At 63.7% G+C, this 57,671-nt stretch carries 48 protein-coding genes and 2 tRNA genes (2 of these 50 only partly in view); 27 read left to right on the top strand and 23 right to left on the bottom strand.

The genetic code is table 11. The features are described 5' to 3' along the window. A protein-coding gene (gene pknB, locus ACX80M_RS11615; RefSeq protein ID WP_459309722.1) for a Stk1 family PASTA domain-containing Ser/Thr kinase crosses the window boundary here: on the top strand, positions 1–1,513 show its 3' portion. It extends 425 nt beyond the left edge of the window; 1,513 of the gene's 1,938 nt are visible here — the last part of the coding sequence; its start codon lies beyond the left edge, outside the window; its stop codon occupies positions 1,511–1,513. 102 nt (positions 1,514–1,615) lie between these two features. Here the strand turns inward: pknB and ACX80M_RS11610 are convergent, their stop codons facing one another. The 3 genes from ACX80M_RS11610 to ACX80M_RS11600 are packed head-to-tail and all read right to left on the bottom strand — an operon-like array spanning position 1,616 to position 3,227. Further along, entirely contained in the window at positions 1,616–2,257 is a 642-nt protein-coding gene (locus ACX80M_RS11610; RefSeq protein WP_459309720.1) for an aminodeoxychorismate/anthranilate synthase component II, read from the bottom strand. Beyond that, complete coding sequence (locus ACX80M_RS11605; protein ID WP_167349826.1) at positions 2,254–2,424, bottom strand: hypothetical protein; 171 nt, start codon at positions 2,422–2,424, stop codon at positions 2,254–2,256. Before ACX80M_RS11605 ends, ACX80M_RS11610 begins: the two co-directional genes overlap by 4 nt. 2 nt (positions 2,425–2,426) lie before the next feature. After that, the gene (locus ACX80M_RS11600; RefSeq protein ID WP_374209947.1) at positions 2,427–3,227 is read right to left on the bottom strand and encodes a class E sortase; all 801 of its coding nucleotides are present in this window, start codon (positions 3,225–3,227) and stop codon (positions 2,427–2,429) included. A gap of 175 nt (positions 3,228–3,402) precedes the next feature. Between ACX80M_RS11600 and ACX80M_RS11595 the strand changes: the two genes are divergently transcribed. Both ACX80M_RS11595 and ACX80M_RS11590 read left to right on the top strand, forming a co-directional pair. After that, entirely contained in the window at positions 3,403–3,657 is a 255-nt protein-coding gene (locus tag ACX80M_RS11595) for a cell division protein CrgA (protein WP_056342777.1), read from the top strand. A gap of 18 nt (positions 3,658–3,675) precedes the next feature. After that, positions 3,676–4,308: a DNA-3-methyladenine glycosylase I gene (locus tag ACX80M_RS11590; RefSeq protein ID WP_459309718.1), complete on the top strand. Its 633-nt coding sequence runs from the start codon at positions 3,676–3,678 to the stop codon at positions 4,306–4,308. A 223-nt stretch (positions 4,309–4,531) separates the two neighbouring features. On the opposite strand, the gene ACX80M_RS11585 is transcribed toward ACX80M_RS11590, so the two are convergent. The 3 genes from ACX80M_RS11585 to ACX80M_RS11575 form a co-directional block, all read right to left on the bottom strand. Then, complete coding sequence (locus tag ACX80M_RS11585; RefSeq protein ID WP_252611319.1) at positions 4,532–5,005, bottom strand: carboxymuconolactone decarboxylase family protein; 474 nt, start codon at positions 5,003–5,005, stop codon at positions 4,532–4,534. Between the two features lie 655 nt (positions 5,006–5,660). Continuing rightward, complete coding sequence (locus tag ACX80M_RS11580) at positions 5,661–6,542, bottom strand: rhomboid family intramembrane serine protease (protein WP_252600918.1); 882 nt, start codon at positions 6,540–6,542, stop codon at positions 5,661–5,663. 8 nt (positions 6,543–6,550) lie between these two features. Beyond that, on the bottom strand, positions 6,551–7,096 hold the full coding sequence (locus ACX80M_RS11575; RefSeq protein ID WP_252600914.1) for a peptidylprolyl isomerase: 546 nt from the start codon (positions 7,094–7,096) through the stop codon (positions 6,551–6,553). Between the two features lie 155 nt (positions 7,097–7,251). Between ACX80M_RS11575 and ACX80M_RS11570 the strand changes: the two genes are divergently transcribed. Both ACX80M_RS11570 and ACX80M_RS11565 read left to right on the top strand, forming a co-directional pair. Then, positions 7,252–8,223, top strand: coding sequence for a hypothetical protein (locus ACX80M_RS11570; protein ID WP_252600912.1), 972 nt, complete (start codon positions 7,252–7,254; stop codon positions 8,221–8,223). 136 nt (positions 8,224–8,359) lie between these two features. Next, a complete protein-coding gene (locus ACX80M_RS11565) occupies positions 8,360–9,235 on the top strand; it encodes a glycosyltransferase family 2 protein (RefSeq protein WP_252600910.1) in 876 nt (291 codons plus the stop codon). A 26-nt stretch (positions 9,236–9,261) separates the two neighbouring features. Here the strand turns inward: ACX80M_RS11565 and ACX80M_RS11560 are convergent, their stop codons facing one another. The 12 genes from ACX80M_RS11560 to dnaA all read right to left on the bottom strand — a co-directional run bounded on the left by ACX80M_RS11560 (position 9,262) and on the right by dnaA (position 22,530). After that, positions 9,262–10,206 carry a DMT family transporter gene (locus ACX80M_RS11560; RefSeq protein WP_252600908.1) on the bottom strand — a complete coding sequence of 315 codons (945 nt, stop codon included), beginning with the start codon at positions 10,204–10,206 and terminating at the stop codon, positions 9,262–9,264. Positions 10,207–10,293: 87 nt separating this feature from the next. Beyond that, positions 10,294–10,369 (bottom strand) — tRNA-Ala (locus ACX80M_RS11555). 72 nt (positions 10,370–10,441) lie between these two features. Beyond that, the gene (locus ACX80M_RS11550) at positions 10,442–10,558 is read right to left on the bottom strand and encodes a DLW-39 family protein (protein ID WP_459309715.1); all 117 of its coding nucleotides are present in this window, start codon (positions 10,556–10,558) and stop codon (positions 10,442–10,444) included. A 69-nt stretch (positions 10,559–10,627) separates the two neighbouring features. After that, a tRNA-Ile gene (locus tag ACX80M_RS11545) sits at positions 10,628–10,701 on the bottom strand. Positions 10,702–10,800: 99 nt separating this feature from the next. Continuing rightward, positions 10,801–11,472: a DUF3566 domain-containing protein gene (locus ACX80M_RS11540; protein ID WP_252600906.1), complete on the bottom strand. Its 672-nt coding sequence runs from the start codon at positions 11,470–11,472 to the stop codon at positions 10,801–10,803. Next, a complete protein-coding gene (gyrA, locus tag ACX80M_RS11535; protein WP_252600904.1) occupies positions 11,469–14,147 on the bottom strand; it encodes a DNA gyrase subunit A in 2,679 nt (892 codons plus the stop codon). Before gyrA ends, ACX80M_RS11540 begins: the two co-directional genes overlap by 4 nt. Positions 14,148–14,206: 59 nt before the next feature. Then, positions 14,207–16,297 (bottom strand): DNA topoisomerase (ATP-hydrolyzing) subunit B, encoded by a 2,091-nt coding sequence (gene gyrB, locus ACX80M_RS11530; RefSeq protein ID WP_252600903.1) that lies wholly within the window; start codon positions 16,295–16,297, stop codon positions 14,207–14,209. Positions 16,298–16,671: 374 nt separating this feature from the next. Next, entirely contained in the window at positions 16,672–17,229 is a 558-nt protein-coding gene (locus ACX80M_RS11525; protein ID WP_056342749.1) for a DciA family protein, read from the bottom strand. After that, on the bottom strand, positions 17,222–18,424 hold the full coding sequence (gene recF / locus ACX80M_RS11520) for a DNA replication/repair protein RecF (RefSeq protein ID WP_252611313.1): 1,203 nt from the start codon (positions 18,422–18,424) through the stop codon (positions 17,222–17,224). The genes ACX80M_RS11525 and recF overlap by 8 nt, the downstream gene beginning before the upstream one ends. Before the next feature lie 45 nt (positions 18,425–18,469). Then, positions 18,470–19,354: a phosphogluconate dehydrogenase (NAD(+)-dependent, decarboxylating) gene (gene gnd, locus ACX80M_RS11515; protein WP_252611311.1), complete on the bottom strand. Its 885-nt coding sequence runs from the start codon at positions 19,352–19,354 to the stop codon at positions 18,470–18,472. Between the two features lie 103 nt (positions 19,355–19,457). Next, complete coding sequence (dnaN, locus tag ACX80M_RS11510) at positions 19,458–20,582, bottom strand: DNA polymerase III subunit beta (protein ID WP_252600893.1); 1,125 nt, start codon at positions 20,580–20,582, stop codon at positions 19,458–19,460. Positions 20,583–21,108: 526 nt separating this feature from the next. Further along, positions 21,109–22,530, bottom strand: a complete 1,422-nt coding sequence (gene dnaA, locus ACX80M_RS11505) for a chromosomal replication initiator protein DnaA (RefSeq protein WP_056342735.1) — start codon at positions 22,528–22,530, stop codon at positions 21,109–21,111. A 468-nt stretch (positions 22,531–22,998) separates the two neighbouring features. Here dnaA and rpmH point away from each other — a divergent pair, with 468 nt between their 5' ends. The 8 genes from rpmH to ACX80M_RS11465 all read left to right on the top strand — a co-directional run bounded on the left by rpmH (position 22,999) and on the right by ACX80M_RS11465 (position 28,717). Further along, the gene (rpmH, locus tag ACX80M_RS11500) at positions 22,999–23,136 is read left to right on the top strand and encodes a 50S ribosomal protein L34 (RefSeq protein ID WP_003800212.1); all 138 of its coding nucleotides are present in this window, start codon (positions 22,999–23,001) and stop codon (positions 23,134–23,136) included. A gap of 41 nt (positions 23,137–23,177) precedes the next feature. Further along, positions 23,178–23,588: a ribonuclease P protein component gene (gene rnpA / locus ACX80M_RS11495; protein ID WP_056342732.1), complete on the top strand. Its 411-nt coding sequence runs from the start codon at positions 23,178–23,180 to the stop codon at positions 23,586–23,588. Then, a complete protein-coding gene (yidD, locus tag ACX80M_RS11490; RefSeq protein ID WP_252600890.1) occupies positions 23,581–23,976 on the top strand; it encodes a membrane protein insertion efficiency factor YidD in 396 nt (131 codons plus the stop codon). The genes rnpA and yidD overlap by 8 nt, the downstream gene beginning before the upstream one ends. Before the next feature lie 16 nt (positions 23,977–23,992). After that, positions 23,993–24,970, top strand: coding sequence for a membrane protein insertase YidC (gene yidC, locus ACX80M_RS11485; RefSeq protein WP_252600888.1), 978 nt, complete (start codon positions 23,993–23,995; stop codon positions 24,968–24,970). Next, a complete protein-coding gene (locus tag ACX80M_RS11480; protein WP_252600885.1) occupies positions 24,970–25,536 on the top strand; it encodes a Jag family protein in 567 nt (188 codons plus the stop codon). Before yidC ends, ACX80M_RS11480 begins: the two co-directional genes overlap by 1 nt. A 20-nt stretch (positions 25,537–25,556) precedes the next feature. Further along, positions 25,557–26,207, top strand: a complete 651-nt coding sequence (rsmG, locus tag ACX80M_RS11475) for a 16S rRNA (guanine(527)-N(7))-methyltransferase RsmG (protein WP_252600882.1) — start codon at positions 25,557–25,559, stop codon at positions 26,205–26,207. Positions 26,208–26,293: 86 nt separating this feature from the next. Next, positions 26,294–27,367 carry a ParA family protein gene (locus ACX80M_RS11470; RefSeq protein ID WP_252600879.1) on the top strand — a complete coding sequence of 358 codons (1,074 nt, stop codon included), beginning with the start codon at positions 26,294–26,296 and terminating at the stop codon, positions 27,365–27,367. 66 nt (positions 27,368–27,433) lie between these two features. After that, positions 27,434–28,717, top strand: coding sequence for a ParB/RepB/Spo0J family partition protein (locus ACX80M_RS11465; RefSeq protein ID WP_252611303.1), 1,284 nt, complete (start codon positions 27,434–27,436; stop codon positions 28,715–28,717). Between the two features lie 5,251 nt (positions 28,718–33,968). Here the strand turns inward: ACX80M_RS11465 and trxA are convergent. From trxA to ACX80M_RS11440, 5 genes are all read right to left on the bottom strand, one after another. Further along, entirely contained in the window at positions 33,969–34,295 is a 327-nt protein-coding gene (gene trxA, locus ACX80M_RS11460; protein ID WP_252600874.1) for a thioredoxin, read from the bottom strand. Positions 34,296–34,332: 37 nt separating this feature from the next. Then, on the bottom strand, positions 34,333–35,289 hold the full coding sequence (trxB, locus tag ACX80M_RS11455; protein ID WP_252600871.1) for a thioredoxin-disulfide reductase: 957 nt from the start codon (positions 35,287–35,289) through the stop codon (positions 34,333–34,335). A gap of 249 nt (positions 35,290–35,538) precedes the next feature. Then, the gene (locus ACX80M_RS11450; protein WP_459309708.1) at positions 35,539–37,098 is read right to left on the bottom strand and encodes an ABC transporter substrate-binding protein; all 1,560 of its coding nucleotides are present in this window, start codon (positions 37,096–37,098) and stop codon (positions 35,539–35,541) included. Between the two features lie 181 nt (positions 37,099–37,279). Then, positions 37,280–39,385 carry a murein biosynthesis integral membrane protein MurJ gene (gene murJ / locus ACX80M_RS11445; RefSeq protein WP_252600865.1) on the bottom strand — a complete coding sequence of 702 codons (2,106 nt, stop codon included), beginning with the start codon at positions 39,383–39,385 and terminating at the stop codon, positions 37,280–37,282. A gap of 92 nt (positions 39,386–39,477) precedes the next feature. Then, positions 39,478–40,026 (bottom strand): NUDIX hydrolase, encoded by a 549-nt coding sequence (locus ACX80M_RS11440; RefSeq protein ID WP_246848665.1) that lies wholly within the window; start codon positions 40,024–40,026, stop codon positions 39,478–39,480. 159 nt (positions 40,027–40,185) lie between these two features. Here ACX80M_RS11440 and ACX80M_RS11435 point away from each other — a divergent pair, with 159 nt between their 5' ends. The 14 genes from ACX80M_RS11435 to ACX80M_RS11370 all read left to right on the top strand — a co-directional run. Continuing rightward, positions 40,186–41,694: a CCA tRNA nucleotidyltransferase gene (locus tag ACX80M_RS11435; protein ID WP_252600862.1), complete on the top strand. Its 1,509-nt coding sequence runs from the start codon at positions 40,186–40,188 to the stop codon at positions 41,692–41,694. Continuing rightward, the gene (locus ACX80M_RS11430; protein ID WP_252600859.1) at positions 41,691–42,275 is read left to right on the top strand and encodes a histidine phosphatase family protein; all 585 of its coding nucleotides are present in this window, start codon (positions 41,691–41,693) and stop codon (positions 42,273–42,275) included. Before ACX80M_RS11435 ends, ACX80M_RS11430 begins: the two co-directional genes overlap by 4 nt. 618 nt (positions 42,276–42,893) lie before the next feature. Next, positions 42,894–43,055 (top strand): hypothetical protein, encoded by a 162-nt coding sequence (locus ACX80M_RS11425; RefSeq protein WP_252611300.1) that lies wholly within the window; start codon positions 42,894–42,896, stop codon positions 43,053–43,055. A gap of 61 nt (positions 43,056–43,116) precedes the next feature. Further along, complete coding sequence (locus ACX80M_RS11420) at positions 43,117–44,583, top strand: glycosyltransferase family 87 protein (protein ID WP_252611298.1); 1,467 nt, start codon at positions 43,117–43,119, stop codon at positions 44,581–44,583. Continuing rightward, positions 44,576–46,015 (top strand): phytoene desaturase family protein, encoded by a 1,440-nt coding sequence (locus ACX80M_RS11415; protein WP_252611296.1) that lies wholly within the window; start codon positions 44,576–44,578, stop codon positions 46,013–46,015. Before ACX80M_RS11420 ends, ACX80M_RS11415 begins: the two co-directional genes overlap by 8 nt. A gap of 149 nt (positions 46,016–46,164) precedes the next feature. Continuing rightward, on the top strand, positions 46,165–48,153 hold the full coding sequence (locus tag ACX80M_RS11410) for a penicillin-binding transpeptidase domain-containing protein (protein ID WP_459309704.1): 1,989 nt from the start codon (positions 46,165–46,167) through the stop codon (positions 48,151–48,153). 98 nt (positions 48,154–48,251) lie between these two features. Further along, positions 48,252–49,934: an ABC-F family ATP-binding cassette domain-containing protein gene (locus tag ACX80M_RS11405; RefSeq protein ID WP_252600847.1), complete on the top strand. Its 1,683-nt coding sequence runs from the start codon at positions 48,252–48,254 to the stop codon at positions 49,932–49,934. Between the two features lie 146 nt (positions 49,935–50,080). Beyond that, positions 50,081–50,854, top strand: coding sequence for a DeoR/GlpR family DNA-binding transcription regulator (locus tag ACX80M_RS11400; RefSeq protein ID WP_252611290.1), 774 nt, complete (start codon positions 50,081–50,083; stop codon positions 50,852–50,854). Then, positions 50,851–52,077 carry an MFS transporter gene (locus tag ACX80M_RS11395; protein ID WP_252614806.1) on the top strand — a complete coding sequence of 409 codons (1,227 nt, stop codon included), beginning with the start codon at positions 50,851–50,853 and terminating at the stop codon, positions 52,075–52,077. Before ACX80M_RS11400 ends, ACX80M_RS11395 begins: the two co-directional genes overlap by 4 nt. A gap of 27 nt (positions 52,078–52,104) precedes the next feature. Then, positions 52,105–53,601 carry a phosphatase PAP2 family protein gene (locus ACX80M_RS11390; RefSeq protein ID WP_459309701.1) on the top strand — a complete coding sequence of 499 codons (1,497 nt, stop codon included), beginning with the start codon at positions 52,105–52,107 and terminating at the stop codon, positions 53,599–53,601. 175 nt (positions 53,602–53,776) lie between these two features. Next, positions 53,777–54,739: an ABC transporter ATP-binding protein gene (locus ACX80M_RS11385; protein ID WP_459309699.1), complete on the top strand. Its 963-nt coding sequence runs from the start codon at positions 53,777–53,779 to the stop codon at positions 54,737–54,739. 14 nt (positions 54,740–54,753) lie between these two features. Next, the gene (locus tag ACX80M_RS11380; RefSeq protein ID WP_248763448.1) at positions 54,754–55,641 is read left to right on the top strand and encodes an ABC transporter permease; all 888 of its coding nucleotides are present in this window, start codon (positions 54,754–54,756) and stop codon (positions 55,639–55,641) included. Positions 55,642–55,661: 20 nt separating this feature from the next. Further along, entirely contained in the window at positions 55,662–57,026 is a 1,365-nt protein-coding gene (locus ACX80M_RS11375) for a sensor histidine kinase (RefSeq protein ID WP_459309698.1), read from the top strand. Then, a protein-coding gene (locus ACX80M_RS11370; RefSeq protein ID WP_252614812.1) for a response regulator crosses the window boundary here: on the top strand, positions 57,023–57,671 show its 5' portion. Its footprint extends 44 nt past the window's final position; 649 of the gene's 693 nt are visible here — the first part of the coding sequence; the start codon lies at positions 57,023–57,025; the stop codon falls past the right edge of the window. The genes ACX80M_RS11375 and ACX80M_RS11370 overlap by 4 nt, the downstream gene beginning before the upstream one ends.

The following is a 57,671-nucleotide window of genomic DNA, read 5'->3' as shown; positions in this document are numbered from 1 at the left end:
GCTTTCTGCCCTTGAATACAGCCACAAAGCGGGCATCGTCCACCGGGACATCAAACCTGCCAACGTGATGTACTGCGAAGGCTCCAATTCCGTGAAGGTCATGGACTTCGGGATTGCCCGGGCAATCGCCGATTCATCCGCCACCATGACGCAGACCCAGGCCGTGGTGGGCACTGCCCAGTACCTCTCGCCCGAGCAAGCCCGGGGCGAAACAGTGGATGCGCGCAGCGACCTCTACTCCGCAGCGTGCCTGCTGTACGAAATGCTCACCGCCCGCCCGCCCTTTATTGGTGACAGCCCCGTGTCCGTGGCGTACCAGCACGTCAGGGAAATCCCGGAGCCCGCGAGCAGCGTGAACCCGGAGGTCTCGGCCGCCCTGGACAGTGTCCTGGCCAAGGCTCTGCAGAAGAACCGGGCGGACCGTTTCCAGGACGCGGCCGCCTTCCGGCGTGCGCTGCGCGCCGCCCGGGCGGGCGTGTCCGTGCCCGCGCTGGCCGCAACCGAAGCCCCCACCGATCCAAACGACCACGTCCCGACGCCGGAACGCCCGCCCGTGACAGAGGCGTTCGGGCTCACCGGAGCCGGCTTCCTGGACGATGTCCCCACCGGCCGGCAGCGCAGCGCGGACGACACCCGGACTGACGGCGTACCGGTCATGGCGGCCGCCACCCGGGGAAGATCGGATGTCGATGAACTGCCCTTGGGCTTCGCTCCGGAACGCGAGCGGACCGCCCGGCAGAAGTCCCGTCGTCGTACGTGGATTGCCACACTGGTGATCTTCACCCTGCTGGTTCTTGGCGGCGGCGGTCTCTGGCTGTACAACATCATGAACCAGCCAGCTCCAGCGCCGCCCAAGGTGGCGGTCCCGGCGGTGGCGGCCCTGACGGAGTCGGCGGCCCTGCAGGAACTTTATGGTGCCAACCTGCGGCCGCAGATCAAACGGAACAAGCACGAGACCATACCCAGCGGGACGGCCATCGGCACTGACCCGGTGGCCGGAACCTCGCTTGACCCCAATGCGGAGGTGATCCTGAATATCTCTGAAGGCCCAAGCGCCGTCAAGATTCCGGAGAACCTTCCGGGCCAGACAGAAGCCGCGGCGCGGGACATCCTGCGCCAGGCAGGACTCGTGGGAGCCCCTTCCACCACCACAGCCAACAGCGCCACCGTTCCCGGCGGCAGGGTGATTACCACCAGCCCGGCACCGGGCCAGATGGTGGGGGTGGGCACCACGGTGGAGATCGTGATTTCCACCGGCAAGGTGTCCATGCCTGAACTGCGCGGCCGCACGCGTGCCGAGGCGGAAACGGCGCTGAAGGAACTGGGCCTGGTCCCCAACGTCCAGGAAGTGGAGAACTCCCAGGTGGAGGCGGGCCGGGTCACGGATCAAAGTGACCCCGTGAATGCCGCCGTCGATCAGGGCAAGACCATCAATATTGTGGTGGCCAAGGAACCGGCCCCGCCGCCATCGCCATCGCCAACGGCCACGCCCTCAGCCACTAAAAAGGGCTAGGCCTCCACCCGCTCCTTAAAGCAACGCGGGGCCACTTCGCGCCCATCCCGAAGGGGAACATGGGCGCGAAGTGACCCCGCGTTGTTCGTGCGTGTGTTCCGGTCAGTGCTGGATGAGGGGGCTCAGCGTGGAGGCACGGGTGGCGGCTCCCGCCATTCCCAGGGACTCGAGCCAGTTGCCCAGCATCTGGTAGCCGCCTTCGGTCAGGACCGACTCCGGGTGGAACTGCACCCCGCACAGCGGTGCAGTGCGGTGCTGCAGGCCCATCACGACGCCGGTCGCGGTCTCGGCGGTGATCTCCAGGACGTCGGGGATGGTGTCCCTTACCGCTGCCAGCGAGTGGTAGCGCGTCGCTGTCACGGGGGAGGGGAGCCCGGCGAAGACGCTGGTGCCGTTGTGCTCCACCAGCGAGGTCTTGCCGTGCATCAGCTCTGGCGCGTGGGTCACTGTGCCGCCATAGGCTTCGGCCAGGGCCTGATGGCCCAGGCACACACCGAACATCGGCTTGTTGTTCGCCCCGCACCACTTGATCAGCTCAATGCACACGCCCGCCTCGGCGGGGTTACCCGGACCGGGTGAGATGAGGACGCCGTCGCGCGTTTGTGCCATCTCGATGGCTTCAGCGAGGGTCACGTCGTCGTTGCGGACAACGGTGGTCTCGGCGCCGAGTTCCTGGAGGTAGCCCACCAAGGTGTAAACGAAGCTGTCGTAGTTATCTACGACCAGGATTTTGGTTGTGGTCATGGCTGGCTTGCAGAACCAATCGTTGAGTCGGTGAATGCGGTGAACCCGGACATCCATGGGAACAGGAACTGAACCATCAGGATCAGTGCGCCGGCGATGAGCACCAGCGACGTGAGGATCCGCAGCCAGAGGGGGCCCGGCAGGTGGCGGAAAATCCAGCCGTACATACTCAGTTTCCTCCCACCGCTGCGGCCACCTGGGCGGCGATCTCGGCCGGCGGGCCCGCCGAGGCAGGCTGCCAGCTATCCAGCAGCGCGTACGCGATGATGCGTTCCTCGGCGCCGAAGCGCGGATTGCAACTGGTCATGGTGAGGAAGCTTTCGGTGGGAGTGACGCCGGGGCGGGTGGGGACCGGTTCCAGGACATCGGTCCGGGACGGCATCACAATCTGGTTGTTGCGGAAGACATAGATGTAGTAGCCGTCCTTGGTCTGGACGTAGATTTTGTCCCCCGGGACAAGGGTGTGGATATTGTCCAGGACGGCACCATGGGTCTGCCTGTGGCCGGCCACCGCGAAGTTACCGGCCGCGCCGGGCATGGCGGTGTTGGCGTAATGGCCAAGCCCCAGCGTATCCAGGACATCCCCGGTGGTTCCCTGCACGATGGGCCGCGTGTAGTTGGGGCCAAAGCGGGGGATATACATGATGCCGATGGTGCCGGCATGGCCTGGCGCCGCGGCAACGGCCGGGGTGCCATAATCCACGGGCGCTGCCGATGGATCCGGTTCCGGACTCGCGGGCACCGCGCCGCCCAGCCCCTGGGCGAACTCCTTGATGACGGCACTCTGCTTGGCGTCGGATTCGATGTTGGTCCACCACAGCTGCCAGCCCACAAAAAGCAGGAGGATAATGCCGGCTGTGATGAGCAGTTCGCCGAGCACCTGCACTGTGCCACGCAGAATGGAAGCGCGCGCGGGCGCCGCACGGGCGGGCCTCCTAGCGGCGCGCCTCGCCTTCTCCTGCACTACCACGCGTTCTCCTCCGGGGTGGCCGCGCTGGGCGTTTGAATGCCCTGAACTACGGCTAGAATTGACTGCTAGTAAGAATCCAGATTTGACCAAGATCGCGCAGACCGCTGGCAACTTCCTTCTTGCAGGATATCAAGCCCGCGGCGCCGAGCTTGCTCCAGTCCGCCAAGGAGAGCACGTGCCCGAGTCAAAGCCTCGCAAGAAGACTTCCAGCGCCGCGCAGCCCGCTTCCGGGGCGCAGGCGTATAAGCCCAACGCTGTTTGGTTCAAGCCGGTGATGTTCGGCCTGATGATCATCGGGCTCTTCTGGATCATCACGTTCTACATCAGCGAGGGCCGGTTTCCTGTCCAGGCCTGGGAGTCGTGGAACATCGTGGCCGGCTTCGGCATTGCCATCATCGGCTTCCTGATGACCACGCGCTGGCGTTCCTGACCTGACCGCAGGACCCGCATGACTCCCGCTGCCGCCGCCCAGCCCCTAAACGAGGGTGTGGACGGAACAGTCCTGGGCGACGACGGCCTCGCCCGTCCGCCGTGGGCCGCCGTGGATCCGCTGTTGCGCGAGTACTACGACTCCGAATGGGGCCTGCCCGTCCGGGACGAACAAGGCCTGTACGAGCGCATCTGCCTTGAAGGCTTCCAGGCAGGTCTCTCGTGGGCAACGATCCTCCGGAAGCGCCCCGCCTTCCGTCAGGCTTTCCTCGACTTCCAGCCGGACGCTGTTGCCGCTTTTACGGAAGCGGATCTTGAGCGCCTGCTCCAGGATCCCGGCATCGTCCGCAACCGGCTCAAGATCCGTGCCGCCATCACCAATGCCCGGGCCACCATCGCGCTGCGCGAGCGGGAAGGCCTGGTTGACTTCGTGTGGCAGTTCCAGCCCCGGGCCACTCCCCAGCCGGTCACGCACGCGGAGATCCCCACGCAGTCACCGGAATCGGTGGCGCTCTCCAAGGCGCTGCGGACGCAGGGATTCTCGTTCGTTGGCCCCACCACCATGTTCGCGCTGATGGAAGCCATCGGCATGGTGGACACCCATCTTCTGGACAGCCACCGGCGCGGATCCTCAGGCGTCTGGACCGGCTGACCTGCCGCTCCGCGGGGAACTGACCGGACGCCCCGCCGGCGCCTGTTGTCCACAGCTGTTGGGAAAGTTATCCACAATGTGCATAACTTTCCCGGGGCCGGAAGCGATATCCGCCCGTGCAGGCCATGGCGCACGGGACCGGATCCAAAGCGCTCGGACGGACAGTTATTAACAGTGTGGATTGGCTGTGGATAATTCACACCGCCCGAACGGAATGTCCCAGTCAGCGGTCCCGGCGGACCGGATGGTGGCTGGTGATGGACACCCGGTTAAAGGCATTCATGGTGATCACCAGCCAGCTGACCGCCGAAAATTCATCGGCGCTGAGGTGCTGACGCGCATATCCTTCCTCAAGCTCGGTTGTCCGGTGGTCCGGCAGTTCGGTGATGCATTCTGCCAGGGCAAGGGCAGCCCGCTCCTTGTCCGTGAACAGGGCTGTCTCCCGCCACGCCGGCAGGACAGCAAGCCGCTGATGGCTCTCCCCGGCCTCCATGGCGTCCCGTACATGCATGTCGAGGCAATAGGCACAGCCGTTGATCTGGGAGATCCGCACGTTGAGCAGCTCTATGGTCTTGCGGTCAATCCCGGCCGCGTCGGCGGCTTCGCGCACTTTCAGCCCCAGACCGTTGAGAGCGCGCCATACCGCGGGGTGCTGCTTGTCGAGGTAGATGTGCTGGGTTGTTGCGGTGGCGCTCAAGGCGGTCCTCCTGGCTGGAAGCTTGTTGGGTCCGATGCTGCGTAGGAACACCCTCGCACACACACGTGTTATCCACTTACTAACACTGGACTACCCACAAGTTGTCCACAGTTGTGGATAACAATCCACAGGACGGCCCGAGCGGACCCCTCAGCTGCCCCAGTCGGGGAAACACCGAAGGTTAACTACATGTCTGTAAGTTGTTAACACTGTGAATAACCCTGTTGATACGGGCAGGCCAGATCCCCTCCTATGGGCCCCCGGCGCGGGAAATTGCCAGGATGTCCACAGGTCGGGCTCAAATGGCTTGTTTTTCCACTTAACCACAGGCGCATCCCCAGGTCTTGTCCACAATTGTGGACAACAGGATGACGAAATCCGGCAAAAGGGCGGACACCCGGGAGCAGGGGCACATCGAAATCCTGAACTACACCCGTGTAAGTTACTAACAGTGTGGATAACCCCTGTGGATAACTTAGGCGCCGTCGTCATAGGCCTGACGCGGACCACGGGCTGCTCGCACGCCGGGACGCCCGCAGCAAGTGAACGGGCAGCGCGGTGCGGAGGCCTCACGAGGCACAGAAAAGACCCCGGCGTCCGTTGGGACACCGGGGTCTAAGCGGTCTGTTGGAGCTGGGCCTGAGGACCCGGACGGTCAACCGGCCGTGACGCGGAGCCAGCTCGCCAGGGCCAGCAGGAGAAGGACGGCGACCAGTCCGGCCGCGTGCAGCAGGCCCTGCCGCGGGCCCCGGGGCGTGTATGCAATCACGGCAGCGCACAGGGCGCCTGCGACGAGCCCGCCCAGGTGCGCCTGCCAGGCGATCTGGGGGACCACAAATCCGATCACGCCGTTGATGGCGATCAGGACCCACAGCTGCCGCGTATCCCCGCCGCGGTGTCGCTGTACCAGCAGCATCGCCCCGAAGAGTCCAAAGATCGCCCCCGAGGCGCCCACCACTCCGGCAAGAGGCACGCCAGGCACGTAGCCGGGGGTCAGCAAGAGATAGCCGACAGACCCTCCGATGGCAGAGATGAGATACAACGCCAGGAAGCGGACCCGGCCCAGAAGCGGTTCGAGTGCCTGGCCGAAAATCCACAGCATGTACATGTTCAGCACAATGTGGAGGATGAATCCCTGGGAGTGCAGGAACGCCGCCGTCAGCATCCGCCACGGTTCGAACTCACCGAATTCGGGAGTGGCAAAAACATTGGCGAACGCCAGGTTCTGGTAGATCCACTCGCCGGGCACCACCCATTGCAGAACGTACATCACCGCGCACAGGGCGATAATTCCAAACGTCACTATTGGTTTTCCGGTTGCCACGGCGCCGCCGTAGACAGTCTTGACCGCCGGCGTCGTGCGCTTTGTTTCGTTGACGCAGTCAACACACTGGAATCCGACGGCGGCCGCCCGCTGGCAGTCCGGGCACGCTGGGCGGCCGCAGCGCTGGCAGCGCACATAGGAGGGCCGGTCCGGGTGCCTGGGGCACACCGGAACCTGCGCGGACGGCTCGGCCGCCGGAATTCCGTAGCTCATGTGATGGGTTAGAGCTGCTCGATGTCGATGCCGTTGATGGTGACGTCCTCAACCGGGCGGTCGCCCATTCCGGTGCGGACGCCCTCGATGGCGTCGACGACCTTCTTGGAGTCCTCGTCAGCAACCTCGCCGAAGATGCTGTGCTTGCCCTGCAGCCAGTCGGTGGGGATGGTGGTGATGAAGAACTGCGAACCGTTGGTGCCCTTGCCCGCCTGGATGCCGGCGTTGGCCATGGCCAGTTTGTAGGGGGCGTTGAAGCTGAGTTCGGGGTGGATTTCGTCATCGAACTTGTAGCCGGGTCCGCCCACGCCGCGGCCCAGCGGATCGCCGGCCTGGATCATGAAGTCCTTGATGATGCGGTGGAAGATGGTGCCGTCATACAGCGGCGTGCCAGTCTTGTCCTCACCGGTCTCGGGGTGGGTCCAGGCCTGCTCCCCGGTGGCCAGGCCAACGAAGTTCTTGACCGTCTTCGGCGCATGGTTGCCGAACAGATTAACGACGATGTCGCCGAGGCTCGTGTGGATGGTTGCTTTTGCAGTTGCGATTGCAGTCATGCCGCCTATTCTTTCACGGCAGGTCAACGTGGAAGGGGCTGGACCGGCAGTTCCGCGCTGGGTGAAATCAGGTGTAAATCCGCGGGAAGAATAGCCCGTGCAGGTCAAGGCACGTAGGCTAACAACAGAACCGTCACATTAATCGGGAGGTAGTTGTGAAGAAATCGGATCGTATTGCCCGTGACCTTGAACAGTCAGTCAACAGCGCAGTTGAGAGCGCCAAGGACTGGGCATCCCCCCGCGTGGAAGCAGCAGTGGATTGGGCAGTTCCCCGCCTGCAGCATGGCCTGGACACCGCATCTCCCAAAATCCAGGAGGGGCTCAAGACCGCGGCCCACAACCTTGCCGACGGCGTCGCAACAGTGACGCCGCGCATCCAGGAGGGGCTCGCCCAGCTCGCCCCGAAAATCCACGACGCCGTTGAGGTCGCCACTCCGCGCCTGTACGAAGCGCTGGACAAGGCCACTCCCGTTATCCAGAACGCCCGGGACCGCGTGGTGGTGGAATACCTGCCGCGCCTTTCGGACCAGATCGGCCACGCGTCCGACGCCGTGCACCGCACCTTGGAAAGCGCGCCGTCCCACGTGGACGCCGTCGCCCAGCGGCTTGCCGATTCCGGCGTCGTGCATTCCCTCCAGGAGCAGGCACAGTCGGCCGGCACGCAGCTCAAGGCCGCCGCGCACGAAGCCGGTAAGGCCGTAGGGGTCCAGATCGCCCAGCCGCAGAAGCCCAAAAAGCGCGGCTGGCTGGTGTTCGGCATCATCGCCGCAGCCGTCGCCGCCGGCGTCGCCGCCTGGAAGGCCTCCAAGCCCGTGGAAGACCCGTGGAAGACCCCTTCTCCTGTCACACCTACTCCGGCGCCGGTTCCTGCCACCACCGTGAACGACGCCAAGGACACGGCCGGGGACGCAGCCAGCAAGGCTGCGGCCGCCACCGCTTCGGCCGCGGACGCCGTGGCCGGCCAGGCAGAGGATGTTGCCGACGACGCGGAGGACGCGGCCGAGAAGGCCAAGCACGTCGCCGATGAATCGGCAGACGCAGCAGCCAAGGCGTCCACCGATGCCAAGACCGCCATCAAGAACATTGCGTCCAACATGAACGGTTCCGCGGACAAGGGCAGCAACTAGCACTTCCGGCGCCCTCGCGCCGCCCACGGAAGGGGCTCCGCCTGGTGCGGGGCCCTTTCAGTGTTTTCCCAGTGTTTGTCCGGGCTGGACCCAGTCGCTGGCGGGACGAACCCTGATCGGTGCTAAATTTGAACTGATGTCAGCCGATAAATCCTCTGGGGATGCCTTGAACGACGCAGCACAGCTGCCGCTCGTGTCCATTGTCATCCCGGCTTACAACGAGGAAAGTGTCATCCGGCAGTGTCTCATCGCTGCGGTGTACCAGTCGGTGCCGGCCCACGAAATCATCGTGGTGGACAACCTCTCCACTGACCGCACCTCCGCCATCGTGGCGCAGATGCAGCTGGAGTATCCGGAAAGTCCCATCATCCTGCTCAGCCAGGACCGGGACCAGGGCCTGATTCCCACCCGAAATTTTGGCCTAAACCATGCCACCGGCGACGTCCTGGGTCGCATTGATGCCGATTCCGTTGTCGAGCCGGACTGGGTGGAGCAGGTCCAGAAGGCCTTTTTTGATCCGTCAGTCCAGGCAGCCACCGGGCCGGTGGTCTACTACGACATGCCGATGCGGCGGTTCGGGCTCAAGGCAGACGACAAGATGCGTCAGCTGATGCTCAAGCTCGCCAAGCACCAGTACCACTTCCTGTTCGGCTCCAACATGGCCCTGCGGGCTACGGCATGGGAAACCATCCGGGACGAAACCTGCCGGGACGAGAAGGACGAGATGCACGAGGACATCGATCTCTCCCTGCACCTTGCCGACCACGAACTCAAGGTCCAGTACTGGCCCCAGATGGTGTCCGGGATGTCCGCCCGCCGGCTCGAGGATTCACCGCGGGACTACCGGTACTACGTGACCCGCTTCGACCGCACGTACAAGGCGCACAACGTCAAGAAAATGGCCCTCAAGGCACCCATGGTGGTGTTCTTCTCGGTCTACTTCCCGGCGAAGCTCCTGCGGGCCATCCACACGGTCAACACCGCCCAGTCTGTCCGCCGCGGCGGACAATAGGCCCGGTTTCCGGCTGTTGCGCGGCCTCAGTCCGTTCCGAGTTCAGCCAGACGATCCGACGGCGGTTCATCCCCACGCGCGGCGGAACCTTCGCGCCGTTTCCTGAAGCCTGACCGCTGTCCCAGAACCACGACGGCGAGGCCCACGAGGATGAGCCCCAGCCCGCCGTAGGTGCCTGCAGGCAGTGTCTCGTGCAGGAAGACCGCGGCCAGCACGGCTGCGCCGGGGATCTCCAGCAGGATGATCATCGACACCAGCAGCGGGCTCATGGTGGCCAGCAGGTGATTGAAGGCTGTGTGGCCCACCAGTTGGGCACACACGGTGATGGCCAGGATCCCCACCCAGCCAACGGCGTCGAACCCCACCAGCGGCTGGCCGCTGAAGAGCGCCAGCACCGCCACAAAGGCAGCGCACATCCCGTAGCAGAGCGTGGTGTATGTTCCCGTGGTCATGGTCTGGCGGGCCTTGCCGCCGGCGAGCGTGTAGAGGCCGGCCAGGGCCCCACCGGCGACAGCCAGCAGGTCACCCAGAAGCGCGTCCGGCGAGGATCCCATGTCGAACCCGGTGATGGTGACAACACCACCAAAGGCGATCCCCAGCCCTGCCAGCACCTGCCAGCGGTGCCTGGTGCCGCGGAACAGCTGGAAGACCGCAATCCAGGCCGACTGCAGGCAGACCAGGGCGGTGGCGGCAGCCACGGAGGTGAGCTGGAGGGACGTGATGAAGCAGGCAAAGTGCAGGGCCAGGGCGACGGCGGCGAGCAGCGACCAGCTGAACTCGGGGCCGGTGATCCGGCCGAACTGCCGGGGTTCGCGGACCACGGTGGGAGTGGCCATGACGGCGGCCCCGATGGCGTTGCGCCAGAAGGCGATGGCGAGGGCACTGACGGTGGTGGCACCGAGGGTCGCGGCGATCAACGGCCCGGACGACGCCACACCCAGGACGCCCACGGCCGCAAGAAGAAAGTTCACCGTTCAACCCTACTGTCCTGCTATAACACTGTGCCGCCTTAACGACAGAATCCCGGACAGCTTTTCAGCTGTCCGGGACTCTCCTTATGGTGGAGGCACGGGGACTCGAACCCCGAACCCCCTGCTTGCAAAGCAGGTGCGCTACCAATTGCGCCATGCCCCCATAAGAAGCAACCCGTCAATCATACCCTAGAACCGTGGAGCCTTTTGCAAGCTCCCGGTCCGGGAATCCGGCCTATTCGACCTTGTCGGTCGACTGGCTCCAGACTGTTTTCCGGGCCTCGGATTCCTGTGCTTTCCTGTAGAGCAGGACGCCTGCGATCACAGCTGCAAGTACCAGCAACTTCTTCACATGCTCCCCGTTCCGATCCTGCCTGCCGTGAAGCAAACCGAACCTTCCTTCGAACCTGCACAGGTTCCGTGGGCGTACCAGGACTTGAACCTGGGACCTCTTCGTTATCAGCGAAGCGCTCTAACCGCCTGAGCTATACGCCCCGATGCCTCATCGGGCCGAGACATGACTTTACAGCACATCCCGGCCCGATCTCAAATCGAGGCATTTCGCCGGAGAATTTCCGGTGAAATTAAGGGTTTTCAGTCGTCCGTGAGGGTGACGCCGATGCCACCAACAAGCGTTGCGGAGATGTTGTAAAGCACCGCTGACAGCATGGACAGCGCCGTCAGCAGGACAACGTTCACCACGGCGATAATCGTGGCAAAGGAAGCCACCTGGCCCAGGGATGCGACCTTCTTCAGTTCGAACCCGCCGCCTTCGGAGCCTGCCAGGGTGCCCAGGAGGCTGTCCACCTGGTCAAAGATTCCGGTGAGGTCCAGGACAGTCCAGAGGACGATGGCGGCCACCACGGTGACGATTCCCAGCGCCACCGACAGCAGGAATGCCATCTTCAGGACCGACCAGGGATCCACCTTGCTGACCAGCAGCCGTGCACGCCTGACCTTGGCCTTGGGTGCAGGCTTGACCAGGCCGGGCTGGGCCTGCGGAGACCGGCCCTGCACTGGGCGCTGGCTGTCCTGTGCTGCCGCCTGCCTGCCCTGTCCGGCACGCTGGCCGGTCTGGCCTGCCGGAACCCGATCCTGCGCAGGGCGCTGGCCGGGAACGGCCGGCCGCTGCCCCGGCGCGCCTGCAGGGGCCGGTGGGCGCTGCTGCGGACGGACGGGGGCGTTCACCCGGGGTGCGGCCGCGGGCGGCGGCGTTCCGCCGGGTACATTGCTGCTCGGCTTGGGATATGAGTCGGGATTACTCACTCGTTACCTCCGGTGTAGTCTTCGTTCGGCTCAGCGTCGCCGGAGGCGTCCTCTGACTCAACAGCCGGTGATGTTTCTGCCGTTGTTGCTGACCCTGCGGATCCCTCGGGGGACCCGGCCTCTTCAGCCAACGTTACGTCATCGTCCACGGATTCTTCGCCCTCGAGGCCGCGTTCGCTGTTCCTGGCCACTTCAATGATGCGGTCATTCTTGTCCGGCTTCGCGAAGATAACACCCATGGTGTCGCGGCCCTTGGCCGGTACGCCGGCCACGGATGAACGGACAACCTTGCCGCCTTCCATGACCACCAGAACCTCGTCCTCTTCCTGAACAATCAGGGCGCCCACGAGGTGGCCCCGTTCCTCTTGGTACTTGCCCACCTTGATGCCCAGGCCGCCGCGGCCCTGCAGGCGGTATTCCTCCACCGCGGTGCGCTTGGCATACCCGCCCTCGGTGACCACAAAGACGAACGAACCGTCCGTGACGACGTCCGCCGCCAGCAGTTCATCGTCCTCGCGGAACTTCATGCCGGTGACACCGGACGTGGCCCGGCCCATGGGACGCAGGGCATCGTCGGTGGCGGTGAAGCGGATGGACTGGCCCATGCGGGACACCAGCATGAGGTCATCCGTTTCGGAGACAAGCTGGGCGGAAACCAGCTCGTCCTCGTCACGCAGGTTGATCGCGATGACGCCGGCGGAGCGGTTGGTGTCGTAGTCCTCCAGCCGGGTCTTCTTGACCAGGCCGCGCTTGGTGGCCAGCACCAGGTAAGGGGCCTGCTGGTAGTCCCTGATGTCCAGGACCTGGGCGATGTGCTCGTCCGGCTGGAAGGCCATCAGGTTGGCGACGTGCTGGCCCTTGGCATCACGGCCGGCCTCCACCAGTTCGTACGCCTTCGCCCGGTAGACCCGGCCGAGGTTGGTGAAGAAGAGCAGCCAGTGGTGGGTGGTGGTCACGAAGAAGTGCTCCACCACGTCGTCGCCGCGGAGCTGGGCGCCCTTGATGCCCTTGCCGCCGCGCTGCTGCGACCGGTAGTTGTCGCTGCGCGTGCGCTTGACGTAACCGCCGCGGGTAATAGTGACAACCATTTCCTCTTCGGGGATCAGGTCCTCCATGGACATGTCGCCGTCGAAGCCCATCAGGATCTTGGTGCGGCGGTCATCACCGTGCTTGGCCACGATTTCGCCCAGCTCGGTGCTGATGATTTCACGCTGGCGTTCCTCGGAGGCAAGGATCGAGTTGTACTCGGCGATCAGGGCCTCAAGTTCGGAATGGCGGTCCTGGATCTTCTGGCGTTCCAGGGCTGCCAGGCGGCGCAGCTGCATGTCCAGGATGGCCCGGGCCTGCAGTTCGTCGATGTCCAGCAGCTGCATCAGTCCGTCGCGCGCGGCTTCGGTGGTGTTGGACGCACGGATGAGCGCAATGACTTCGTCCAGCGCGTCCAGTGCCTTCAGGAGGGCACGCAGGATGTGCGCCTCTTCCTCGGCTTTGCGCAGGCGGTAGCGGGTACGGCGCGCAATGACGTCCAGCTGGTGCGTTACCCAATGGCGGATGAAGGCGTCCAGGCTCAGCGTGCGCGGAACCCCGTCCACGATGGCCAGCATGTTGGCGGAGAAGTTGCTCTGCAGGTCGGTGTGCTTGTACAGGTTGTTCAGCACCACCTTGGCCACGGCGTCGCGCTTGAGCACAATGACCAGCCGCTGGCCGGTGCGGCCGGAGGTCTCGTCGCGGAGGTCCGCAATGCCGGATATCTTCCCGTCCTTGACCAGTTCGGCGATCTTGATGGCCAGATTGTCCGGGTTGGCCTGGTAGGGCAGTTCGGTGACAACCAGGCACGTACGGCCCTGGAGTTCCTCGACGTTGACCACGGCGCGCATGGTCACGGAGCCGCGGCCCGTCCGGTACGCGTCCTCAATGCCCCTGTGGCCGAGAATGGTCGCGCCGGTGGGGAAATCGGGTCCCTTGATACGGAGCAGCAGCTCTTCGAGCAGTTCCTCGCGGCTGGCCGTCGGATTGGCCAGGTACCACTGGACGCCGTCAGCTACTTCGCGGAGGTTGTGCGGCGGAATGTTGGTGGCCATGCCCACGGCAATGCCGGACGAACCGTTGACCAGCAGGTTGGGGAAACGGGCCGGCAGGATGGTGGGTTCCTGGTTCTTGCCGTCGTAGTTGTCCTGGAAGTCGACGGTTTCCTCGTCAATGTCACGGACCATCTCCATGGCCAGCTGGGACATTTTCGTTTCGGTGTACCGCGGGGCGGCGGCACCGTCATTGCCCGGCGAACCGAAGTTGCCCTGGCCCAGGGCCAGCGGGTAGCGCATGGTCCAGTCCTGGATCAGGCGGACCAGCGCATCGTAGATCGCGGTGTCGCCGTGGGGGTGGTACTGGCCCATGACCTCGCCCACCACACGGGCGCACTTGTTGAAGGACCGTTCCGGCCGGTAACCGCCGTCGAACATCGCGTACAGCACGCGGCGGTGCACGGGCTTGAGGCCATCGCGCACGTCGGGAAGGGCACGGCCCACAATAACGGCCATGGCGTAGTCCAGGTACGAGCGCTGCATTTCCGTTTGCAGGTCCACCTGCTCCACGCGGTCAACCAACACGTCGCCTTCAAGAACGGCTTCCGGAAGATCGGCGGATTCCGCCGGGTTCTCTGGTGTCTCGTCACTCATCGTTTATATTTTCCGTTTCAGGTATATGTCGGGCTTGGAATATCTACTCGGTGAACCGGTCAGATATCCAGGAACCTGACGTCCTTGGCGTTCTGCTGGATGAAGTTTCGGCGGGACTCCACGTCTTCGCCCATTAGCGTGGAGAAGGTCTGGTCCGCTGCCAGGGCATCGTCCATGGTGACCTGCAGGAGGGTCCGGTGGTCCGGGTCCATGGTGGTGTCCCACAGCTCGGTATAGTCCATCTCACCCAGGCCCTTGTAGCGCTGGATGCCGTTGTCCTTCGGGATACGGCGGCCGGCGGCCTGCCCGGACAGGAGCTTGGCATCGCGCTGCTTGTCGCTGAAGACGTAGTCGTGCGGCGCGTTGGACCACTTGATCCGGTACAGCGGGGGCTGCGCCAGGTACACGTAGCCGTTTTCGATCAGCGGGCGCATGTAGCGGAACAGCAGCGTCATGAGCAGCGTGGTGATGTGCTGGCCGTCAACGTCAGCGTCGGCCATCAGCACGATCTTGTGGTACCGGAGCTTGCTGAGGTCGAAGTCCTCGCCGATGCCGGTGCCGAACGCGGTGATCATGGACTGGACCTCGGTGTTGCCCAGGGCCTTGTCCAGCCGGGCCCGCTCCACGTTCAGGATCTTGCCGCGCAGCGGCAGGATGGCCTGGGTTTCAGGGTTGCGGCCGCGTTTGGCGGAACCGCCGGCGGAGTCGCCCTCCACGATGTACACCTCGCAGCGGGCGGGATCCTTCGAGGAACAGTCGGACAGCTTGCCGGGCATCCCGAAGGATTCCAGCGGGCTCTTGCGGCGCGCATTGTCACGGGCCTTCCGGGCGGCCATCCGGGCCTGGGCTGCGGAAATGGCCTTGCGGATGACATCTCGGGCGGGGCCGGGGTTGCGTTCCAGCCAGTCACCCAGGCCGTCGGTGACAACGCGCTGGACGAAGCCCTTGACCTCGGAGTTGCCGAGCTTGGTCTTGGTCTGGCCCTCAAACTGCGGCTCGGCCAGCTTCACGGAGATGACCGCCGTGAGGCCTTCACGGATATCGTCACCGGTGAGGTTGTCGTCCTTTTCCTTGATGATGCTCTTCTCCCGCGCGTAGCGGTTGATGAGGGAGGTCATCGCGGCGCGGAAACCCTCTTCGTGGGTGCCGCCCTCGTGGGTGTTGATGGTGTTGGCGTAGGTGTGGACGCTCTCGGAATACGCGTTGGTCCACTGCATCGCCATCTCCAGCGCGATGTGCCGTTCCGTGTCCTCGGTTTCGAAGGAAATGACGTCCTCGTGGACAACATCAACCTTCTTGCCCGAGTTCAGGTGCTTCACATAGTCCAGCAGGCCGTCGTCGTACTGGTACACCACGGTGCGGTGCTCAGCGGTGACTTCACCTTCGGTGACCACCACGTCAAGGTTAAGGTCCTCATTGGCGTCCGCGTTCGACGCTGCGGTGCGCTCGTCCGTGAGCGTGATCCGCAGGCCCTTGTTCAGGAAGGCCATCTGCTGGAAGCGGGCGCGGAGCGTCTCGAAATCAAACTCAGTGGATTCGAAGATTCCCGCGTCCGGGTAGAAGGTCTGGGTGGTGCCGGTGGTGGCGCTCTCTTCGCCCTTGACCAGCCCGCCCTGGGGCTTGCCGCCGTCGGCGAAGGACATCCGCCAGACGTTGCCCTGCCGCCGGACTTCAGTGTCCACCCTGCTGGAGAGCGCGTTCACCACGGAGATACCCACACCGTGGAGGCCGCCCGAGACTGCGTAACCGCCGCCGCCGAACTTGCCGCCGGCGTGCAGGATGGTCATAACCACTTCGACAGTGGGCTTGTGCTCGGTGGGATGCATGTCCACGGGGATGCCGCGGCCATCATCTACAACTTTGACGCCGCCGTCGGCCTGCAGGACTATTTCGATGTGCGTGCAGTACCCGGCCAGCGCCTCGTCAACAGAGTTGTCCACCACTTCATAGACCAGGTGGTGCAGGCCGCGCGGCCCGGTGGAGCCGATATACATGCCCGGGCGCTTGCGGACGGCTTCGAGGCCCTCAAGTACGGTGATGTCGCTTGCGCCGTATTCCCGGGGTGTCACGGCCTCCGCCGGCGTATCGGGGGTAGGGACGTCCTCCGTTGCGCGTTCCACTGCCTGGGTATCTGTATTGTCGTTAGCCACAGGTGCTGTCGACTCCTCTTTTTCGATGATGGCCGGCGGCGGCCTTCCAGTGGAAAGCATCCGCCAACAGGCACAAGCTGATGGCGCTGACGGATACGTCGACGTGCAGGACCGAAGTCCGCCTGCGGAGAGCGTGCGGAAAACGGACTCAGTCAACGTTTCACCGGCGCCCAGTTATCTGCTGTGATTCTATCGTGAAATGGGCCGCAAACCCGCATTCCGGCGGGCGTCGCGGGACCTTGATGTGCCGATGCGAGGCCATTGACCCCGCCTAGGGCGCCCTCGAGGTCCCGCCTCCGGGTGCCTATACGCCCTAAGGCCGTTAGCTCGCCCTACACGCCGCCGGACGAATATTCAAGAGTCGACGGCGGCGGCTAACCGTAGGTATCGCGCGGCCCGCGGCCGTTGACGGTACGTCCGCCCTTGCGCCAGCTGGGTGCTGACGGGCCGAGCACCTGGATGCTGGTGACCACGCCATCGCCCAGTTCCGTGCGGAACTTCTCCAGCAGGCTGTTGCTCAGCAGCCGCAGCTGCGTGGACCAGGCCGTCGAGTCGCAGCGCACGTGAAGGGTGGTATCGGTGAAGCTCTCCGGGGTGCAGTGCGCTGAAATTTCCGGGCCAACCAGCGTGGCCCACTCTGCCATGACCGAACCCACCGCTACTGGCGAGCTCCAGCCGCGTTCGGCCACGAGGCGTCCCACCACTTTGCCGAGCCCCAGCGGATCACGGCCGGTGGAATGGAACTGGCTGAAACCCCGGGTATCCCGGATCCCACCCTTTGTCTTGGCGGCACCGGCCTTGGGGGGTGCCTTCCGGCGGATTTCGCCGCGTGCGGCCGCGGCCTCACGCATGCGGTTCAGCGCAGCCTGCGGCGCGTCGATGTTGTCAGGATCCCGGCCAGGCTGCAGCCCGCCCTTTTCATCCTTATTCATCGATTCCTCCCGGGACGACCTTCACCCGCCGGCCGGAGAGTTCCTCCGGGATATCGGCGTCGACGGCGGCGGTCACCAGGACCTGTTCCGCGCCGGAGACTATTGCCGCCAGTTTACGCCGGCGCTGCACATCCAGCTCGGCGAAAACGTCGTCGAGGATGAGGATCGGTGCAGACCCGCCGGTCCTCGCGTCATCGAGCATGACGTAATAGGAAGCAAGCCGGAGTGAGAGGCACATCGACCAGGTTTCGCCGTGCGAGGCGTACCCCTTGGCGGGCGCTTCGCCGAGAATCAGTTCGAGCTCATCCCGGTGCGGCCCCACCAGGGAAATTCCGCGCTCAAGTTCCTTGCGGCGGGAGGCTGCAAAGGCCTGGACATAGCGGCCGGTGAGGTCCTCAACGGTGAGGTCCCGCAGATCTTCGGCAGCGGCGGACCCATCCGTCAACGAACCGCCACCGGCACCCGGTGCCGCGCCGCCGTCGTCGTCCATCAGATTTTGGAGGGTGGACCGGTAGAGGGCGTTGGCTTCCTTGGACCCATCCGTGAGCTGGGCATACGCCTTGGCCAGGTGCGGGCTCAATAGTTCCACCAGTTCCAGCCGCGCGTGCAGCAGCTCGGCGCCCGCCCGGGCCATGTGCTGGTCCCAGACATCGAGGGTGGCCTCGTGTCCGGCAGTGAATTTTCCGGCCCGGGCGGATTTGAGCAGGGCATTGCGCTGCTTCAGGACACGGTCATAGTCCGTGCGCGTCGCCGCGTGCCGGGGCATGAGGCTGACCAGCAGCTCGTCGATGAACCGGCGGCGGTTGGACGGATCTCCCTTGACGAGCGCCAGGTCCTCGGGGGCGAAAAGCACCGTCTGGCAGATCCCCAGGAGATCCCTGGCCCGGACGGGATTGCTGCGGTTGATCCGCCCCCGGTTGGCGCGGCTGGCGTTGATCTCAAGTTCCAGGACCGTGGTCTGCCCGCCGCGGACCAGGCGGGCCCGGACCAGCGCGCGGTCCGTGCCGAACCGCAGCAGCGGGGCATCGGAGCTGACCCGGTGCGAGCTGAGGGTGGCCAGGTACCCGATGGCCTCCATGAGGTTGGTTTTGCCGATGCCGTTTGCCCCGACGAGCACGGTGACCCCCGGTTCGAGGGGAAGGTCAACCTGGGCGTAGCTGCGGAAGTCAGTGAGCGAAAGGTGTTCTAGGTACACGCGGTGTTCGACAATTCTCGGAACCGGCGGGTCCCGGGGTGGAGGTTACTTGGCGGGACGGGTGGCATGCCCGCCGAACTGGTGGCGCAGCGCGGAAACCATCTTCATGGCGGGCGAATTCTCCTCGCGGGAGGAGAAGCGTGCGAAGAGTGCAGCCGTGATGGCCGGTGCCGGAACCGCGTTGGCGATGGCTTCCTCAACGGTCCAGCGTCCTTCGCCCGAGTCCTCGACGTAGTCATCGATGGATTCCAGTCCCGGGTCCTCGTCCAGTGCCTTGACCATGAGGTCCAGCAGCCACGACCGGACCACGGTGCCCTTCTGCCAGGCGCGGAACGTACCAGGCAGGTCGTCAACAATGTCCTTGGCGGCCAGCAGTTCGTATCCTTCGGCGTATGCCTGCATCAGGCCGTATTCGATGCCGTTGTGGACCATCTTGGCGTAGTGTCCGGCACCGATTCCGCCGACGTGGACAAAGCTGTCCGCCCGCTCGCCTTCGGGACGGAGCACATCAAAAACCGGCAGGGCCCGCTCAATATCGGCAGCGTCGCCGCCAGCCATGAGCCCGTACCCGTTCTGGAGGCCCCACACTCCGCCGGAAACGCCGCAGTCGGCGAAACGGATCCCCTTCCCGGCCAGCGCGGCACCGTGTTTCTGGTCCTCGGTGAAGCGGGAGTTGCCGCCGTCGATCACCAGGTCGCCGGCGTCGAGCTTGTCCCCGAGTTCGGTGACGACGGCATCGGTGATGTCGCCTGACGGGACCATGACCCAGATCAGCCGCGGGGCCGGAACGGCCGCAATGAGCTCATCCACGGAGGCAACGTCGGTGACCTCGGGGTTGCGGTCAAAGCCGGTAACCTCAATGCCACCCTTGCGCAGGCGTTCGCGCATGTTGAAACCCATCTTGCCAAGGCCGATCAGTCCAATATGCACGGGGGTCTCTTTTCTGCGCGGGGTTGGCTGTTGCTGAACGGGGCAGCCCAACTAGGTCGCACTAAGTGTCGTTATGAGCGCCCATAACGACGTTTTCTGCTACCTAGTTGGGAAGGCGGACGGGCATAACCAGGTAGCGGTAGTCGTCCTGGTCCTCACCGTCGGCGTCTGCCTGAGCCGTGATCATCGCGGGCTTCGGCGCCGTGGTGAAGGAGAACCTGACGTACTTCGTTTCGATGACGCTCAGGCCCTCCACCAGGTAGTGCGGGTTGAAGGCGACGGTGATGTCGTCACCGGAGAGCTGGGCTTCGAGTTCTTCGGAGGCCTGGGCATCTTCGCCGGTGCCGGCGTCCAGGTGCAGCAGTCCTTCGGTGAAGGCGAGGCGTACCGGGGTGTTGCGTTCGGCCACCAGCGACACGCGGCGGACGGCTTCCACAAGTTCCTGCGTTTGGACTGTTGCGTGGATGGGGGTGGAATCCGGGAACAGCGAGCGGATCTTGGGGTAATCGCCATCCACAAGCAGCGATGTGGTGGTGCGGCCGCCGCTTTCGAAACCGATCAGGCGGCTGTCATCGTCAGCAAGGGCGAGGTTGATGTCGCCGCTGTTGCCAAGGGTCTTAGCCACTTCGTTGAGGGTTTTTGCCTTGACCAGCGCACTGGTGGAAATTCCCGGTGTGGTGGGCTTCCACGGCACTTCGCGCATGGCCAGACGGTAGCGGTCGGTGGCCAGAAGCGTGATGAGGTCGTCCTCGATCTCCATCCGGACGCCGGTCAGGATGGGGAGAGTGTCATCCTTACTGGCCGCAATGATCACCTGGGACACAGCTTGGGCGAATGCGTCACCCGGGACGGTGCCGCTGATGGCGGGTAACGCAGGCAGCGGCGGGTATTCGGCCTCGGGCATGGTGGCCAGGTGGAAGCTGCTGCGGCGGCAGGTCAGCGTCACCTTGTTGCCATCGGTCTCCACGACCACCGGAGCGGAAGGAAGGCTGCGGCAAATGTCTGCGAGGAGGCGTCCGGAAACGAGGATGGTTCCCTCGGCGGTGATGTCCGCGGGGATGTCCAGCCGTGCGGAGGTCTCGTAGTCAAAGCTCGAGAGGCTGACGGTGCCGGCTTCAGCCTTCAGGAGCAGACCCGACAGCACTGGAACCGGCGGCCGCGGAGACAACGACCGGGCTGTCCAGGTGACGGCTTCTGCCAGGACGTCCCGGTCGACTCTGAACTTCACGGAAGGGTGCCGCCTTTCATTGCTGCTGCCTTGTCTGAACCGGAAACTCCCACAGGGAGCCCAAAAGTAGTGGCGCCCCAACAACGGAACCTGCATGGTTCATCGAGTGCTGAACCACAAAGAAACCCGAGGATGGGAGCGCTGCTGACAGCTTAGCCGGAAGACGGCTGATTAACCCATCCCCGGTCAGGACGCCTGGGGTCCGGAGGCCCTTGGGCCTGGGCCGGTTCGGGTGCGGATCGAGATTGTTATTTGAGGGAAATCAATTTATTGGGATTAGAAGTGTTAATAACTGCTGTGGATACTGTGGATAACTCGATCCGGCCGCAGGATCCAGCGGTTAAGCCCTGTTCATGGATTGTGGGTGACGCAGGTTTTAAACAGGCTGTGGATGGGGATAACAATTTTTGGGTTTTCGCTGATCCACAGGCGGCTTAAGGGTTTAAGCCCATTAAGTTCGGTTGTCCCCTTAAGTATCCACAGGGTTATCCACATGCACCTGTTAATAAGGTATAGAGACGACGGCTTAGGAGTTGCGCTGCTGCTGCTTGATCCTGTTGGTGAGTTCGGTGACCTGGTTGTAGATCACACGACGCTCAGCCATCAGCTCACGGATTTTGCGGTCCGCGTGGATCACAGTGGTGTGGTCGCGGCCGCCGAGTTCCTGGCCGATCTTCGGCAGGGACATGTCCGTGAGCTCGCGGCAGAGGTACATGGCGATCTGCCGGGCGGTCACCAGCGTGCGGGTCCGGGACTTGCTGCAGAGTTCCTCCATGGTGAGCTTAAAGTACTCCGCCGTCTGGATCAGGATCTGGCTCGACGTGATTTCCTGGGCGCCGTCGTCCGTGATGAGGTCCTTGAGGACCATCTCAGCCAACGCAACATCGACCGGCTGGCGGTTCAGGCTGGCGAATGCCGTCACCCGGATCAGTGCGCCCTCGAGTTCGCGGATATTGCTGGAGATCTTGGAAGCGATGTATTCCAGGGCATCGTCCGGGGCGGAGAGACCTTCGCTGAGCGCCTTCTTCCGCAGGATGGCGATGCGGGTCTCGAGCTCGGGCGGCTGGATGTCGGTGAGGAGGCCCCACTCGAAGCGAGACTTCATCCGGTCCTCGAAACCTGCCAGCTGCTTGGGCGGCAGATCCGAGGTGATGACCACCTGTTTGTTGTTGTTGTGCAGGGAGTTGAACGTGTGGAAGAACTCCTCCAGCGTCCGGTCCTTGCCGGCCAGGAACTGGATGTCATCGATCAGCAGCACGTCCACGTTGCGGTACGTGGTCTTGAAGCTGGCGCCTTCGTCATCGCGGATGGAGTTGATGAAGTCGTTGGTGAACTCTTCGGAGTTCACGTACCGGACCCGGATTCCGCTGTACAGGCGGCGGGCATAGTGGCCGATCGCGTGCAGGAGGTGGGTCTTGCCCAGCCCGGAATCACCGTAGATGAACAGCGGGTTGTAGGCCTTGGCGGGCGCTTCGGCCACGGCCACGGCAGCTGCATGGGCAAAGCGGTTGGACGAACCGATCACAAAGGTATCGAAAACGTACTTGGGGTTCAGCCGGCCGAACTCGTGGGAAGTGCTCGGCAGCATCGGCTGCGGCTTCTGTTCGATCAGCTGGTCCGGCGAGTAGGAAGGTTCGACGACGGGTTCCGGCTCCGTGTGAAGGGGCACCAGATCGGTGTCCACGTCGATTGCGCAGCGGATGTCCTCGGAGAAAACGTTATGCAGGGCGTCATCCAGGGCGTCCTTGACCTGGGTCTGAAGGACTTCACGGGTCAGTTCGTTGGGTACGGCCACCAGGAGGGTGGATCCGATCAGGCCCTGGGCCTGCGCCAGGATGACAAAGCCCCGCTGCCGTGGAGATACGCGGTCGTCCTGCTCGAGCAGGCTCACAACCCGACGCCAGGAACTTCCGACAGTATTGGCGTGGTTGGCTTCGTCTACTGTCATCAATCAGTTCCTCAAACTTGCGTGCCTGCATTACGTGCAGCCCCAAGTCCCGAACCAGGACTCTGGTTCAGCTTCATCCACAGGGTTATGCACAGTCCGTGGATAATCGGCTACTGAGCCACTCTAGGGGAACAAAAGGCCAGAAGATAGCTGGGAAGTAGCTTGTGGATAATTACACCGTTGTGGTTCGAAAACAGGCCTTGTGAGCCACTTCATCCACAGGCTGTGGGGCCAGGTTAACCACAGCCGGGGACAGGGACGCAGGGGTACCCCGGTTTGACTCTGGCAGGCATTTTGCCCTAACGTTGTGAAGTCCTTTGTGTACGCTTTTTGGCCCCTTCTGAATCTCTCTGACGCACCGCGTTGGAGCAGCCGGGGGAAGCGTGCATATACAAAACTTAGCGTCGGCCAGTTCTTCCCCTTTTACTGATCGGGTGGGCGCACCTTTGATCCACTGGAGTAACTAACGTGAGCAAGCGGACTTTTCAGCCGAATAACCGCCGTCGAGCCAAGAAGCACGGCTTCCGCCTTCGTATGCGTACCCGTGCCGGCCGTGCCATCCTGGCAGCCCGTCGTGGCAAGGGCCGCACCGAACTGTCGGCCTAGATAACTGACTCGTCGGTTTAACTTTTCTTTGCGAGTTTAAGGTGCTGGCCACCCGTAACCGTTTGAGGACTGCAACCGATTTTTCAACAACTGTACGTTCCGGTGTCCGCAATGGACGCCGGAACGTAGTGTTATATGCGGCAGCTATTGCTGCCGACGAACCCAGCCGGATCGGGTTCATCGTTTCCAAAGGTGTCGGGAACGCTGTGGTCAGGAACCTCGTTAAGAGGAGACTGAGAGAAGCCGGTGCTGCCTCGCTGCGCGAGTACGGTACCGGGTTCGCCATAGTGGTCCGGGCGCTGCCTGCGTCCGCTGCCGCCAGCTGGGATCAACTGCTGGCGGACTACAACGCCGCACTGGAATCAACCATGAGCCGGTTGGGCAGCCGCCTTCCGCGGGCTGCTGTAAACGGTTCGACCGGTACAACACAGGAAGGGACACAGCGTGCGTAAGGTAACTGCCGCCGTCGTCCACTCCCTTCATCCTGTTGCTGCCGCCGTGGGCACCTTCCTCTGGAACCTGCCCAGAAACATTCTTATTCTGCTGCTGATGGCATACCGCAAGGTGATTTCTCCCTTGTATGGCCAGGTCTGCCGTTTCTTTCCTTCCTGCTCGGCGTACGCCCTTGAAGCGATCACTGTCCATGGGGCGGTGAAGGGCAGCTGGCTTGCAGCCCGTCGCCTTGTGCGCTGCCATCCGTGGAATGCCGGTGGTGTGGACCATGTCCCCGCCGGCCACCGCCACTGGCCCGATCACCGGACCCCCACAATTGTTGTGCTGAACAACCCGGACAAGTACCTGGCTGCTCAGACTGATGGAGAAGGCCGCCTTGCGGCCTGACGAATAGGGATATCGTATGGACTTCTTTGAAACAATCATGTTTCCGTTCAAGTGGCTGGTTTCCATCATCATGGTGGGCTTCCACGAGGGCCTGACTGCGATCGGCCTGCCTGCGGCCAACGGCTGGACCTGGACACTGTCCATCATCGGGCTGGTGCTGGTGATCCGTGCCGCCCTGATCCCCGTTTTCGTCAAGCAGATCAAGGCGCAGCGCGGCATGCAGCTGTTGCAGCCGGACCTGAAGAAACTCCAGGACAAGTACAAGGGCAAGACTGACCAGCTTTCCCGCCAGGCCATGGCGCAGGAACAGATGGCCATGTACAAGAAGCACGGGACCAACCCGTTCTCGGCCTGCTTGCCCATGCTGATCCAGATGCCGTTCTTCTTCGCGCTGTTCCAGGTGCTCTCCGGCATCAGCTCCAACGCCAAGGCGGGTGTGGGTGTCGGTGCGATGAGCCACGACCAGGTGGTGCAGTTCGACGAATCCAGCATCTTCGGTGCTCCGCTTTCCGCCACCCTCCTGCATGGAGGAGGAGGCGACGCGCAGTTGGCTGTCAACATCCTGTCGATCGTGATGATCCTTGCGATGACGGCTTCGCAGTTCATCACGCAGAAGCAGATCATGGCCAAGAACATGTCCGAAGAGGCCATGGCCAGCCCTTTCATGCGCCAGCAGAAAATGATGCTGTACATCCTGCCGCTCGTGTTCGGCGTGGGTGGCATCAACTTCCCCATCGGTGTCCTTATCTACTGGACCACCACCAACCTCTGGACCATGGCGCAGCAGTTCTTCGTCATCCGCCGCATGCCGACGCCGGGATCCCCAGCCGCCAAGGCACTCGCCGAACGCCGTGCGGCCAAGGGCCTGCCGGTCCTGCCCATTCTGGGCGGGAAAAAGGCCGACGCCGAAGCGGAGGCAGCTGCCGCAGCTGCGGTCCTCGAGCAAAAGGGACAGCGCGTCCAGCCACAGCGTAAGAACAGGAAGAAGAAGTAATGTCAGCCGAGAGCACCGAACACGCCCTTTCCGACGAGATCATTGACGATCAGGACGAAGCCTCGACCGACGCCGATGCTTCGCCCAAGGGATCCGCTGCCAGCCGCCTCGAAGAGGAAGGCGACGTTGCCGCCGATTACCTGGAGGAACTCCTTGATATCGCTGACATCGACGGCGACATTGACATTGAAGTCCGGAACGGCCGCACTTACATTTCCATCGTTGCCGAGGAAGGAACTGATGGTCTCGACAGCCTCGTAGGCGAAGACGGCGAAGTCCTCGAAGCCCTTCAGGAACTGACCCGGCTCTCTGTTCTCTCCGCAACGGAGAACCGTTCACGCCTGGTCCTGGACATCAACGGCTACCGTCAGCAGCGCGCCGTCCACCTGCAGAAGATCGCCGAGGATGCGGCAGCTGCGGTCAAGGAGTCCGGCAAAGCCGTGGCACTGGAGCCGATGAGTGCCTACGAACGCAAAATCGTTCATGACGCCGTCGCTGACCTGGGACTCGTCAGCGAGTCCGAGGGCGAAGGCGCCGGGCGTCACATCGTAGTATCCGCAGACTAGAGAATGCTGAACCGCTAATCATGGTTGACATCACGGCAGCAGAATTGCTGGCGGCCGAGAAGATTTTCGGTGACCGCCTGGACCTGGCCAAACGCTACGTGGAGCACCTGGCCACGTCCGGAACCGAACGCGGGCTGATCGGGCCGCGTGAGATCCCACGGTTGTGGAGCCGGCATGTCCTTAACTGTGCCGTTATCGAAAGCGAGATCGCGCACGGCAGCCATGTTGCCGACGTCGGAAGCGGAGCCGGACTTCCCGGACTTTGCCTCGCGATCGCGCGTCCGGATCTCCAGCTGACACTGATCGAGCCGCTGGAGCGCCGGGTGATCTGGCTCCAGGAAGTGGTGGACGATCTCGGCCTGACAAACGTCACGGTGATGCGGACGCGCGCGGAGCTTGCGGTTGGCATGGTGGACGCTGATGTTGTGACTGCCCGGGCTGTTTCCGCGCTGAGCAACCTCGCCGGTCTGACCATCCCCCTGCTCGCCGGCAAGGGTGAAGTTGTGGCCATTAAGGGACGCAGTGCAGGCGAGGAAATCGAAAAAGCAGCGAAGGTCATCCGGAAACTCGGTGGCGTCCAGACTTCTGTAGTGACTGTCGGTGAAAACCTCCTGGAGGAACCCACCACGGTGGTACGGATCGTCGTTAACAAGTCCCGAAAGTTCTCCTAGTCCTGGCCCGGTAGCCTTGGTCTGCAGGGCGAAGCGGTTAGGCTAGACAACGGCAGCAAAAGCCGAACGAGAGTGAGTGTGTCCCAGTGACCAGTAGCGAAGCCTCCACACAACGGATACCCCCGTTTGTGTCTTTGGGGTCAGCACGATCAGTTGCTGGCATGGGCATGGGTTCCGCGCCCGGACGAGGGGAAAGTCACCCTAATCCGGTTGCGGAAATGGCAATTCTTGCGTCTGTTTCACGTGAAACAACAACGGGTGGCCGGATCAACGTTATGGACACCATGGACGATTCCAGTCCTATCGCCCGGGAACTCGCGCACGAGACCAGGCGCCGCGAACGGCTGGTTGGCCGGAAACTTCCCAAGCCGGAGAAGACCCGTATCTTTACGGTGTCCAACCAAAAAGGCGGCGTGGGCAAGACCACCACCACCGTGAACATCGCTGCTGCCCTGGCCGCAGCCGGCCTGAACGTCCTGGTCATTGACATCGATCCCCAGGGCAACGCCTCCACCGCCCTCGGCGTCGAGCACCATGCCGATGTGGACAGCATCTATGACGTCCTCATCAACGATTTCCCTCTCGCTGACGTCGTGGCCCCCTGCCCGGACATCAGCAACCTGATCTGTGCTCCTGCCACCATTCACCTGGCCGGCGCGGAGATTGAGCTTGTTTCGCTTGTGGCCCGTGAACAGCGGCTCCGCCGGGCGATCGACGTCTATGCCAGGACCCGGGCAAAGAACGGCGAAGAACGCCTCGACTACATTTTCATTGACTGCCCGCCCAGCCTCGGGTTGCTCACGGTTAATGCCTTCTGTGCTGCCGGTGAGGTCCTTATCCCTATCCAGTGTGAGTACTACGCACTGGAAGGCCTCAGTCAGCTCCTCAAGAACATCGAGATGATCCAGAAGCACCTGAATGCGGATCTGGTGGTCTCCACTATTCTCCTCACGATGTATGACGGACGGACCAACCTTGCAGCCCAGGTGGCAGCCGAAGTTCGCCTGCACTTCCCCGAGCAGGTCCTTGGTGCTGTAGTCCCCCGCTCCGTGCGGATTTCAGAAGCTCCGAGCTACCAGCAAACCGTCATGACGTACGATCCTTCCTCCAGTGGAGCCCTGTCTTACCTGGAAGCCGCAGCCGAAATCGCTGAACGCTAGAATCTTCAAGAACTGCAACAACCGGAGTCCGGCAAGGTCTGACTCTTCCATCGGAGGGATTTATCCATGAGCGAAAAGCGACGTGGCCTAGGCCGCGGTCTTGGCGCACTCATTCCAAGTTCCGCCGGTAGTGCGTCGGGCAACGGCGGCGCTGTGTCGCGGCCTGTGGATCTCTTCTTCCCTGAAGGCCGTAAGAAAGTCGTGTCCCCTGATGACGCTTCAGGAAATGGTGGGGCAGCTTCAGATGCTTCATCTTCGGAGTCGGTTGCTTCCGAGTCGGATGCGCCGGCCCAGGCCAACGACGCATCGGTAACGAAGAAAGCAGCTGCGCCGAGAACGGCCTCCCCCGCGAATCCGCCAGCCAAGGCAGCAGAGAAGCTGCCGGCCGCAAAAGCTCCTGTAAAGGGCGGTGCAGCTACATCAACGGTGGACGGTTCGCCCATGCCGGTTGAAGGCGCGACTGGCGAGTCTGTGTCCGAGGCACCTGTATCCCAGAGCAGTACGCCGGATAACGGTGTTGACCTCGTGGAAGTCCCCGGCGTGCGTTTTGCTGAGATTCCGGTCACCGACATCCATCCGAACCGTAAACAGCCCCGTTCAGTCTTCGATGACGATGACATGGCGGAGCTCATCCACTCCGTGCGCGAAATCGGCGTCCTCCAGCCAATTGTGGTTCGTACTTCAACCGAAGAAGGTGGAGAACCGTACGAGCTGGTGATGGGTGAGCGTCGCTGGAGGGCAGTACAGGCGGCCGGGATGGCGACCATCCCTGCCATTGTCCGGGACACCACTGATGATGACCTCCTCAGGGATGCACTGCTGGAGAACCTGCATCGCAGCCAGTTGAACCCGCTCGAAGAGGCAGCGGCCTACCAGCAACTGCTTGAAGACTTCGGAACCACTCACGAGCAGCTTGCGGACCGCATTGGCCGTTCACGTCCCCAGGTTTCGAACACGCTGCGTCTCCTCAAACTTCCGCCCCTGGTTCAGCGTCGTGTGGCGGCCAGCGTTATTTCCGCTGGCCACGCGCGCGCGCTGCTCGCCCTGCCGGATGCAGCAGCCATGGAACGCCTCGCCCAGAAAATCGTGGCTGAAGGCATGTCTGTTCGGGCAACCGAAGAGGCCGTCACTCTCTATCAGGATCCTGCGAAGCCTGCCAAGAACAACATCCCTCGTCCGGGAGCCCGCCATGAGCGCCTGGACTATCTGGCATCCTCGCTGTCAGACCGCTTGGACACCAACGTCAAGATTTCCCTGGGTGTCCGCAAGGGGCGTGTCAGCATTGAATTCGCCAGTGTTGAAGACCTGAACCGCATCATGGAAGTTCTTGCGCCAGGATCTGAAAACTAGCGTTCTCTGTTCAAAGAAGGGCCTGTTTCACGTGAAACAGGCCCTTCTTTCGTCTGTATCGACGCCATCTTTGCATTCCGGAGCTGATACTGGCGTGGCCATGGTGGTTGTGACGCGCCCCGGGCTCGAGCCCGCGGTCCGCATGGCGTACCCCTCTGGGCCCGATGAAATAGTTCCGTTGTGGGACGCGAGTTTGGCACTGTCTGCTGCCTTCGACTCCTCTAAAGACTGGAGTCCTCCAAAGACTGGTCTCCTCCAACGACTGTCGTCTCTGCTTGTGTTCCCGCTGCAGCGGTGGACTTCTGTGGCCCCGGGTTGCTGACGCACTGGAGGTGGGCACTGAGGGCGATGTAGATGGCGGAGCGCGAACTCTCGAGACGGCGATCAGGCAGGAGTGGTGGATTCGACGGATCGCTGGACACTCCGATGCGACTCGTGATGCTTGTCACCCAATGGGTTCCGTTGCTCCGAAGCAGTGAAGAATGCGTCGATTCGCACATTTCCAATCAGTCCGTGCGGTGCTTATCCTGCCAAGCGGCGGGAACACCGTCATCGTTGCGCTTGCCCCGATCTGTTCCAGGGATCTGGTGTGCAGCGTACGTACCCGTGCAGATGTTGGCCTTAGCCTGCGGCTAACTCGTTGACTACGGGGATACGCCAGGGTGGACGTCTCCCCCGGAGACCTGTCGCGAGATAGTCTTCTGACCTTCAATCTGCTTCGGCAACATCCGGGTGGGTTCGGCAACGTCCGGGTTCGGCAACGTCTGGTCCAGATGGGAAGGCGCCTCGCGGTTGCTGTTTCACGTGAAACATCAACAGGGTATGCGCCGGATCTAGGCGGCGGCGCCATCGAGAACGAACATGAAGTTGGTATAATCTAAAGTCCTCGGCCAGTGATGTCGCCGGCGCGTCACCTACGCTGCGGCTGCGGAAGTGAATTCGGTTTTCCAGCATCCGAGGGGCTTCGCCCGCAGCCAAAGCGGTGGCTAAAAAACTCCTGCAGAAGCAGTTCACCAAGCTTCGTGAGGGTAGCCGAGATTGCTGAGCTGGTTCGGCCTACGCCCAGCCGTCTTCTAAATGGTTTCACGTGAAACATCGTGACGAGTCCAGCTCACCGTGCCTGGCATCTCCCCACGGCCCCGACACACCGATACCCCGACGTCCTCACGGCGCCGGCGAGCTGGCTGCGTCTCGGATTGTAAACTTGCAGCCCAAGCGCCCTCCCATCTCGATCGCCGTGGGAACAGAGACAATTCCCAGACCTTGGAGTTGACGGCTTAGAGCCTACTATGGCCTCTTCACGCCTCGAGGATAATGCCGCCCCCAATCCCCCGGCCGGCAGTGACGCCCGCCACTGGTTATATCCTGCTGACCCAGCGCATGCCCGCCCAGGGTTCTGGGAGCTTGGGAAGCCGTCCAGAGGGCTAGTATCCAGCGGAGAGCCATGGCCGGGGTCCAGCATGTCCCGTTCCGTGGTGGCCCCAACCCTGACGCCTGAGTTCCACTCGCCGGGCAGTTAGCCTGAACAGATAGCTTCCTGGCGCATCCGAGGACTTTTGAGCTGGCGCACGCCGGCGCACCGGTAGCATCGGTTGAGGCAGGCAGGCAGGCAGGCAGGCAGGCAGGCAGGCAGGCAAGTACGACCGCGGCCCCCAACCGGGCCTTTCATCAACTAGTCTTCTGTGGAGACGGTACGTCGACGAATTGAATCTGCAGGGCGCCTCGATACACACCAATCTCAGGAGGGCGCATCGATCCCCTGGCTGGGCCAACAGTGTCGCCGGCTGCCTCATACGGGACCACCACCCTGGGCAGGACTGCGACACTCCAAGTCGTTACAGCATGACTCTGGCAGTGCGCCATAGTGCGTCTCTGGACCAGCTCCGCAACTCGGCTTCGCCCCTCTAGGACCTGACCGCGGGGTGCACAGAATTGGCCCAGTCCGGGAGTGTCCGGGAGTGGAAGGAATTGGTGCAAGCCGAGTCGTCTTGCTGTGCAGCAGTTTGAGACAGGCGGGACCGTCCGGAAAGGTTCGGATCCGACGGGGAAGCGACCACAACTGCAACCACGTCAGATCATGGCCCGGCTGAAGATGAATCAGCTAGCCAGGCGGACAGCAGCCTGGTTTGAGGGAAAGGGAGTATCCGAAAGATTATGTTTCCGTGGCCCACTCTTCATCATCGTGTGCGGCAAACTTGCCACAACAAGAGATGGAGCCAGGACAGGCTTGGGCCCGTAGGTGTGAATTGCATGGTGGATATCGTTGTGGATAACTTTGTGGATAGATTGCTTGGTGGCAGGCATCACGAAGAGATTTGGCCCACACGAGCGGATCCTGCAACGAGCGGTACGCACGAGCATTGGATAGCGCCTGCAGTCCCGTTTCACGTGAAACATTACCAAGGTCGATTCAGACTCTCTTTCGGGACGGAAAGCGACTTCAATAGTTGGATTTCCGGCGATATTTCCAGTCCAACGTGAGCATGCGCTTCGTCCGTGGTAGTTGTCCTGGAGCAAAGCCGGCTCGAGGGTGTCGGCTGATCTAAAGGACGGCACTAGGGGTCCTGCATCCACGATTTGCAGACCGGTGGATAAGCCTGTGGATATCAGTGTGGATATCAGTGTGGATAACATTTGGGGATAACTTCGAAGTCGGTGGACATCAACGCGATTGAACCCTCAAGTCGAACCGAACAGTCACACTTCCGATGGATACGATTCCGTCATCCGCTGACATTCGTCACCTGCTCTAGGTCTTTGGGGTGGAGTTGGTCGGGCACCTAGGGCTCCGCCCTTCGGACAGGAAAGTCGGTATTGGCCAGCTGGCTCATGACCTGCCCACGCGTGTTGTTCCGGTCGGGAGCTGCAGTGCGGACTGACATGTTAAGACCGAGCAGGCGGTTCCGATACCGTCCTTCGCTGACAACCGAGCAAGTTGGCTCTGGTTCTGTCCTGCGCTGACTGGACGGCAACCGTAGCGATCTTGCGAACAGAGATGTGCGTAGCGGCGAAGCCACAACGCCTATTTTGGCCACGGGCAGGTACACGGCGATCACCTTCGTCCAGTCCTGGTTCAGGCTGACGGTCCCCCATCGACGCAGCAGGCCGGAGGGCTTGGGCGAGGGCTCAGCCGTCACGCAAGCGTCTATAGAGCCCGGTGGCAGGATTGAGGGCGCCCGGCAGTGTCTAGAATTCCTGGGGTGAGGAGAGTATTCCTCGTGTGCCTGGGCTGTGTACGGGTTGTCCGGGTGTCTACGACGTGTCGGTCGTGGAGCAACCAGGTTGACGTGGGGATGCGGCCAGTTGGCAGTTGGCCTCAGAAGATAGCATCGAGCACATGCGAAGCCGGCGTCCTTAGCATCCATCCCGGGAAGCTTGGTCGGAGATTTCGCTCAGTTTGTTTCACGTGAAACAGTACGCTCGAGGTCTTGCCATCCGCGAAGCCGTCGCCGGGGCGGGACTGTTTCACGTGAAACAGTCCGGCGTAGAAGAACATCCGTGTCCTCGTGCCGTCTTTGCCGGCCCGCACCCGTGGCGCGCATGAGGTCTTCTGGTATGGCCCGTCTCTTGGCATGGGCCCGCTGAGACGACCACGGCGTTGTGAAGGGGTGCGGCCCCAACAAGTGGGTGTCGAGACCGGCGTGGGCTGCGGCCGAGGGCAATATCGGGCTTGGACAATCTCCGCATGTGCTTCCCATTCGGGCCATCGGCATCAATGGACATCTCGGACAATACGAACGACGATCCCGATGGACCCACCAGCGCAGCGAGTACAGACTGAATGCGCTGCGCGTGCCCTATCCGTACGGCCCCTGAATTACCACCCGAGGCTGTAGGTATCGGCGGAAGGGCATAGTGAGTCTCCAGGCCGACGGTCTCGAATTCGTCCGCAGGCACCTTGTCTGTGCTGGCGGGTTCCCAACGCTGTGTGAGTATGCTCCCGGGGGTCGCTGAATCTTGAGTTGCGCGCTGCTGTGTCGTCGACATGCTGTGGACAAGACTGGACTGTTGAAACTGGTCAGGCTGGCACTGAACTGGATACCGTCGCGGCAGGATACCGACGTGCTGTGGTTTGGCGATGAGACTTGTGCGCATTTTCGATCAGGAAGTCGTTTTCGAGAGTGGCCAGTCAGTTACGAGGGGACGGTGCCATTTGATGTCGGGGATCTATTCCAATTGCTCGGATCCTAGCGTCATAACGGTCACCTGGCGTCCCCGGCGTTCCTTGGCTTCCCCCGTCCAGCGACGACTCCCCCGACCAGCCCCGATTCCTCCAACCACCGGCGTTGACTCTGACCACACCCTTGGAGCCGTGATCTTCTAGGCGTCAACTGCGAGAATCGGCGTTTGATTTAGACCATGGACGGCCAGCGAGGCTGGAACGCCGGCCTGGTCAGGGTGCTTCCGGTAGTCTGATGCTCCGGTTCCATATTGTCCTCCGCAAGGTGAAATGGGGCGTCAAGGCCACTAGGCCACCTAATCTAATTGGCATTCGCTGCTCAGAGTTCGATCCAATCTCTGAGTGCGCCGCGGGTATTCTCCTCAGCGAATGGACGGGACGCAATACGGCGACATCGCGTGAACCAGATCCTTGAGGACTGGCTCCAAATGCCGTCGGGCAGGCCAATAGGACTGAAGGGAGCAGACTCACGCAGGCTTCGGCCGTGTTTCACGTGAAACATAGTGCGGGGTACGCATCAGTGCGCAGAGTGTGACCGTCACGAAAGTGGAAGCCTAGGTTGATTGATTTACCGTCGTGAGCCGAACTGAACTTAGCTGAGTTCAAGTATGTCGAACTGAATCGCTGCGGCATTGTCGTGCGGCAAGGGCACTCGGATGTAAGGATCAGCATGCACTGACGCCGACGAAATTTCGTCCGTCCGGCGAGCATGGCCACACCGTACGCCGCTTGGCTTGGCGAATCGTCGATGTTCGCATGAATCCATGTTTCGCGATCGCCAATGTTTCACGTGAAACAACAATCCGAATCCGGAAAGGCGAACTCTAGGATGGCGCCGGGGACGTCTGACCGGAATTTACAGCCCACTCTCCCTCATTGATAAGACACTCATCCCTGTACTGGGTCTCCTGGAGCGACTCTGAGCAATCAGTGAAGTTAGGAAACAATTGACGGTTGAATGTGGTTGTGCTTCCACGGGCCAGGTCTTAAAGGCCCGTGGCCACCGCTTCATGGAAGCAGTGGCCACAGGACGGTGTCACTGGTCACATGGGACCGAAGTCCCCTACCTGATTAGGAAAGGACGTCCGCAAATTCCTTTTCGAAGAACTGCTTCGGCCTCGCGCCGATAACAGTGCTCTTCACCTGGCCGTCCTGGAAGAGGTAAACGGCGGGGATGGACGTGATTCCGTACTCGGCGGCGATGGCGGGGTTGTCGTCGACGTTGAGCTTGACGACACTAACCTTCTCGCTGTATTCGACCGAGATCTCGTCGAGGATGGGTCCCAGCTTGCGGCAGGGGCCGCACCATTCAGCCCAGAAGTCCACAATTACTGGCTTGTCGGCGGACAGTACGTCCGCAGCAAAACTTGCATCTGTTACGTCTTTAGCGTTGCTCATAACCTTGTCTCTCTCTTCGAACGGCGGGTACGCGGATTTACGCGTGAAGGTCTGCGAGGTAGTGTTCCACGTCGATCGCGGCAACACATCCGGAACCGGAGGCCGTGATGGCCTGACGGTAGGTGGGATCAACAACATCGCCGGCGGCGAAGACGCCAGGGATGCTGGTCTTGGAACTCCGGCCCTCGACGGCGATGGTACCGGCCGCCGTGATCTCCAGGGAGTCCTTGACCAGGTCGGTGCGGGGGTCGTTTCCGATGGCGACGAAGACGCCGGTGACGGCGAGGTCGGACACGGTGCCGTCCTTCAGGTTCTTGATCTTGAGCCCGGTGACTTTGTCCGATCCGATGACGTCGTCAACGGAGCTGTTCCAGATGAACGAAATCTTGTCGTGGGCCAGAGCACGGTCCGCCATGATCTTGGAAGCTTTGAGTGTGTCGCGGCGGTGCACAACGGTGACGGACTTGGCGAATTTGGTCAGGAAGAGGGCTTCTTCCATGGCCGAGTCTCCTCCGCCGATGACCGCAATGTCCTGGTCCTTGAAAAAGAAACCATCGCAGGTTGCACACCAGCTCACGCCGTGGCCGGAGAGGCGCTTTTCGTTCGGGAGGCCCAACTCACGGTAAGCGGATCCGGTGGACAGGATGATGGCCCGCGCACGGAAGGTCTCGCCGGTACCGATGGTGACAGTCTTGATGTCGCCGTTGAGGTCCAGTGCTGTGACGTCCTCGAACTGGATTTCCGTTCCGAACCGCGCTGCCTGCTTCTCGAAGTTCTCCATGAGGTCCGGCCCCATGATGCCTTCGGGGAAGCCAGGGTAGTTTTCGACGTCGGTGGTGTTCATCAGTTCGCCGCCGGCGGTAACTGATCCGGCCAGAAGCAAGGGCTTCAGGTTGGCGCGCGCCGTGTAGACAGCGGCCGTGTACCCGGCCGGGCCCGAGCCGACGATGATGACATCACGTACTTCGGACGCGGTGTTTTCTGCGTTGCTCACTGAACGGTGAACCTCTTCCTTAGTCGATGCGCCGGCTTTTGCGGCCAGCCACATGGCACAACTGAATCTAGGTGGTGAATATTCCGGGCGTCGCGCGAACGGAGGAACCATCAGCGGTCATAGCCCCGTCATGTGGACGGGACGCCCTTCCAGATTACCGTCTGAAAACAGCTGAGCCGCGTCTGATACTTCGGAGCAATACTCCGGGCAGAACAGACGCGGCTCAACGGGAACGACGCAGGTGTGGTCCTACTGGATCTTGATCTCCGCCAGGCGGATGCCAAAGCCATAGCGGGTCTTCGGGGCGGCCAGCTTGGGAAGCGTCTTGATGGACACGATCACGTACTGTGCCTCCACCGGCTCGGCCAGCGGCATGGTCAGATCTGTTGACGTGAAGCTGTTGGTCCCCACCAGCCTGGCTCCGTCCAATGACGGACGGTCATTGGTGAAGACACTGAGATTGCCGCCCGAGGCCCCGAGCTGAGTCAGGGTGATGGATGAAACCTTCGCCGGATTCTTCAGCTTGACGAACAAGGGCACGCCATCGGTTGCGAGGCCGCCCCAGCCCTCGGTGGCAAATTCCATGTCTGACCAGTAGCTGGCTGCGTTGCCGTCAAACGCCTTCACAAGATCCACGTCGTAGGTGCCTGCGAAGTCAAAATCCCCCTGGCGGGTGATGCTGTCGATGGCAGGCGGTGCCGCCGGCGGTGCGGAGCTCGGGTTAGGGGAAGCCGACCCGGAGTTTGGCTGGGTGGAGCCCGTCGAATTGGAGGTTGGGGCGGCCTGGGGGCCAGATTTGAATAGACTGCCCAGGTTTGTGACCGCAAAGACCAGCCCGGCAATCAACACCACGGCGAGCAGCCCGCCAACCAGCCAGCGCATCGAGCGGGGCTCACGCTCGGGCTCGTCGTCATCGTAATAGTCATCCGTCCCGCCGGAAGGCGGTACTGCGGCCGCCGGAGACACTTTCCGGGCAACCGACGGGAAGGCGCCCGCTTCGCGATCGGAGTGTTCCGGCGCTCGGGAGACCACGGGTTCGTCGTAGGATGCGTCCTGGGAGCCGTTGGAATAGTCGTCCTCAGACCACAGGGAGACCTTGGGCGAATCGGATCCGGCACCTGCCTTGGGCTCGGCCGGTCCGGAAACTGGCCGGTTCTCCGCAGCCTGCACCGGTTGCGGCGCAGTGACGTGCTGATGTGCGGCAGTGGCGCCAGCAGCGGCGGCGCCTGCTCTAACGGCCCCGGCCTTGGCAGGGCCCGACGCCGGAAGGACCGCCGGGCGGAGCGGCGGACGGGCCGGAACAACCGGGGGTACAAGCGGCGGAGCAAGCGGTGCGGCAGACCGGAATGGGTCAACCTGGCTGGGGTGATTGTCCGAATAGTTGATATATCCGGCGTCGACGTTCTCTTCGTCGTCGTACGGTTCCGGTTCGTGTGAACGCACCTGGCCGAAAATTTCGCTGCCCAGGGTATCCGTGAAGAACGGCTCGACGTAAGGCGCGTCGGAAGCGACCACGAGGTCCAACAGGTCTGCCGCGGACGTGTGGTTGGTGATGAGGTACGTGGTGGCCTCAGTGACCCCAAGGTCCAGGACCTGGACGTTACCCGGGCGCTCACCAGTAGCCACCTCGCGGGCGCTCTGGGCCACCTGTTCGGTGTTGTCCGGGCCGGCGACCAGAATGCTGACCGGTCGGTTGAGAACCTGGTCCACCCCGTCCAGCACCAGATCCTGGTCGTGTGAGGTCAATACCGTGGCTGTGACCTTGTAGCGGCCGCCGAGTACTGATCCAACGTCGATCGGGTGGGACACTTGTTCCTCCTAGACTGTCCGGGAATGCCGGCGTAGATGATGCCACCGCCGGTCAGAAACCGGCTAAAAGCCAGCCGGCGAGCCGGTCTGCGCTTGCCTGCAACTACCCCTGTTCACTGTCGATCCTAGCCGATCGGCTAGGACCGCCGTGGTCGACAGGCAACCAAAAACCGCGAGAAGATCACTTTTTTCGAGGCCGGCGTGGCCTGAAATGGGGGTTCTGTCCGGCCTGGCCCTGGAACGTGCGCCGGCCGGGAAGGGGAATCTCGTCGCGCAGCAGCCCGCCCCGCGCTGTGCCGGGCACGTCCTCTGCGGGAAGGTATCCCGCGGCGGTTTCAGTGCCCCCGCTAGACATTGCTTCAGTTTCCCCTTGTGCGCCATCAGCTGGCGCCGTAGGCGCTGCCTGGCGTTCCGGTACGGGTCCTGCGCGGAAGGAGGCGGCGTCGAATTCGCCGGAAATCCGGGGAATCAGGCCGGTGTCCACCGCGACCGTGGCGCGTTCCGGCGTCGGACGTTCCGTTCCGGAAACGTCGGCACCCGCAGCCGACGACGGCGTTCCCCCGCCGCCGGACCGTCCCGTGCCGCGTCCCAGCCGTCCCAACAGGGGGCGCATGAGGTCCCGGAGCTCGGCGACGTGGAAGACCTTCAGCAGGAAGACATAGGCAACCAGCATGATGGGTCCGACGACGATAACGGTCACCAGGGCGGCGAGCCGGTCCTTCCAGGCGAAGCCGTCGGCGCTGTAGCTGCCCATCAGCCACAGGGCACCAGCGCCCGCCATCGCAGAACCGAGCGCTGCATAACCCATCCGGATGTAGGAGTTGGCGATCCGCGGCCCGTCGAGGTGGCCCAGGAGCCGGCGCAGGAAATAGGCGCTGATGACCACCGAAAGTATATTGCCCACCATATACAGGAGGGCGATTGCGTAGATGATCTGGCCCACCGGCAGGAACTGGATCCCGAAGGCACCGGCCACATAGACCACGGCAAGCAGCAGTTGGATATGGAACGGCGTGCGGGCGTCCTCATTGGCGTAGAAGACCCGCGACATCATGAAGTTGGCGCTCATGAACGGGGTGCTGAGAGCGAGGATGGTGAGCGTCTGGGCCAGCATGACGCCGTCCTGGCGCGGACCACCGGAAAAGAACATGCCAAGCGGGCCCGCCAGCGCGAAGAGTGCCAGCGCGCCAAAGACGGTGGCCACCGCCATCGTGCGGAGGCCGTGCGAGAGGGCGTCGCGGAGTTCCGCGCGGTTGCCATCCTGCGAAGCGCGGGTCATCCGGTTAAACAGGACAGTGGCGAGCGAGAGCGCAATGATGGAGTGCGGCAGCAGGTACAGCTGGCTGGCCACCTCCAGGACTGCGTTACCGGGCAGCATCTCGGCCGCCGGATCCCCCGCTTCCTTCAGCCGGAGGCGCTCAGCACCGGGAATTGTGGCGATGCGCATGACATACAGGAACGCCAACTGCCCCACGGCGGCCGTCAGGAGCGTCCAAACGCTCAGCCTAGCGGCCTGGCCAAGGCCTACTCCGCGCCAGCCAAACCGGGGCCGGAGACCCAGCCGCAGGCGGATCACCGGGATCAGCAGGATGGCTGTCTGGGCCACCACGCCTATGGTTGAGAAGCCGGCCACAAGCAGGGTCTGGGACGGGCCCCAGTTGTCCAGCGTGTGCGGGTTCATGCGGTTCTCGCCGAAGATCCAGATGAACATGCCCAGGCCGCCAATGGCCACCAGGTTGTTCATGATGGGGGCCCACATGGCAGGCCCGAACGCACCATTGGCGTTGAGGACCTGTGTCAGCAGCGCGTAGAGGCCGTAGAAGAAGATCTGGGGCAGGCACCAGAAGGCGAACGCGACTGCCAGGGCCTTCTGCTGCGGCGAATAACCCTGGGTGGTCAATTCGATGACCCACGGAGCAGCGAGCGTGACCAGCGCGGTGAGGCCCAGCAGTAGGAGCACGGCCAGCGTCAGCAGCCGGCTGATGTAGTCCGCTCCCCTGTCCGGGGCCTTGCTCGCTTTGATGATCTGCGGGACCAGGACGGCGTTGAACACACCACCGGCCACCAGCAGGAAGATCAGGTTGGGCAGGTTGTTGGCATTGATGAACGTGTCGTTAACCGTGGAGCCGAGGCCCAGCGCGGCACCCAGCATCCAGGTCTTGCCGAAGCCCAGGAACCGGGACACCAGGGTGCCAGCAGCCATGATGGCGCTGGACCGGGTTTCACTCGCTGTTCCGCTCGGGGCGGCGGGGCCGGCTTTGTCGGAGGGGGGATTGGTAGCTGACATCGAGTTCATCGTCTCACCCGGACGCTGTTTGTACCGCAACGGACAGGCTATATGCCTGTATAGGCATATACGCAGCTTCGGCGGAGACGGCCTTAGAGGTGTTCTGGCAGGACGTCCCGGGCCAGATCCGCGATGCGCCGCTCGTTGGGGAACGAGAGCTTCCGTGCGAGTTCCTTGATGGGGACCCATGCGACGTCCACGGCTTCGTGGTCCGGATCGTTTTCGATGGTGAGTTCGCCGCCGGTGGCGCGCAGCAGGTAGTGGTGGACGGTTTTGTGGACGCGGTGCCCGCTGACAGTGAACCAGTAGTCGATGCTGCCGAGCGGGGCCAGGATGTCGCCCTCGATGCCGGTTTCCTCGGCAATCTCGCGCACTGCTGCCTGCTCGTTGTCTTCCTTGCCTTCCGGATGGCCCTTGGGAAGGCACCACTCCAGCCGTCCGCCCCTGTTAAGGCGGGCAATGATCGCAACCCTTAGTTCGCCGTCGGACGTGTCCACCACAACGCCGCCGGCGGAAATTTCCTCCACCGTGGGAAGCGAGGCCGGGGCCGAGTGCAAGGCAGGCGCGACGTGGGCACCAATTGCCGACGGCAACGGTGCGTTTGTCCTCCTGCCGGGAGCGCTCGGTACGGGATGGGCCATGGAGTCCACTCTAACGACTCTTGTCCGATCATGATTACCGGAACATGACATCAAAGTGGACTGCGTATGACGCACTTTGAGGGGCTGCAGGCGAATAGGAGCGATCTTGAGGAGATTTTGGCCTGCCAAGCCGCTGGTTTCTGACAAGCTTAAGTAACTATGGCGCACGCACATCACAAGATTGATTCCAACACCGTCGATTTCCAGGTTGACCCGGTGGTCCTGGAGCTCGGGCAGCGCTTTGTCGACGCCGGCCACGAGCTGTCCCTGGTGGGCGGTCCGGTACGGGATCTCTTCCTGGGACGCGCCTCGCCGGACCTGGACTTCACCACGGACGCCACGCCGAGCCAGACAGTTGCCCTGATCAAAAAGTGGGCGGACAACTTCTGGGAGATCGGCCGGGCCTTCGGGACGATCGGGATGCGGAAGGCCGGCTTCCAGATCGAGATCACCACGTACCGGGCCGATGCTTACGATCCGGAGTCGCGCAAGCCCGTGGTGGCCTTCGGCACCTCCCTGACCGACGATCTCCTGCGCCGCGATTTCACGATCAACGCCATGGCCCTGCGGCTCCCGTCGCTTGAACTCATTGATCCGTTCGGCGGCGTCCGGGATCTCAACGCCGCCGTCCTGGCAACGCCCGCTTCACCCGAGGCCTCCTTCTCCGATGATCCCCTCCGTATGATGCGCGCCGCCCGGTTCGCATCGCAGCTGGGCATCTCCGTGCACGACGACGTGCGGCTTGCCATGAGCCAGATGGCCGAGCGGATCAAGATCATCTCGGCTGAACGGGTCCGTGATGAGTTGGTCAAACTCATCTGCGGTGCCCACCCCCGAGTCGGTGTGGACCTGCTCGTGGAAACCGGCCTCGCCGAGTTCGTGCTGCCTGAGGTGTCCGCCCTGCGGCTGGAATCTGACGAGCACCACCGCCACAAGGATGTCTACCAGCACTCCCTTCAGGTCCTGGAACAGGCCGCTGCCCTGGAAACGGACGCCGACGGCGCGTTGCCGGCTCCCGACTTTGTGCTGCGGTTCGCAGCACTGATGCACGACGTCGGCAAGCCGGCTACGCGGCGCTTCGAACCGGGCGGCGCGGTCAGCTTCCGGCACCACGACATGGTGGGATCCAAGCTCACGGCAAAGCGGATGAAGACTCTCCGCTTCGACAACGACACCATCAAGGCCGTGGCCCGGCTGGTGGAGCTGCACATGCGTTTCTACGGTTACGGTGACGCCGGGTGGAGTGATTCGGCCGTCCGCCGCTACGTTACGGACGCCGGCCATCTCCTGGAACGGCTGCACCGGCTGACCCGCTCTGACGTCACCACCCGCAACCAGCGGAAGGCCGAACGGCTCGCCTTCGCCTACGACGACCTGGAAGACCGGATCGCCGTTTTGCGCGAGCAGGAGTCTCTGGACGCGGTCCGGCCCGATCTGGACGGCGCCAAAATCATGGCCATCCTGAACCTCAAGCCTGGTCCCGTGGTGGGTCGTGCCTACAAATTCCTGCTGGAGGAACGGATGGAACACGGACCCCTTCAACCGGACGATGCCGAAGCGAGGCTGCTCGCCTGGTGGGCGGAGCAGCCCGAGGCAGCACCCCCGGTTCCGGAAGCAGCAGAGCCTCCCGCCGCCGTCGAACTTTCCCCGAACGAGGAGTCCAAATGATTAACCCGATGACCGCGCCCCGCCCCCAGCTCTGGATCCTGCGCCACGGCGAGACCGAGTGGTCCAAGAGCGGGCAATACACCGGGCTCACCGACCTGCCCCTGACCGTGGAAGGCGAGCAGCAGGCCGTGGAGGCCCGAAAGGTGCTGGACCAGGTGGACTTCGACCTGGTCCTGACGTCCCCACTGCGCCGCGCGCGGCGCACCGCCGAACTGGCAGGTTACCCTGACGCGCAGCATGAGCCGCTGGCAGTGGAATGGAACTACGGCGACTATGAGGGCATCAGTTCGGACCTGATCCGCAAGGACAACCCGGATTACCTGATCTGGACGCATGGTGTGCCCAACGGCGAGACCCTGGACGAAGTGGCAGCCCGCGCCGACAAGATTGTGGCCAGTGTGCTGGAATCCGGCCTGGACAACGTGCTGATCGTGGCGCACGGGCACTTCTCCCGGATCCTCACCGCGCGCTGGCTGGAACTGCCGCCCGCCGAAGGCCGCCATTTCATCCTGGGAACCGCGAAAGTCTGCACGCTCGGCTGGGATAAGCGGACACCGGCCATTGTCCGCTGGGGACTCTAACGGCGCATTCATAAACTTTCTTGAAAAACTTTGCTAATTAAGTGGCGCATTGCTCTATTCGTAGGGTAATTTTATTCCTGACCCCAGAGCGTCTTTGCCGGGGTCGCGGCGCGCGTTGTCCGGCTAGTCAGCCGAGGCGGCGGCATAACGGAAAAGGAGGTTGGGAAAAATGATTACTTTGACTAGCGGATGGAAGATGACCATCACCGCGAACCCGGCCTCTGCTGCTTTTGCGCGCCGTCTTAACGGAGTGTCTGCCTCCTAACCTTCTTGCAACTGATGACGCCCCCGCGGCGGCGTCACTTGCAACGAGGTATATCCAGGCCACTTCCTTCTCGGATGGCTCGCGCTAGTGGCTCGCTCTAGGCGACGCCTGCTGGAAGTCTCCTGTCGGCGCAGCTTCAGGGCTGGTCCTCGCGGCGACGCGGCATCCCCATGGTTCGGAACTCAGCTTCTTTGTTGGGGTCTGCACCCGCCGCTGCAAGTAGGGTCCTTCTTCGCATTTGCGAACAATTCATAAATACCGGGCATTTCCCTGCCTAATTATGCCGTTATTGCTCTGGCACTAAATGGCCTTAATTGTCATGCCAAATTTTACGCCGAAAGGAGGTGACCACCATGATCAAGAGAATCAAGAAAGCATTGTTCTCCCTGCGGCGGCCTGTCCGGAATGATCGTCCTTTCCGGGATGGCCGCCGGGAATTCAACGGGCAGCTCCTGGACCGGCGGCGCGAAGAGGTTTTCGTCCTGTTGCACCAGCAGATGGGCGGTATGAACTGAAGGCTAGTGCCGGATATCAAGTCCGGTCCGGCGGGGCAGCGTCCCGGGTAAGCTCTCAGACATGCAGGAGACGAAGCCACCGGCGCACCCACGGCGCGCCCGCTTGGTTGTTCCGAGCCGCAGCGACCTGCTGCTGAAGAACTTCACGGAACTGATCGGCGGGCCGATGGGTGCCCGGTCGGCGCCCGGCCTCGTCTCCCCCGGCGTTTTTACCGTGGAACGTGTCCTGATCATCTTGACCGTCGTGGCGGCGCTGGCCAGCCTCGCCATCAAGGGCTACTGCCGGGCCAATGGCTGGTCGAGCCCCGGCCAGTTCTATTCCACGTGCTATTCCGACTTCCCGGAATTCTTCCGCAACCGAGGCCTGGGGGACGGCACGTTCCCGGTCCTGAGCCCGGGATCTCTCTTTGAAGACCCCGTCCTGATGGGACTCATTGCCGGGGTGACTGCCTGGATGGTCCCGGGCCAGGGCATCAGTGACGCGCGGATTCTTGGCTACTTCGACGTTAATGCCACTCTGGTTGCAGCCGTATGGATTATCACCGTGCTGGCTACGGCCCGGATGTCACAGCGGCGCCCCTGGGATGCGGCCATGGTGGCGCTGGCACCTGGCATCGTGCTGGCCGGAACCATCAACTGGGACATGTGGGCCGTGGCGTTGTTGGCGCTGGGGATGCTGTGTTTTTCGCGGGAAAGGCTGGTCCTCGCCGGCACCCTGATCGGCCTCGCCTCAGCGACGAAGCCCTATGCCGCCCTGATTCTCGGAGCCGTTCTGCTGCTGGCCCTGCGGACCGGGCGGATCCGCGCGTTCGTGGTTACGGCCGTTGCCGGCGCCGCGGCCTGGCTGGCCATTAACGTGCCTGTTGCGGTCTCCAACCCGTCCGGCTGGGGGTACTTCTTCAGGTTCACCGAGACGAGGGAAGCCGGCTACGGGTCGTTATGGTTCGCGTACAACCTGGTGGCCCGGCGCCTGCGCTGGCCGGTGCTGGATCCCGCAACCATCAACTGGCTGGCCCTGGCTGTGTTCCTGCTGGCCTGCACCATGATTGCCGCGGTGGCGCTGACAGCAGCACGCCGGCCTCGGCTGGCCCAGTTGGCGTTCCTCATCGTGGGTGCTTTTGTCCTGACCAGCAAGGTCTATTCGCCACAGCATGTCCTGTGGCTCATCCCGCTGTTGGCGCTGGCCCGGCCGCGGTGGCGGGATTTTCTCATTTGGCAGGGCGTTGAAGGCCTGCACTGGGCAGCCGTCTGGATGTACCTGGGCCAGGTGGCCAGCCAGGGCCCGACCCAGCACAATATTGACATGCCCTACTACGTCCTGGCCGTGGCAGCACATATGCTTGCAACGGCATATTTGATGTTCCGGGTTGTATGGGACATCTACGATCCGGACTACGATCCCGTCCGCCGCCATCGCCTCGATGATCCACAGGGAGGGCCGTTCGACGGGCTCCCGGACTGGTTGCGGTTCAGCCCCCGCCATCCCTCGCACGCGGTGCTCCCTTGGCGGGCGAAACACCATGCCTGACGTCGCCGTCGTCGGGTCCGGACCCAACGGTCTGGCTGCAGCCGCCGTAATGGCGCGCGCCGGCCTCTCCGTCGAAGTCCACGAGGCGGCGGACACCATCGGAGGCGGTACCCGCACCGCCGAACTGATGCAGCCGGGGCACCTCCACGACATCTGCTCGGCCGTGCATCCCATGGCGCTGGCATCACCCTTCTTCCGCGACTTCGAGCTGGCACGCCGGATAGACCTGGTGGTCCCGGAGCTTTCATTCGGATCACCGCTCGACGGCGGACGGGCGGCCCTCGGATATCACAGCCTCGAACGGACGGTCCAAGGCCTGGGCCGGGACGGCGACGCCTACCGCCGGCTTCTTGGCCCGCTGGTTGACCGCATTGACGGCGTGATGGATCTGACGCAGCACCAGCTGATGAGGATCCCCCGGGATCCCCTGGCGGCGGCGCTTTTCGGGCTGCGGACACTGGAGCAGGGATCGCGGCTGTGGAACGCGCGGTTCCACGAGGACCTTGCGCCCGCACTGCTCAGCGGCGTGGCCGCCCATGCGGTTTCGCAGCTGCCCTCGCTGGCCTCTGCAGGCGCCGGGCTCATGCTCACCGCACTGGCTCACGCCCAAGGCTGGCCGATTCCGCTGGGCGGATCGGCCTCCATTGCGGCCGCGCTGGAGGCCGACATCCGTGCCCACGGCGGGGTGATCCATACGGGGGCGACGATCGAGAGCCTCCAACAACTCCGCGGCGCGCGGGCCACTCTGCTGGACGTGGCCCCACGGGGCCTGCTGAACATTGCAGGCGACAGCCTCCCGGCCAGGTACCGGCAAGCCCTGGAGGGGTTCCGCTATGGGAATGGTTCCTGCAAAGTGGACTTCATCCTGTCCGGACCCGTTCCGTGGGCAGCAAAGGAACTGGGGGACGCCGGAACGGTGCACGTCGGCGGCACGCGTGCTGAACTTGCCCGTGCCGAGAACGAAGTATCCGCCGGGAAACACCCGGAACGCCCTTACGTCCTGGTGGCCCAGCCATCACGGTTCGACACGGGCCGGGCGCCGGCCGGCCGGCAGATCCTGTGGGCATACTGCCATGTGCCTGCCGGATCAACCCGCGACATGGGCGAGGCCGTCACCGCGCAGCTGGAGCGCTTCGCGCCCGGGTTCCGGGATGTGGTGATGCAGGCCCGGGTGACTACTGCGGCGGAACTGGCCAGCTACAACCGGAACTACGTGGGCGGGGACTTCAGTGCCGGCATTATGGATGTGCGCGGACTTATCCAGCGCCCTGTGGTTTCCAGCGTTCCATGGCGGACGCCGGTGCCCGGCGTGTATCTCTGTTCCTCCTCTACGCCGCCCGGCCCTGGGGTAACGGGCATGCCAGGGTTCTTCGCCGCGAAACATGCCCTTAAGGACATATTTGGTCTTGGGGTCCCTTCGCTCGGCCTCTGAACCCCGCCTCTATCCCGGCGCGAATGGACACTTAAGCCCCTGGCAGCGGTCCTCAAGTGTCCTTTCGCGCAAATCATTGGGGCGCCAAGTGTCCGTTCGCGCGGGATGGGTGACAGCAAGCGCGTTCCAAATCGGGGCATAATAGCGCCGTGGGGAACTCAAAGAAACTATCGCTTGCCATAGCTGGACTCATCCTCGGCGCCTCCTTGGTTGCCTGCGACGACGGCAGAGGGGCTGCCGAAAGCGCGGCCAAGCAGTTTGCGTCCGCTCTTTCCACGCTCGACGTCGGCTCGGTCGCCTTTGATGGCAAGGACTCCCGGGTGGCCAAGCAACAGGTCCAGGACGTTTTCAAGGCCCTGGAGCCGGACAAGCCCACAGTGGCGACCGGCGAGCTCACCCTGGACGGCGACACTGCAACCGTCCCGCTGGACTACACCTGGAAAATCGGCACCGGCGAGTGGAAATACACGGTCTCCGCAGAGTTCACGAAGTCAGGGGACAAATGGCTCGCGGTCTGGAACCCGGCAGCTCTGGTCCCCGGACTCGCCGACAACGAAATCCTCAGCAAGGGCACCCAGTCGCCGCAACGCGCCGACATCCTGGGCGCAGGTGACGCGAAGCTGGTCACGTACCGTCCCGTGGTCAACGTGGGGATCGACAGACTGCTTCTGGGATCCGCGGACGCCGCCACGTCAGCCACCAAACTGGCCGAACTGGTGGGCGTGGATCCCGCCGCCTACGCCCAACAGGTTGCGGCCTCCGGCGCCGAGGCGTTCGTCCGGGCCATCACTCTCCGTGATGAGGGCCGCACCGTCACGGACGCGCAGATCACGGCCATTCCCGGTGCCCGCGCCATCCCGGAAGCCCAGCCGCTGGCACCCAGCCGCACATTCGCAAGGGCAGTCCTCGGCACCGTCGGCGAGGCCACGGCCGAGCAGATCGAGGCGTCCGACGGCGTCCTGACCGCCGGCGACGTGACTGGCATCGGCGGGCTCCAGCAGCAGTACGACGCGCAGCTCCGCGGCACAGACGCCGTGGTGATCCGTGCCCAGCGGGCCGACCTGACCCGCGAACAGATCCAGGCCGCCGGAACGGATCCCCGCAGGGTGGTCTTCGAGATGGCCCCGACACCGGGCACGCCGCTGAAAACCACCCTTGATCCGAACCTCCAGTCACTCGCCGAGAGCACCCTTGCCGGTGTAGGTCCGGCGTCGGCCATCGTGGCGCTCCGCCCCTCCACGGGGGCCGTTCTCGCCGCGGCCTCAGGCCCGGGAAGCAACGGCTACAACACGGCCATGCTGGGCCAGTACGCGCCCGGGTCAACCTTCAAGATCGTCGATTCGCTTGCCATGCTCCGCAACGGCCTGACGCCCGATTCGAAGGTGGAATGCACACCCACCCTTACCGTGGACGGCCGGACGTTCAAGAACGCGGAAGGTTACCCGGAAACGTCTCTGGGGTCCGTGGCACTCCGCGATGCCTTTGCCCACTCGTGCAACACGGCGTTCATCGCTGCGCGCGACACAGTCACTCAGGCCCAGCTCGAGGCTGCTGCCGTCGCCATGGGCGTGGCGGTGGAGGCCCCCGCGCTGGGCGCCGCGGCCTTCCTGGGGTCCGTTCCGGGCGACGCGGCGGGCACCGAACATGCCGCCTCGATGATCGGCCAGGGCAAGGTGCTCCTGTCCCCGCTGGCAGCGGCCATCATGGCCGGTTCCGTGGGCAAGGGATCCCCCGTCTCACCGCAGCTGGTCCTGAACCCCGACGCCGGGGCTGCCGCGGCAGACACCTCCGACGAGACGACCGCGGAGGGCGCGTCGCCGTCGTCGACCGTTACGCCGGAGGCACCGTCCAAGGCGTCCGGCCAGCCCATCACCGCCGCCGAGGCCGCGGCGCTGTCCGACATGATGCGGGCTGTAGTCACGTCCGGCCACGCGGGTTTCCTGTCCACCGTTCCGGGCGCGCCGGTGGGCGCCAAGACCGGCACGGCGGAGTTCGGCAAGGAGAACCCGCCCAAGACGCACGCCTGGATTGTGGCCGTCCACGGTGACATGGCGGTGGCCGTGTTCGTCGAGGACGGCGGCCTCGGAGCCACCACGTCCGGGCCGCTGCTCAAGCAGTTCCTGACCGCCGCCGGCTAGGTCCCCCAGTTTTGTCTAGATAATGCGCGCCGAACTGCCTCGAAGGCCGATTATCTGGACAAAAACCCGGGTAGGGCGGGCGTGGGAAGATTGATGGCGTGGCCCACATAGACATTTCCGGCATTGACTACTTCCTCTCCGATGGCACCCAGCTGCTCAACGGCGTGACTTTCAAGGTCCCGGACGGTACCAAAACCGCCCTGATCGGCCCCAACGGCACGGGCAAGACCACCCTCTTCCGGATCATTTCCGGCGACCTCGTACCGGACGAAGGTGTGATCGGGCGCTCCGGAAACATGGGCATCATGCGCCAGTTCGTGGGCCAGGTCCGGGACGATTCCACCGTCCGAGATCTGCTGGTATCCGCCGCTCCGCCGGCCCTGGCCGCCGCGGCCAGGGAGGTGGACGAGGCCGAGCTCGCGATGGTGGAGCACGACAACGAGCCCAGCCAGATGCGGTACGCGCAGGCCATCGTGGACTGGGGAGATGCCGGCGGTTATGACGTGGAGACTGTCTGGGACGAGGTCTGCATGGCCGCGCTGGGACTGCCCTTTGACCGCGCACAGCACCGCCCGGCGTCGAGCCTTTCCGGCGGCGAGCAGAAGCGGCTGGTGCTGGAGGCCCTGTTTGCCGGACCTGACCAACTCCTGCTCCTGGACGAACCGGACAACTACCTCGATGTGCCCGGCAAGCGCTGGCTTGAGGACAAGCTCAACGAGTCCAAAAAGACTGTCTTCTTCATCAGCCACGACCGCGAGCTGCTCAACAATGCCGCCGGCCGCATCGTGACCCTTGAGCCGGGCATCAACGGAGCCGGCGCCTGGGTGCACGGCGGCGGCTTTGGATCCTACGTGGACGCCCGCGCTGACCGGAACGCCCGCTTCGAGGAGCTCCGCAAGCGCTGGGACGAGGAGCACGTGAAGCTCAAGGAACTCGTCAACATGTACAAAAACAAGGCCGCCTTCCGCTCCGACATGGCCAACCGCTACCAGGCCGCCCAGACTCGCCTGGCCAAGTTCCTCGAGGCCGGCCCGCCGGAAGCATTGCCGATCGAGCAGAACGTGCGCATGCGCCTGAAGGGTGGCCGGACCGCCAAGCGGGCCGTTGTGGCTGAGAAACTGGAACTGACCGGGTTGATGAAGCCGTTCTCCACCGAGGTGTGGTTCGGGGACCGCGTGGGTGTGCTCGGCTCCAACGGCTCCGGCAAGAGCCACTTCCTGCGCCTGCTCGCCACGGGCGGGACGGACCCGGAACGGGAGCACCTTCCCGTGTCCGACGTCGATATTGCTGAAGTGCCGCACGAGGGGACCGTGAAACTCGGCGCCCGTATCCGGCCCGGCTTCTTCGCCCAGACCCACGTCCGGCCCGACCTCCTGGGCAAGACCCTGCTGGAGATCCTGCACCGCGGCGACGAGCACCGGTCCGGCCTGGGCCGGGAGGCAGCCGCCGGCGCATTGGACGGCTACGGCCTGGCGTCGCAGTCGGAGCAGAAGTACGAATCGCTCTCTGGCGGCCAGCAGGCGCGGTTCCAGATCCTGCTGCTACAGCTCTCCGGCGCCACGCTCCTGCTGTTGGATGAGCCCACGGACAACCTGGACCTGCATTCGGCCGAGGCACTGGAAAAAGCCATCGACCACTTCGAGGGAACCGTCCTGGCAGTCACCCACGACCGCTGGTTCGCCCGCACCTTCGACAGGTTCCTGGTGTTCGGTTCCGACGGCCGCGTCTACGAATCCGCCGAGCCTGTGTGGGACGAAAAGCGGGTTGAGCGCGCCCGCTGACGCTCTCTCACTTCCTGCAGGTTTCCGGCCGACGCTCTCTCACTTTCTTGAGGAGAGTGAGAGAGCGTTGGTGATTTTCCTGCGTTAAGTGAGAGAGCGTCGGGTGGTGCTCTGTGCATATGATCATAAATTGCTATCATATGAGCATGAAGACTGAAGAGCGGCACCGCCTGATCGGGGAGCTGCTTCGCCACCAGGCCGAAGTCTCGGTGGAAGAGCTGACCCAGGCGTGCGACGCATCGGGCGCCACCATCCGCCGCGACCTCGAGCTGCTCGCATCGCATGGAGTGCTGCGTCGGGTCCATGGCGGTGCCAGGAGCCTCATTGCCGGCGGCGAAAACCCGGGCTACGGCCAGCGCGAACTCGAAGACCAGGGCGTGAAGGCCAGGATCGCCGCCGCCGTGGCAGGCCTGCTGGGAGATCGCGAACACGTGTGGCTGGACAGCGGCACCACAGCCACGGAAATTGCCCGCGTCCTCCGTGGGCGCGAACTGACGCTGATGCCCATGTCCATGCGCTCCCTGACGACGGTCACCGACGACGACCCGCATGCCGGCCAGCGTCCCGCCCTGCTGCTCCCGGGCGGAAGCCTGGTTCCCGGCGAGCTCTCCTTCCGCGGCCCGCTCGCGGAAGCCAATATCCGGTCCCTGCGCTTCGACACGGCGGTAGTCACCCCCTGCGCCCTGAACCTCAGGGACGGTCTCCTGGCCCATGATTTGGAGGACGCCGCAGTAAAGCGGGCCGGACTCGAATCCGCGGCGCGGGTGATTGTTGCCTGCGCCGGCGCCAAATGGAATGCCACCGCGATGGCCCTGGTTGCCCCCTTGGACGCAGTGAACGTGATAGTTACGGACAAAGACCTGAGTGCGGACGAACTCGCACACCTCAACAAGATCTCGGTGGAAGTAGTCAAAGCATGAGCATCAACACCAGCACGACGGCCGGACCGTCCCTCAGGGCAGCAGCCGCCGCCACTTTTGTGGTCTTTGGAATCAACGGCTTCGTCTTTGCCAGCTGGGCCGCCAGGATCCCCGCCGTCACCGAGACGCTGCACCTGACCTCCGGCCAGATGGGCACGCTTCTGCTGTGCATCGCCGTCGGCTCACTGCTGGCCCTTCCGACGGCGGGACTTGTGGTGGGGAGGATCGGCACCGCCAACGCGGTGCGGGCAGGCGCCCTGCTGTCAGCCCTGGCCGGGGTAGGCATTGCCCTTTCCCTGTCGGCGGAATCGGTCCCGGGCACTGCCGTTTCGCTGTTCTTCTTCGGCATCGGCGTCGGGCTGTGGGACGTTTCCCAAAACATTGAAGGGGCGGACGTTGAGCACAAGCTTCGGCGCACCATCATGCCGCAGTTCCATGCGGCCTTCAGCGGCGGGGCCTTTGTGGGGGCGCTGATTGGTGCGGGCCTGTCAACGCTCGGCGTCGGCCTGCCGTTGCACCTGCTGGTCATCGCCGGTGTGGTGGTGGTGGTAGCCCTCGTGGCGCCCCGCTATTTCCTCCCCCACGCGGCCCAGGCCGCTCCGGTCGAGGGTGAACCGACGGCTGTGAAGGGGCCATCGGCCTGGCGTGACAGCCGCACCCTGCTGATAGGCGTTGTGGTCCTGGGCGCAACACTCACCGAAGGCGCCGGAAACGACTGGATCGCCAAGGCCACTGTTGACGGGCTGGGCAGTTCGGAATCCACCGGTGCCCTAATGTTCGCCTTGTTTGTCCTGGCAATGACGGCGATGCGGCTCTTCGGCGGCCGTGTGATCGACACCTACGGCCGCGTTGCAGTGCTCCGGGCCAGCATGGCCGCGGCCACGGCGGGTCTGTGCCTGTTTGTGCTCGCGGGGAACATCTGGCTGGCCGGGGTTGGTGCTGCACTGTGGGGCGTGGGCTCAGCGCTGGCCTTCCCCATGGGAATGTCAGCCGCCGCCGACGATCCGAAGCATGCGGCCGCCAGGGTTTCGGTTGTATCCACCCTGGGGTATGTTTCCTTCCTGGCCGGCCCGCCGTTGCTTGGCTACCTGGGCGACCTCACGGGAATCCATCTGGCACTGCTCGCGATCCTCGCCCCGATCCTGGTGGCACTGCTCCTTGCCGGCGCCGCGAGGCCATTGGCCTCCAAGCCCCAGTTCTCCAAGGTCCTGCCCTCCAAGTAGGGAACCCACCGGTTATAGGGTGGGGAGATGTACAGAGTGTGGCGCAATGGACCGGGCTGGATCAGCCGCTTTGATCGGCATCTAGTCCGCGGCGTGTCGTCGTTCCCGGGTGGAAACCACGATGAGTTTTTCCGGCGCCTCTCCGCCTCCGCCACCCACGGCAAGCTGTGGATCGGGGCAGCGGCGATCATGGCCGCCTTCCCCGGCAGGCCCCGCCGGGCTGCCCTGCACGGGCTGATCGCCCAAGCGGTGGCATCGGCGGTGACCAACGTGGTGTTCAAGACCCTGTTGCCGCGGGCACGCCCGCTCCCTGAGCATCTGCCGGTTTTCCGGTTCGTCCATCCGCAGCCCACCAGCTCGTCGATGCCATCGGGGCATTCGGCCTCCGCTATCGCCTTCGCGCTCGGCGCCGGCCTGGTCAAGCCGGTTGTCGGTGCGGCACTTGCGCCGGCGGCGCTGGGGGTGGCCTACTCCCGCGTCCACACGGGGGCCCACTGGCCCTCGGATGTGTTCTTCGGTTCGACGATCGGCGCAGGGGCGGCGCTGGTGACCCGTAAGTGGTGGCCCGTCCGCCCACCGTTTCCCGGAGTATCGCGCACCGCAACCCAAGCCCCGGAGCTGCCGGGCGGTGAAGGTCTCAGCATCGTGGTGAATACACTGGGCGGCTCCTTCACGGAACAAACGGCAGGCGCACTTCAGGAAGTATTCCCGAAGGCGCATATAAAAACGGTAGAGCTTGGAGAGAGCCTGGAGGAGGCCATACAGGCCGCCGTCTCCCGCCCGGGTACCCGCGCCCTGGGCGTGTGGGGCGGCGACGGTACCGTTGGCACCGCCGCCGCAGCCGCCGTCGAACGTTCCCTTCCGTTGCTGGTGCTCCCGGGCGGAACGCTCAACCACTTCGCGCGGGACACAGGGACTGCCAACCTGAACGACGCTGTGGCAGCCGCGGCCGCGGGTGAAGCCGCGCGGGCCGACGTCGGCATGGTGACCGTCGAGCGCGGGCTGGCGGGCAACCCGGAAACGGCTGACCTGGTCATGCTGAACACGGCAAGCATTGGCCTGTACCCCAACCTGGTCCGGCGCAGGGAGCAGTTGCAGCCGGCCCTCGGCAAACCGCTGGCCGGCGTGGTGGCAATGTTCCGGACGTTCGCCGCGGGAACACCCACCACCCTGACCGTGGACGGTGTCCGGCACAAACTCTGGATCGCGTACATCGGACGTGGGCGCTATTACCCCCGGGACCACGCGCCCCTGTCGCGGCCGGTGCTGGACGATGGCGTCCTGGATGTCCGCATGATCACCGCCGACGAATCCTTTGCCCGGCTCCGGCTCCTGTGGTCGGTGCTGACCGGCACGGTGGCGACCTCCCGGATCACCCATCTGCGGGAGGCAACCGAGGTCCGGATTGAGTCGGAGGGCTCCCCCCTGGCACTGGCGGTCGACGGCGAGGCGCTGGCGGGCGTGCGCAGCGTCCGGATCCGGGTGGAACCGCGTGCCCTGACGTACTACTCGCCCCGCACCTAAGGCGCCTGCGCCCCCTGAGGGGACCCCTGATCATCCGTGCGGACTACCCTGATTCGACCCTGAATCATCCCTGAGACAGGCGAAATCCGGCCGAGCCGTCGGTAGCGTGGAGCGTACACACGAAAACTTCGCCGCATCCCGCAGCCACCAGGCTGCTGTTCTAAGGAACCTTTCCATGATTGAGGCAACAGGCCTGTCAAAGGTCTACGGCAGCAAAACGGCGGTTGACGGCGTCAGCTTCACCGTCAAAGCAGGGCAGGTAACGGGCTTCCTGGGCCCGAACGGTGCCGGCAAATCCACCACCATGCGCATGATCATGGGACTGGACCGGCCGACGTCGGGCACGGTCACCGTCAACCGCCTGCACTACGCCGATCACAAGGCCCCCCTGCACCAGGTGGGTGCGCTGCTGGACGCCAAGGCAGTCCACACCAGCCGCAGCGCCTACAACCACCTGCGGGCCATGGCGGCGACGCACAACATTCCCACTTCCCGGGTGCATGAAGTCATCGAAATGACCGGCCTGGAGGCAGTGGCGCGGAAAAAGGCAGGCGGTTTCTCGCTGGGCATGGGGCAGCGCCTGGGCATTGCCAACGCGCTCCTTGGCGACCCGCAGACCCTGATCCTGGATGAGCCGGTCAACGGCCTCGATCCGGAAGGTGTGTTGTGGGTCCGCAACCTGGTCCGCTACCTCGCCGGGCAGGGCAAGACCGTCTTCCTGTCCTCACACCTCATGAGCGAAATGGCCCAGACGGCAGACCACCTGATCGTGATCGGCCGCGGCAGAATCATTGCGGACGCCCCCGTGCAGGACATCATTGCGGGCACCCGCCAGGTCAAAACCCTGGTCCGCACATCCGCAGCCACCCAGCTGTCAGCCCTGCTGTCCGGCGATGGCGTGACCGTGGACCAGGGCCAGCCCGAAACCCTGGAAGTAACAGGCCTGGACGCACGCCAGATCGCCCAGGTGGCACTGGACAACCGGGTGCTCGTCTACGAACTCACCCCGCAGCAGTCGTCTCTGGAAGACGCCTACTTCGACCTCACCAAGGACGAAGTGGAATACCACTCACACCTGACCGGTGGACCCGCCGGCGAGTTCGCCCCGGAAACCGCCTCGGCAACGGCAGGAAAGTAAGGACGATGACCACCATGACTGAAACCCAAACTTCCCGGGTCCGTTCCACCGCTGGTACCAAGGGCGTGACCTTCGCCGGTGTGCTGCGGTCCGAATGGATCAAGCTGTTCTCCCTGATGTCCACCCGCATCCTGCTGCTCCTGACCCTGGTGGCGATTATCGGCGTCGGGGCCCTCGCGGTCCTGATCCGGTTCTCCTTCCTGGACGAAATGGCACGGCAGGCCCGGGACCAGGGCCAGACCCTGACGCCGGAAATGATGTCGCAGACTTTCCCGCCAGGATCAGGCTTTGACCTGTACAACCTGCCCAATGCAGGCCTGCAGATCGGCATCCTGGTGCTGGGCTCGCTGGCTGTCCTGTTCATCTCCTCCGAGTACGCCACGGGAATGATCCGTTCCACCATGAACGCCGTCCCGCGCCGCACACCGGCCTTTGTGGCAAAGGCAATCCTGCTCGCCGTGATCTCCTACGTCATCACCACCATCGCCGCCGTGGCCACGTTCCTGATCGCCATGCCGGTCTTCCAGGGACTGGGCTTGGACCTGGACTGGTCCACGGACGGGGTGCTGTACAGCGTCTTCACGGGCGGCCTCTACGTTGCCGGGGTGGCCCTGATCGGCCTGTCGCTCGGCGCACTGCTGCGCAACTCCGCGGGCGGAATCACCGTGCTGGTGGGCCTGTTCTTCGTCCTGTCCATTGCGGCGAGTTTTATGACCTTCATCCCCGGTGACTTCTGGAAGTATGTGCCCCAGTACCTCCCCAGCGACGCCGGCGGACGGTTCCTGTCCATTGGTCACACCGACGGCGTCATCGATCCCTGGCAGGGCGGCCTGATATTCCTGGGCTACGTTCTGCTGTTCCTGGTACCGGCCATGATCGTGCTCAAGAAACGCGACGTCTAGGCGGACACTAGGCTCAGAGCATGAATGAAGCGGCACTCGTGAGGGACGTGCCGGCCAGCCAGGCCGACGCGTCCCTTGCCGAGATCACGGCCAAGCGCCGCGGCCTGCTCCGGCGCTACCTTTACCAGCATCCCCGGGTGATGGACAGTGTGGTGGTGTTCAGCTACGCGCTTCTGGTGGCGCCGACCGTGGTGGACGCGATCATCTCCGGCGCCTGGCTGGCGGCGGCGCTCCTCTTCGTGGTCGCCGGGGCCCTGTTCTTCCGGCGTTCCCACCCCGTGGCGTTGGCTGCCTTCGTCGCGGTGATGGAAGTGGCCGTCACGCTGCTGCACCCGTGGGGCTCCAATGTCTCGGCGGGCCTGTGGTTCTCGCTGTATGCCGTGGCCGTGGTGCACACGCGCCGGTTCGCGCTGGTGGCCATGGCCGCCGCCACGGCGCCGCTGGCCCTGCTGTACCTGCTGGCCGCCGTCGGTCCCATGGAGAATTCCTTCGTCCACGATGCCGACGGCAATCCCGGCGACTTCCACCTCCTGACCAGCATCGCCACCGGCGCCACCATCGCCCTGTCCAACGTCATCGCCACCGGGATCGGCATCTCGGTGCGGCAACGGCGGGAGCACGAGCAGGAGATCGCCGCGTGGGCGGCGCGGACGGCCAGCCTGGCGTCCGTCAACGAACACAACCGGATCGCCCGCGAAATGCACGACGTCGTGGCGCACTCACTGACTGTGATGGTCAGCCTCTCCGATGGCGCCGCCGTCGTGGTCCGGAAAAGCCCCGACCGCGCCGGGGAAGTGCTTGGTGAACTGTCGCGGACCGGCCGGACCGCCCTGGCGGACATGCGGCGAGTCCTGGGCGTACTCCGGGACGACGCCGGCGGGACCGCGCCACGGCAGCCGCTCGCTTCCGGCGACAGCCTGGCGAAGCTCCTGGAGGGCTTCCGCACCGCGGGCCTGCCGCTGCACTACTCGCACACAGGCCCGGCGCTGCCCGACGACGCGGCCTTCCAGCTGACGGTCTACAGGATTGTTCAGGAGTCACTGACGAATGTGCTCCGCTATGGCCGGTCGCTGGGGCGTGTGGACGTGGGGATCGTCCGGGCCGGCTCCACGGTCACCATTGAAGTGCTCGACGACGGCGCGGGAGTCCCGGGTCCGGGCACCTCCGACGGCGGCGGGCCGGGTTCAGGACTCCCAGGCGCCGGCGTCGGGCCCGGTTCCGGCCAGGGGCTGGCGGGGATGGCCGAACGGGCGCGCATCTACGCAGGCACCGTGGTGGCCGGGCGGCGCGGCCGCGGCTGGCGCGTATGTGCCGTCCTGACCTGGCCGGCCGACGAGCCCGCGGAAACCCCACAACCGTTCATCTCAACTGCAAGGCACACGTGACTGAAACCCAACCCATAACCGTCCTGCTGGTTGATGACCAGCCGCTGCTGAGGATGGGGTTCCGCCTCATCCTCGAGGGCGAGGAAGACCTGCATATTGTGGGCGAGGCCTCCGACGGTGCCGAGGCGGTCCGGCTGGTCCGCGACCTCAAACCCGACGTGGTGCTGATGGACGTCCGGATGCCCGTGCTGGACGGTATCGAGGCAACCCGCGCCATCACGGCCTCCGGATCCTGCGCCCGGATCATTATCCTCACCACCTTCGATGTGGACGAATATGCGTTTGCCGGGCTCCAGGCAGGCGCGTCCGCCTTCCTCCTCAAGGACGTGGCGCCGTCGGACCTGGTCAATGCCGTCCGGGTGGTGGCCAGCGGGGATGCCGTGGTGGCCCCGCGTGTTACGCAGCGGCTGCTGGAGACCTATGTCCGCGGTGCAGCCGTGCCGGCCCCGTCCGCCGCGCCGCGGGATTCCCTGCTCGAAGACCTGACGCCGCGCGAAACAGAAATGCTCGAAGCCATGGCGGAGGGCCTTTCCAATGCCGAGATCGCGCACCGGTATTTCCTCTCCGAAGCAACGGTGAAGACCCACGTCCGCCGGATCCTCACCAAGCTCCACCTGCGCGACCGGGTCCAGGCAGTTGTTTACG

It is taken from the genome of Pseudarthrobacter sp. MDT1-22, from assembly GCF_054511035.1.
This window is presented reverse-complemented; position numbering and strand designations above follow the sequence as displayed.

Coding starts and splice junctions, on each gene's coding strand:
- ACX80M_RS11480 (WP_252600885.1), top strand. CDS start 24,970: ATGTCAGCCGAGAGCACCGAACACGCCCTTTCCGACGAGATCATTGAC.
- ACX80M_RS11400 (WP_252611290.1), top strand. CDS start 50,081: ATGAAGACTGAAGAGCGGCACCGCCTGATCGGGGAGCTGCTTCGCCAC.
- gyrA (WP_252600904.1), bottom strand. CDS start 14,147: ATGAGTGACGAGACACCAGAGAACCCGGCGGAATCCGCCGATCTTCCG.
- ACX80M_RS11575 (WP_252600914.1), bottom strand. CDS start 7,096: ATGACTGCAATCGCAACTGCAAAAGCAACCATCCACACGAGCCTCGGC.
- ACX80M_RS11590 (WP_459309718.1), top strand. CDS start 3,676: ATGACTCCCGCTGCCGCCGCCCAGCCCCTAAACGAGGGTGTGGACGGA.
- ACX80M_RS11610 (WP_459309720.1), bottom strand. CDS start 2,257: ATGACCACAACCAAAATCCTGGTCGTAGATAACTACGACAGCTTCGTT.
- ACX80M_RS11440 (WP_246848665.1), bottom strand. CDS start 40,026: ATGGCCCATCCCGTACCGAGCGCTCCCGGCAGGAGGACAAACGCACCG.
- ACX80M_RS11390 (WP_459309701.1), top strand. CDS start 52,105: ATGTACAGAGTGTGGCGCAATGGACCGGGCTGGATCAGCCGCTTTGAT.
- murJ (WP_252600865.1), bottom strand. CDS start 39,385: ATGTCAGCTACCAATCCCCCCTCCGACAAAGCCGGCCCCGCCGCCCCG.
- ACX80M_RS11395 (WP_252614806.1), top strand. CDS start 50,851: ATGAGCATCAACACCAGCACGACGGCCGGACCGTCCCTCAGGGCAGCA.
- ACX80M_RS11580 (WP_252600918.1), bottom strand. CDS start 6,542: ATGAGCTACGGAATTCCGGCGGCCGAGCCGTCCGCGCAGGTTCCGGTG.
- ACX80M_RS11385 (WP_459309699.1), top strand. CDS start 53,777: ATGATTGAGGCAACAGGCCTGTCAAAGGTCTACGGCAGCAAAACGGCG.
- rsmG (WP_252600882.1), top strand. CDS start 25,557: ATGGTTGACATCACGGCAGCAGAATTGCTGGCGGCCGAGAAGATTTTC.
- ACX80M_RS11430 (WP_252600859.1), top strand. CDS start 41,691: ATGATTAACCCGATGACCGCGCCCCGCCCCCAGCTCTGGATCCTGCGC.
- ACX80M_RS11420 (WP_252611298.1), top strand. CDS start 43,117: ATGCAGGAGACGAAGCCACCGGCGCACCCACGGCGCGCCCGCTTGGTT.
- ACX80M_RS11435 (WP_252600862.1), top strand. CDS start 40,186: ATGGCGCACGCACATCACAAGATTGATTCCAACACCGTCGATTTCCAG.
- ACX80M_RS11565 (WP_252600910.1), top strand. CDS start 8,360: ATGTCAGCCGATAAATCCTCTGGGGATGCCTTGAACGACGCAGCACAG.
- dnaA (WP_056342735.1), bottom strand. CDS start 22,530: ATGACAGTAGACGAAGCCAACCACGCCAATACTGTCGGAAGTTCCTGG.
- ACX80M_RS11380 (WP_248763448.1), top strand. CDS start 54,754: ATGACTGAAACCCAAACTTCCCGGGTCCGTTCCACCGCTGGTACCAAG.
- ACX80M_RS11375 (WP_459309698.1), top strand. CDS start 55,662: ATGAATGAAGCGGCACTCGTGAGGGACGTGCCGGCCAGCCAGGCCGAC.
- ACX80M_RS11605 (WP_167349826.1), bottom strand. CDS start 2,424: ATGTACGGCTGGATTTTCCGCCACCTGCCGGGCCCCCTCTGGCTGCGG.
- ACX80M_RS11425 (WP_252611300.1), top strand. CDS start 42,894: ATGATCAAGAGAATCAAGAAAGCATTGTTCTCCCTGCGGCGGCCTGTC.
- ACX80M_RS11525 (WP_056342749.1), bottom strand. CDS start 17,229: ATGAATAAGGATGAAAAGGGCGGGCTGCAGCCTGGCCGGGATCCTGAC.
- yidC (WP_252600888.1), top strand. CDS start 23,993: ATGGACTTCTTTGAAACAATCATGTTTCCGTTCAAGTGGCTGGTTTCC.
- ACX80M_RS11415 (WP_252611296.1), top strand. CDS start 44,576: ATGCCTGACGTCGCCGTCGTCGGGTCCGGACCCAACGGTCTGGCTGCA.
- ACX80M_RS11465 (WP_252611303.1), top strand. CDS start 27,434: ATGAGCGAAAAGCGACGTGGCCTAGGCCGCGGTCTTGGCGCACTCATT.
- trxA (WP_252600874.1), bottom strand. CDS start 34,295: ATGAGCAACGCTAAAGACGTAACAGATGCAAGTTTTGCTGCGGACGTA.